This window comes from Pseudomonas abyssi, from assembly GCF_002307495.1.
GTDB classification, from domain to species: Bacteria; Pseudomonadota; Gammaproteobacteria; order Pseudomonadales; family Pseudomonadaceae; genus Halopseudomonas; species Halopseudomonas abyssi.
The window spans coordinates 1-55,613 of record NZ_NTMR01000016.1; the positions used below are offsets into that span (position 1 = coordinate 1).

At 64.3% G+C, this 55,613-nt stretch carries 52 protein-coding genes (1 of these 52 running past the window's edge); 22 read left to right on the plus strand and 30 right to left on the minus strand.

Features of this window, described 5'->3' with window-relative positions; all coding sequences use genetic code 11:
* Nucleotides 1-149: 149 nt before the first annotated feature.
* The gene (locus CNQ84_RS12460) at nt 150-584 is read right to left on the minus strand and encodes a helix-turn-helix domain-containing protein (RefSeq protein WP_096005187.1); all 435 of its coding nucleotides are present in this window, start codon (nt 582-584) and stop codon (nt 150-152) included.
* 82 nt (nt 585-666) lie between these two features.
* Here CNQ84_RS12460 and CNQ84_RS12465 point away from each other — a divergent pair, with 82 nt between their 5' ends.
* Nucleotides 667-1,158, plus strand: coding sequence for a DUF2938 domain-containing protein (locus CNQ84_RS12465; RefSeq protein ID WP_096005188.1), 492 nt, complete (start codon nt 667-669; stop codon nt 1,156-1,158).
* A gap of 1 nt (nt 1,159) precedes the next feature.
* Complete coding sequence (locus tag CNQ84_RS12470) at nt 1,160-1,384, plus strand: DUF2798 domain-containing protein (RefSeq protein ID WP_217350095.1); 225 nt, start codon at nt 1,160-1,162, stop codon at nt 1,382-1,384.
* 87 nt (nt 1,385-1,471) lie between these two features.
* On the opposite strand, the gene CNQ84_RS12475 is transcribed toward CNQ84_RS12470, so the two are convergent.
* The 3 genes from CNQ84_RS12475 to CNQ84_RS12485 are packed head-to-tail and all read right to left on the minus strand — an operon-like array spanning nt 1,472 to nt 3,857.
* Nucleotides 1,472-2,422 carry a 5-oxoprolinase subunit C family protein gene (locus tag CNQ84_RS12475; RefSeq protein WP_096005189.1) on the minus strand — a complete coding sequence of 317 codons (951 nt, stop codon included), beginning with the start codon at nt 2,420-2,422 and terminating at the stop codon, nt 1,472-1,474.
* Complete coding sequence (gene pxpB, locus CNQ84_RS12480; RefSeq protein WP_096005190.1) at nt 2,419-3,117, minus strand: 5-oxoprolinase subunit PxpB; 699 nt, start codon at nt 3,115-3,117, stop codon at nt 2,419-2,421. The genes CNQ84_RS12475 and pxpB overlap by 4 nt, the downstream gene beginning before the upstream one ends.
* Nucleotides 3,114-3,857 carry a 5-oxoprolinase subunit PxpA gene (locus CNQ84_RS12485; RefSeq protein ID WP_096005191.1) on the minus strand — a complete coding sequence of 248 codons (744 nt, stop codon included), beginning with the start codon at nt 3,855-3,857 and terminating at the stop codon, nt 3,114-3,116. The genes pxpB and CNQ84_RS12485 overlap by 4 nt, the downstream gene beginning before the upstream one ends.
* 143 nt (nt 3,858-4,000) lie before the next feature.
* Between CNQ84_RS12485 and CNQ84_RS12490 the strand changes: the two genes are divergently transcribed.
* On the plus strand, nt 4,001-4,693 hold the full coding sequence (locus tag CNQ84_RS12490) for a type 1 glutamine amidotransferase domain-containing protein (RefSeq protein WP_096005192.1): 693 nt from the start codon (nt 4,001-4,003) through the stop codon (nt 4,691-4,693).
* Nucleotides 4,694-5,090: 397 nt separating this feature from the next.
* Here CNQ84_RS12490 and CNQ84_RS12495 read toward each other — a convergent pair whose 3' ends face one another.
* From CNQ84_RS12495 to CNQ84_RS12530, 8 genes are all read right to left on the minus strand, one after another.
* On the minus strand, nt 5,091-5,522 hold the full coding sequence (locus CNQ84_RS12495; RefSeq protein WP_096005193.1) for a PaaI family thioesterase: 432 nt from the start codon (nt 5,520-5,522) through the stop codon (nt 5,091-5,093).
* A gap of 19 nt (nt 5,523-5,541) precedes the next feature.
* On the minus strand, nt 5,542-6,423 hold the full coding sequence (locus CNQ84_RS12500) for an alpha/beta hydrolase family protein (RefSeq protein ID WP_096005194.1): 882 nt from the start codon (nt 6,421-6,423) through the stop codon (nt 5,542-5,544).
* Entirely contained in the window at nt 6,413-7,006 is a 594-nt protein-coding gene (locus CNQ84_RS12505) for a TetR/AcrR family transcriptional regulator (protein WP_096005195.1), read from the minus strand. Before CNQ84_RS12505 ends, CNQ84_RS12500 begins: the two co-directional genes overlap by 11 nt.
* Before the next feature lie 428 nt (nt 7,007-7,434).
* Nucleotides 7,435-8,472 carry an AbrB family transcriptional regulator gene (locus CNQ84_RS12510; protein WP_096005196.1) on the minus strand — a complete coding sequence of 346 codons (1,038 nt, stop codon included), beginning with the start codon at nt 8,470-8,472 and terminating at the stop codon, nt 7,435-7,437.
* The gene (locus tag CNQ84_RS12515; RefSeq protein ID WP_096005197.1) at nt 8,465-9,973 is read right to left on the minus strand and encodes a tripartite tricarboxylate transporter permease; all 1,509 of its coding nucleotides are present in this window, start codon (nt 9,971-9,973) and stop codon (nt 8,465-8,467) included. Before CNQ84_RS12515 ends, CNQ84_RS12510 begins: the two co-directional genes overlap by 8 nt.
* A gap of 2 nt (nt 9,974-9,975) precedes the next feature.
* Nucleotides 9,976-10,434: a tripartite tricarboxylate transporter TctB family protein gene (locus CNQ84_RS12520; RefSeq protein WP_096005198.1), complete on the minus strand. Its 459-nt coding sequence runs from the start codon at nt 10,432-10,434 to the stop codon at nt 9,976-9,978.
* 58 nt (nt 10,435-10,492) lie between these two features.
* Nucleotides 10,493-11,473: a Bug family tripartite tricarboxylate transporter substrate binding protein gene (locus tag CNQ84_RS12525; RefSeq protein WP_096005199.1), complete on the minus strand. Its 981-nt coding sequence runs from the start codon at nt 11,471-11,473 to the stop codon at nt 10,493-10,495.
* A gap of 50 nt (nt 11,474-11,523) precedes the next feature.
* A complete protein-coding gene (locus CNQ84_RS12530) occupies nt 11,524-12,786 on the minus strand; it encodes an OprD family porin (RefSeq protein ID WP_096005200.1) in 1,263 nt (420 codons plus the stop codon).
* A gap of 182 nt (nt 12,787-12,968) precedes the next feature.
* Between CNQ84_RS12530 and CNQ84_RS12535 the strand changes: the two genes are divergently transcribed.
* On the plus strand, nt 12,969-13,637 hold the full coding sequence (locus CNQ84_RS12535) for a response regulator (RefSeq protein ID WP_096005201.1): 669 nt from the start codon (nt 12,969-12,971) through the stop codon (nt 13,635-13,637).
* 2 nt (nt 13,638-13,639) lie between these two features.
* Entirely contained in the window at nt 13,640-15,043 is a 1,404-nt protein-coding gene (locus CNQ84_RS12540) for a sensor histidine kinase (RefSeq protein WP_245841390.1), read from the plus strand.
* A gap of 328 nt (nt 15,044-15,371) precedes the next feature.
* Here CNQ84_RS12540 and CNQ84_RS12545 read toward each other — a convergent pair whose 3' ends face one another.
* Nucleotides 15,372-15,941, minus strand: coding sequence for a carboxymuconolactone decarboxylase family protein (locus CNQ84_RS12545; protein ID WP_096005202.1), 570 nt, complete (start codon nt 15,939-15,941; stop codon nt 15,372-15,374).
* A 124-nt stretch (nt 15,942-16,065) separates the two neighbouring features.
* Between CNQ84_RS12545 and CNQ84_RS12550 the strand changes: the two genes are divergently transcribed.
* From CNQ84_RS12550 to CNQ84_RS12570, 5 genes are all read left to right on the plus strand, one after another.
* Nucleotides 16,066-16,668 (plus strand): TetR/AcrR family transcriptional regulator, encoded by a 603-nt coding sequence (locus CNQ84_RS12550; RefSeq protein WP_096005203.1) that lies wholly within the window; start codon nt 16,066-16,068, stop codon nt 16,666-16,668.
* A gap of 98 nt (nt 16,669-16,766) precedes the next feature.
* A complete protein-coding gene (locus CNQ84_RS12555) occupies nt 16,767-17,897 on the plus strand; it encodes a thiolase family protein (protein ID WP_096005204.1) in 1,131 nt (376 codons plus the stop codon).
* A 96-nt stretch (nt 17,898-17,993) separates the two neighbouring features.
* Nucleotides 17,994-19,112, plus strand: a complete 1,119-nt coding sequence (locus CNQ84_RS12560; RefSeq protein ID WP_096005205.1) for an efflux RND transporter periplasmic adaptor subunit — start codon at nt 17,994-17,996, stop codon at nt 19,110-19,112.
* A gap of 1 nt (nt 19,113) precedes the next feature.
* Nucleotides 19,114-22,212, plus strand: coding sequence for an efflux RND transporter permease subunit (locus CNQ84_RS12565; RefSeq protein WP_096005206.1), 3,099 nt, complete (start codon nt 19,114-19,116; stop codon nt 22,210-22,212).
* 33 nt (nt 22,213-22,245) lie between these two features.
* A complete protein-coding gene (locus CNQ84_RS12570; RefSeq protein ID WP_096005207.1) occupies nt 22,246-22,809 on the plus strand; it encodes a TetR/AcrR family transcriptional regulator in 564 nt (187 codons plus the stop codon).
* A gap of 433 nt (nt 22,810-23,242) precedes the next feature.
* Here CNQ84_RS12570 and CNQ84_RS12575 read toward each other — a convergent pair whose 3' ends face one another.
* Nucleotides 23,243-23,743: an HPP family protein gene (locus tag CNQ84_RS12575; protein WP_096005208.1), complete on the minus strand. Its 501-nt coding sequence runs from the start codon at nt 23,741-23,743 to the stop codon at nt 23,243-23,245.
* Nucleotides 23,744-23,827: 84 nt separating this feature from the next.
* On the opposite strand from CNQ84_RS12575, the gene CNQ84_RS12580 reads away from it, so the two are divergent.
* Nucleotides 23,828-24,379 carry a TetR/AcrR family transcriptional regulator gene (locus tag CNQ84_RS12580; RefSeq protein WP_096005209.1) on the plus strand — a complete coding sequence of 184 codons (552 nt, stop codon included), beginning with the start codon at nt 23,828-23,830 and terminating at the stop codon, nt 24,377-24,379.
* 4 nt (nt 24,380-24,383) lie between these two features.
* Here CNQ84_RS12580 and CNQ84_RS12585 read toward each other — a convergent pair whose 3' ends face one another.
* The 3 genes from CNQ84_RS12585 to CNQ84_RS12595 form a co-directional block, all read right to left on the minus strand.
* Nucleotides 24,384-25,178: an SDR family NAD(P)-dependent oxidoreductase gene (locus tag CNQ84_RS12585; protein ID WP_096005210.1), complete on the minus strand. Its 795-nt coding sequence runs from the start codon at nt 25,176-25,178 to the stop codon at nt 24,384-24,386.
* Between the two features lie 111 nt (nt 25,179-25,289).
* A complete protein-coding gene (gene wrbA, locus CNQ84_RS12590; RefSeq protein ID WP_096005211.1) occupies nt 25,290-25,889 on the minus strand; it encodes an NAD(P)H:quinone oxidoreductase in 600 nt (199 codons plus the stop codon).
* A gap of 113 nt (nt 25,890-26,002) precedes the next feature.
* Complete coding sequence (locus tag CNQ84_RS12595; protein WP_096005212.1) at nt 26,003-26,236, minus strand: DUF3820 family protein; 234 nt, start codon at nt 26,234-26,236, stop codon at nt 26,003-26,005.
* Nucleotides 26,237-26,360: 124 nt separating this feature from the next.
* On the opposite strand from CNQ84_RS12595, the gene CNQ84_RS12600 reads away from it, so the two are divergent.
* The gene (locus tag CNQ84_RS12600) at nt 26,361-26,726 is read left to right on the plus strand and encodes a glutaredoxin family protein (RefSeq protein WP_096005213.1); all 366 of its coding nucleotides are present in this window, start codon (nt 26,361-26,363) and stop codon (nt 26,724-26,726) included.
* A gap of 281 nt (nt 26,727-27,007) precedes the next feature.
* On the opposite strand, the gene CNQ84_RS12605 is transcribed toward CNQ84_RS12600, so the two are convergent.
* Nucleotides 27,008-27,385, minus strand: a complete 378-nt coding sequence (locus CNQ84_RS12605; RefSeq protein ID WP_096005214.1) for a carboxymuconolactone decarboxylase family protein — start codon at nt 27,383-27,385, stop codon at nt 27,008-27,010.
* A 143-nt stretch (nt 27,386-27,528) separates the two neighbouring features.
* On the opposite strand from CNQ84_RS12605, the gene CNQ84_RS12610 reads away from it, so the two are divergent.
* Complete coding sequence (locus tag CNQ84_RS12610; protein ID WP_096005215.1) at nt 27,529-28,932, plus strand: MBL fold metallo-hydrolase RNA specificity domain-containing protein; 1,404 nt, start codon at nt 27,529-27,531, stop codon at nt 28,930-28,932.
* 13 nt (nt 28,933-28,945) lie between these two features.
* A complete protein-coding gene (locus CNQ84_RS12615; RefSeq protein WP_096005216.1) occupies nt 28,946-31,633 on the plus strand; it encodes a cation-translocating P-type ATPase in 2,688 nt (895 codons plus the stop codon).
* Here CNQ84_RS12615 and CNQ84_RS12620 read toward each other — a convergent pair.
* Entirely contained in the window at nt 31,619-33,973 is a 2,355-nt protein-coding gene (locus CNQ84_RS12620; RefSeq protein WP_096005217.1) for a phosphoketolase family protein, read from the minus strand. The two genes, CNQ84_RS12615 and CNQ84_RS12620, sit on opposite strands and share 15 nt — an antisense overlap.
* 165 nt (nt 33,974-34,138) lie before the next feature.
* Here CNQ84_RS12620 and CNQ84_RS12625 point away from each other — a divergent pair, with 165 nt between their 5' ends.
* Entirely contained in the window at nt 34,139-34,723 is a 585-nt protein-coding gene (locus tag CNQ84_RS12625; RefSeq protein ID WP_096005218.1) for a TetR/AcrR family transcriptional regulator, read from the plus strand.
* A 113-nt stretch (nt 34,724-34,836) separates the two neighbouring features.
* Nucleotides 34,837-35,256: a PaaI family thioesterase gene (locus tag CNQ84_RS12630; RefSeq protein ID WP_096005219.1), complete on the plus strand. Its 420-nt coding sequence runs from the start codon at nt 34,837-34,839 to the stop codon at nt 35,254-35,256.
* Between the two features lie 68 nt (nt 35,257-35,324).
* Here CNQ84_RS12630 and CNQ84_RS12635 read toward each other — a convergent pair whose 3' ends face one another.
* The 3 genes from CNQ84_RS12635 to CNQ84_RS12645 form a co-directional block, all read right to left on the minus strand.
* Nucleotides 35,325-35,489, minus strand: coding sequence for a DUF1328 domain-containing protein (locus CNQ84_RS12635; protein ID WP_096005220.1), 165 nt, complete (start codon nt 35,487-35,489; stop codon nt 35,325-35,327).
* Between the two features lie 95 nt (nt 35,490-35,584).
* Nucleotides 35,585-36,016, minus strand: coding sequence for a ferritin-like domain-containing protein (locus CNQ84_RS12640; RefSeq protein WP_096005221.1), 432 nt, complete (start codon nt 36,014-36,016; stop codon nt 35,585-35,587).
* An 86-nt stretch (nt 36,017-36,102) separates the two neighbouring features.
* Nucleotides 36,103-36,933 (minus strand): BON domain-containing protein, encoded by an 831-nt coding sequence (locus CNQ84_RS12645; protein WP_096005222.1) that lies wholly within the window; start codon nt 36,931-36,933, stop codon nt 36,103-36,105.
* Between the two features lie 313 nt (nt 36,934-37,246).
* Between CNQ84_RS12645 and CNQ84_RS12650 the strand changes: the two genes are divergently transcribed.
* Nucleotides 37,247-37,804: a DUF4136 domain-containing protein gene (locus CNQ84_RS12650; protein ID WP_096005335.1), complete on the plus strand. Its 558-nt coding sequence runs from the start codon at nt 37,247-37,249 to the stop codon at nt 37,802-37,804.
* Between the two features lie 240 nt (nt 37,805-38,044).
* Here CNQ84_RS12650 and CNQ84_RS12655 read toward each other — a convergent pair whose 3' ends face one another.
* The 3 genes from CNQ84_RS12655 to CNQ84_RS12665 form a co-directional block, all read right to left on the minus strand.
* On the minus strand, nt 38,045-39,847 hold the full coding sequence (locus tag CNQ84_RS12655; protein WP_096005223.1) for an acyl-CoA dehydrogenase: 1,803 nt from the start codon (nt 39,845-39,847) through the stop codon (nt 38,045-38,047).
* 112 nt (nt 39,848-39,959) lie between these two features.
* A complete protein-coding gene (locus CNQ84_RS12660; RefSeq protein WP_096005224.1) occupies nt 39,960-42,584 on the minus strand; it encodes a LuxR C-terminal-related transcriptional regulator in 2,625 nt (874 codons plus the stop codon).
* Between the two features lie 105 nt (nt 42,585-42,689).
* Nucleotides 42,690-43,646: an AraC family transcriptional regulator gene (locus tag CNQ84_RS12665; protein ID WP_096005225.1), complete on the minus strand. Its 957-nt coding sequence runs from the start codon at nt 43,644-43,646 to the stop codon at nt 42,690-42,692.
* Between the two features lie 384 nt (nt 43,647-44,030).
* Between CNQ84_RS12665 and CNQ84_RS12670 the strand changes: the two genes are divergently transcribed.
* The 3 genes from CNQ84_RS12670 to CNQ84_RS12680 all read left to right on the plus strand — a co-directional run bounded on the left by CNQ84_RS12670 (nt 44,031) and on the right by CNQ84_RS12680 (nt 49,839).
* On the plus strand, nt 44,031-45,200 hold the full coding sequence (locus CNQ84_RS12670; RefSeq protein ID WP_217350096.1) for an efflux RND transporter periplasmic adaptor subunit: 1,170 nt from the start codon (nt 44,031-44,033) through the stop codon (nt 45,198-45,200).
* 75 nt (nt 45,201-45,275) lie between these two features.
* The gene (locus CNQ84_RS12675) at nt 45,276-48,449 is read left to right on the plus strand and encodes an efflux RND transporter permease subunit (protein WP_096005227.1); all 3,174 of its coding nucleotides are present in this window, start codon (nt 45,276-45,278) and stop codon (nt 48,447-48,449) included.
* Nucleotides 48,442-49,839: an efflux transporter outer membrane subunit gene (locus tag CNQ84_RS12680; protein WP_096005228.1), complete on the plus strand. Its 1,398-nt coding sequence runs from the start codon at nt 48,442-48,444 to the stop codon at nt 49,837-49,839. The genes CNQ84_RS12675 and CNQ84_RS12680 overlap by 8 nt, the downstream gene beginning before the upstream one ends.
* A 114-nt stretch (nt 49,840-49,953) precedes the next feature.
* On the opposite strand, the gene CNQ84_RS12685 is transcribed toward CNQ84_RS12680, so the two are convergent.
* The 4 genes from CNQ84_RS12685 to CNQ84_RS12700 form a co-directional block, all read right to left on the minus strand.
* Nucleotides 49,954-50,502 (minus strand): cupin domain-containing protein, encoded by a 549-nt coding sequence (locus tag CNQ84_RS12685; protein ID WP_096005229.1) that lies wholly within the window; start codon nt 50,500-50,502, stop codon nt 49,954-49,956.
* A 115-nt stretch (nt 50,503-50,617) separates the two neighbouring features.
* Complete coding sequence (gene alr / locus CNQ84_RS12690; RefSeq protein WP_096005230.1) at nt 50,618-51,685, minus strand: alanine racemase; 1,068 nt, start codon at nt 51,683-51,685, stop codon at nt 50,618-50,620.
* A gap of 113 nt (nt 51,686-51,798) precedes the next feature.
* The gene (locus tag CNQ84_RS12695) at nt 51,799-52,158 is read right to left on the minus strand and encodes a RidA family protein (RefSeq protein ID WP_096005231.1); all 360 of its coding nucleotides are present in this window, start codon (nt 52,156-52,158) and stop codon (nt 51,799-51,801) included.
* The gene (locus CNQ84_RS12700; protein ID WP_096005232.1) at nt 52,133-53,434 is read right to left on the minus strand and encodes a D-amino acid dehydrogenase; all 1,302 of its coding nucleotides are present in this window, start codon (nt 53,432-53,434) and stop codon (nt 52,133-52,135) included. The genes CNQ84_RS12695 and CNQ84_RS12700 overlap by 26 nt, the downstream gene beginning before the upstream one ends.
* A 143-nt stretch (nt 53,435-53,577) precedes the next feature.
* Here CNQ84_RS12700 and CNQ84_RS12705 point away from each other — a divergent pair, with 143 nt between their 5' ends.
* Nucleotides 53,578-54,072, plus strand: coding sequence for an Lrp/AsnC ligand binding domain-containing protein (locus tag CNQ84_RS12705; RefSeq protein WP_083725688.1), 495 nt, complete (start codon nt 53,578-53,580; stop codon nt 54,070-54,072).
* Between the two features lie 99 nt (nt 54,073-54,171).
* Nucleotides 54,172-55,476, plus strand: a complete 1,305-nt coding sequence (locus tag CNQ84_RS12710; RefSeq protein ID WP_096005233.1) for an NAD(P)/FAD-dependent oxidoreductase — start codon at nt 54,172-54,174, stop codon at nt 55,474-55,476.
* 82 nt (nt 55,477-55,558) lie between these two features.
* Here CNQ84_RS12710 and CNQ84_RS12715 read toward each other — a convergent pair whose 3' ends face one another.
* Nucleotides 55,559-55,613: the 3' portion of a hypothetical protein gene (locus CNQ84_RS12715; protein WP_096005234.1), read on the minus strand. The gene runs 653 nt beyond the window's last position; the window shows 55 of its 708 coding nt (coding positions 654-708); the start codon falls outside the window, past its right edge — the gene reads right to left on this strand; its stop codon occupies nt 55,559-55,561.

Below are 55,613 nucleotides of genomic sequence, written 5' to 3' on the forward strand. Positions count from 1 at the left end.
TGGCTCGCCGGGAAGGCGAAAAGCGAGTTAGAAGGTGGCGCGTATGTTGAGCAATGGTGCGGTGGTCGAGGCTGCACGGCCACGGCATGCCGTGCCCCTGGGGTGTGTATTGGTTGCTTTGAGGCGTTGGGCCCAAAGGTGCCATGCACTCACAGCCCCTCCGGCAGACTCACCTTACCCTTACGCACCTTCTTGCTCTTGGCCGCCATCGCCGCCGCATCCATCAACCGACAAAACTTCGGGCACTCCAGGTGGTTGGGCGCAGAACAGGCGGCGGCGTGGCGTAGGCCGTCGCGCAGGTTGCTGAGCTGGCGGATCTTGCGGTCCAGTGCGTCGGCTCGGTTGTACAGCTGTTCGCGATCAATCTCGGGGCGGCCGTCTGGCGAGAACATCTGCGCAATCTCATCCAGTGAAAACCCCGCCGCGCGGCCCAGCGCGATCAACGCCAGCTGCTGCACCACGCGCGGGTTAAATGCTCGGCGCAGGCCGCGTCTGCCAATCGATTTGATCAGCCCCTTTTCTTCGTAATACCGCAGCGTTGAGGCCGGCAGGCCGGAGGCTTTCGAGACCTCGTTAATGTCCATTGGTACGCCCTTGACTTAAAGTCGACTTTAAGTGGCATCGTGCATTCTCTGCCCGTCCAGGGCAACTCACAGGAGGCAGAAAATGACTGATTTATGGAGCGCGGTCGCTATTGGCGTAGGCGCAACGCTGGTGATGGACGGCTGGGGGCTGGTGCGTAAACAGCTGCTGGGGATTCCGCCAGCGGACTATGGGTTGGTGGGGCGTTGGTTGGGGCATATGGCGCATGGGCGCTTTCGGCATGAGCGCATTGCCGCTGCCCGTCCGATCCCGGCGGAGGCGTTGCTTGGTTGGGGCGCGCATTACCTGATCGGGGTGGTGTTTGCGCTGTTGCTGGTGACGATGTGCGGGGCCGAGTGGCTTCGTCAGCCGACGCTATTGCCTTCATTGGCGTGGGGCGTCGTGACGGTGGCGGCGCCCTTTTTGCTGATGCAGCCCGGCATGGGCGCGGGGTTTGCCGCCAGTCGCACGCCACGCCCCAACACCGCCCGCTTGCAGAGCCTGATTACGCATGCCGTTTTTGGTGTGGGCCTGTATGGCTCCGCACTGGTTCTCAATGTTGTTAAAGGAGTCTGACATGGCTATTCCTGCGCGTTTTGCCCCGATTGTGTTTGGCGCGTTGCTCTCGGCGATCATGGTGACCTTGGTGTCGGCCTTTGTGAGTGCGGTCACCCAAGGCTTTGACGAGCACTTTGTTGCGGCGTGGCTCAGAAGCTGCGCGCTGACCTGGCCGGTGGCGTTTCCGACGGTGACTTTGGTTGCGCCCTGGGTGCGGCGGTTGGTGGGGTGGTTGACGGTGTGATTGGTGGCGGAGCGTCGGACGGCGTATGCCCCAACTCCGCGTAGCGTCAGATGCCGCTTGGTGGACAACGCTGCGCTTTTCTCCACCCTACGGATGCGCTAGCCCGGGCAGTGCGCCCTGTGCTTGTAGGGTGCTGATAACGTTCAGCATCTCTCGCCGCGCGCTTTCCTGACTTACCACCCGCAACCTCACCTTCTGCCCCGGCGCACACTGCGCCAGCCGCGCCAGCGACAGGGGCGTGACTGCGCCGAGGCGGGGATAGCCGCCGATGGTCTGGCGGTCGTTCATCAGGATAATCGGTTGGCCGTCTGGCGGTACCTGGACGGAGCCGAGGGGGATGCCTTCGGAGATCAGGGCCTGGCCCTGATAGCGCAGCGCGGCCCCGGTGAGGCGCATGCCCATGCGGTCGGCGCGTTGGTCGAGGGTCCAGTTTTGATTGAAAGCAGCGAACAGGCTGGCACCGGCGAAGCTGGCGATTTGCGCGCCGGGGATCAGGTCGAGCACGACTTCGTCATCCGGATACCAGAGTGCGCCTTCGGGCAGAGTGCGCGGTTCGGCGTTGCTGGCCTTGCCCTGCAGAAGGTCGCCGTTGTGCAGGCCGCGGCCATTGCCGTGCAAGCCGCCAAGGTGTTCGCGCATGACAGTGGCGACGGCGCCCATCACCGGGTCTGCGGCAAAGCCGCCGGGGGTGGCGAGGTAGGCGCGTACGCCGCGCTTGGGGCTGTTGAACCGCAGGGTCTGGCCGTGGCGTAGCTGGAATGCCTGACCGGGTGCCAGTGGTAGATCGTCGAGTTTCGCATCCAGATCGGCGCCGGTCAGTGCCAGCCAGCCGCTGGCTTGGGCGCGCAGTTGCAGGCCGCCAAGGGGGACTTCGATCACGGTGGCGTCTGCTGCGTTGCCGAGCAGCCAGTTGGCCTGCTGCATGGCGACCCAGTCCAGCGCGCCGCCCTGGGTGATGCCCAGATGGCGCACGCCAAAGCGGCCACCGTCCTGCAGTTGGGCAAAGCCGAGGCTGTGTTCGACCAGCAGCTCGATCATGCGCTGGCCTCCATGGCGGTGTCGTCGCCGCCCAAGCGGATAAATTCGGCGTGGTCGATGGACACAAAGCGCACCCGGTCGCCGGGTTGCAGCAGGCTGCCGTGGTCGGCACTGAACAGGGTGAGCGGGCAGCGGCCGATCAGGTTCCAGCCGCCGGGTGAGGTCAGCGGGTAGATGGCGGTCTGACGCTCGGCGATGCCGACGCTGCCCTTGGGCACGCGTTGGCGCGGGGTGGCGAGGCGGGCCGAGGCAAGCGCCTCATCCACCAGCCCCATGTAGGCAAACCCGGGCGCGAAGCCGAGGGTAAACACCGGGTAGTCACGGCTGCAATGCTGCTCGATCACCTGCTCGGGGCTGAGCCCGGCGCGTTGGGCGATGCTGGTCAGTTCGGGGCCGACGCTCTGGTGATACCAGACCGGGATGGCGTGCAGGGTGCCGGTCTCATTCGTCAGCGGCTGCAGGTTGTGCAGGCTGCTGTGGATCAGCGCGATGGCATCTGCTTCGCCCAGGGCGTGCAGGTCGTAGTGCAGCAGCAAGGTGGTGTAGGACGGCACCAGATCGATCAGCTGGGCGCCGAAGGCTGCGCGCAGGTTTTCTGCGGCGGCGATCAGCCAGGGCATGTTGGCCTCGTCGATCTGATCAAACAGCCGCACCATCAGACTGTCGATGGCTGCGCTCTCGATGCGCAGGTTCACAGGGCGTCCAGTGCGGCGCGGATGCGGGCGACCACGGCAACCGACTCGGCGTTGTCGCCGTGCACGCAGAGGCTGTCGGCGCGCAGGGTCAGCTGGCTGCCGTCGCTCGCGCTGATCGGCTCGCCACGGGCGAAGCTTAGTGCCTGGGCCAGAATGCGCTCCGGGTCGTGGTGCACGGCGCCGGGCTGGTTGCGCGGCAGCAGGTAGCCGTCCGGGTCGTAGCCCCGGTCGGCGAAGGCTTCAAACAGCAGGCCGATGCCCTGCTCGGCGGCCAGTTGCTCGGCTTCGCTGTTGTCGCGCCGGGCCAGCAGCATCAGCGGCAGCTGCGGGTTGAAACGGGCGACGGCGCGCATTACTGCGGTGAGCAGCGCAGGCTGCTTCATCATGTCGTTGTAGAGCGCGCCGTGGGGTTTGACGTAGCTGAGGCTGGCGCCTTCGGCGCGGCAGATGCCGTCCAGGGCGCCGAGTTGATAGAGCAGCAGGTCTTCCACTTCCTGCGCGGAACAGGCCATCGAGCGGCGGCCAAAGCCGACCAGATCCGGGTAGGCCGGGTGGGCACCGATGAGCACGCCGTGCTGCACCGCCAGCGCGACGGTGCGGCGCATGGTGGACGGGTCGGAGGCGTGAAAGCCGCAGGCGATGTTGGCGCTGTGCACATGCGGCATGACGGCCTCGTCCATGCCCATGGTCCAGGCGCCGAAGCTTTCGCCCATGTCGCAGTTGAGTTGTAGCGGCTGCATGGTTGCTGGTTGTCCTGTGCTGTCACCGGCGCGGCGAGACTGAACCATTTGCGTCGATTGCTGCCGGATTTACTGTGTATTCATGCTGTCTGGCGCGCGTTCGCGTCACAGCCGTTGGTTCATCGATTGTAGAGAGGAGCGATATGAAGATTCTCATGGTTCTCACCTCACACGACAAGCTTGGCGATACCGGCCATAAAACCGGCTTCTGGTTGGAGGAGTTTGCCGCGCCCTATTACGTGCTGCGCGACGCCGGTGCCGAAATCACCCTGGCCTCGCCCAAGGGCGGCCAGCCGCCGCTGGACCCGAAAAGCGCCGAGCCGGACGCGCAGACCGAGGCGACCCGCCGCTTTGACGCGGATGAGCATGCCAAGGGGCTGCTGGCCAATACCGTGCGGCTGAGTGAGGTGTCCGCTGCTGACTTTGACGCGGTGTTCTACCCCGGCGGCCACGGCCCGCTCTGGGACCTGCACGACAACGCCGACTCGCTGGCGCTGCTCAATGCCTTTGCCAAGGCCGACAAGCCGATTGGCGCGGTGTGCCACGCACCGGCGGTACTGCTGAATGCGCGGGCCGCTGATGGCGAGTACCTGGTTGGCGCCAAGCGGGTGACCGGGTTCTCCAACTCCGAGGAAGACGGCGTGGGCCTGAGCGACGTTGTGCCCTTCCTGCTGGAAGACGCGCTGAAGGAAAAGGGCGGCGTTTACAGCAAAGGCGAAGACTGGGGCGAGTATGTGTTGGTGGATGGCCTGTTGGTCACCGGGCAGAACCCGGCGTCATCCGAGAAGGCGGCGCGTGAGTTGCTGACGCTGTTGAAGGTGCTGCCGGGGGTGTGACGGGTTGATTGGTGGTGGGCTCTTAGATGGAGCTGCTGCCGAGTCAGCCTTTCGCCCTTTACGGCGAGCCAAGGGGGGCCGCTTGCCCGGCCCCCCTTAGCGATCCCCCGGGGCACCCGGCTACGCGGCCCTTCGGGTTCGCTGCGTTGCTCGGCTTGGCGGGGATCGGCAGAACTCGGCTCTTCGAGCCTCAGACATGCTGCCGCTCTTTTTCCCGCCAAGCCTGCGCTACTCGCCCGCGTAAACGGGACGACAATCAGTGCACACTCCAACATCAGGTGGTGGAACGAAGTGCCTTGAGCACCCGGATGCCTGATGTCTGTTCGTGCGGCCGAGTTGAAGCTCGGCCCTTGCGACGACACCATCCTTGCCGCTTGCCGCTTGCCGCTTGCCGCTATCAGCTGAGAATCATATTGGTCGCGGTAGCGTACGCATACAGCGAGCCGTTTTCATCACGCAGATACCCTTCGCTGATGATCAGGCGGCGGGTTTTGTTGATGACCTTGCCTTCGGCTATCAGGGTTTTGTTGAAGGGCACCGGTTTGCACATCTTCACGTTCAGTTCGATGGTGCCGTAGCCTTCGCCCGCGCCCAGGGTGGTGTGCGCGGAGCAGCCGGTCACCGAGTCCATCACGGTGGCGGCAAAGCCGCCATGTACGCCGCCGAGCGGGTTGGTGTGGCTTTCGTCGGCGGTGGCTTCAAACACCACGCGGCCCTCTTCGGCCAGCTTGACCTGCATGGGGATGGTTTTGGCAATCGGCGCTATCGGCAGGTGACCGGCTGCGGCGGCCTGCATGATCTGCAGGCCGGTCATGTCTTTCGGGTTCATTGCGTGTTCCTTGAGTCGATCAGGCCGCAGCGGCAGCCCGGGGTTGGCTGGCGAACCAGTCCAGCGCATCGCGCCAGAGCGGTTCGGCGTAGGGTCGGAAGTAACCCATGTGGCCCAGCGGCTTGAGGCCGAGAGCCTTGGGGTCGATATCCCGTGGTTGATAGGCGGCGCCGCTGAAGGCGCTCATAAAGGCGTCGCGTGATTCGGGGCCGGCCCATAGATCGTCGAGCGAAATGGCGCCGACAATCGGCGTGCGCACGGCGGCAAAGTGCTCGGTCAGCCAGGCCATCTTCGGGTCGTCAAAAAAGTAGCGCGGATAGCGGCACCAGCGCTTCCAGTCGCGGTACACGCCCTTGGGCAGATCTTCGCCGAGGCCAAGCCAGTTCCAGGCCTGATAGCCCTTGATGGCGACGATCAACGGCAGCACCAGATTCCACATGACCTGCACCTTGCGGCGCTCACCTGCGGGCATCCAGCCGTGCCAGCCGGCACCGGTGCCGAAGGTGTAGACGGCGTCTATGGCATCGCGGTTGGGCAGCAGGCCGAAGGCGTGGCCGCCGAACGAGTGGCCGACCAGATACAGCGGCAGATCCTGCTGGCCGAGATAGTCGACGCCGGCGGCGAGGTCCTTGTCGGCCCAGTCCAGATAATCCATCTCGAAGCCCTTGAGGCTGGCCGGAGCCGAAGCGCCGATGCCGCGGTAATCCAGCGTCAGGGTGGTGAAGCCGTTATTCGCGGCAAACTCGGCAAAGCGCCGGTAGAAGCCCTGGGGCACACCGGTGGCGCTGCCGACCAGAATCTGCCCGCGTGGTTCGCTGGCCGGGTACAGGGTGCCGGCGAGCTGGTAACCATCGGCGGCGGTCAGGGTCAGGTCGCGCGGGGCGAGCGATTCAGTGGCCATTGGCAAACTCCTTTTGTTGCAGGCGAACGTGGCTGAGCAGAGCGCGAAACGAACGCTCGATCGGGTCGGTACTGCCTGCGGCGCGGGCCATCATCAGCCCTCCCTCGTAGCTGGTCAGCACCAGTGCGGCGAGATCGGCGGCGGCCTCGGCGGGGAAGCCGGCGCGGCTGATCTGTCGGGTCAGCAGGTCGCGCAAGGTGGCGAAGGCACCGTTGAGCGCGAGCAGCAGGTCGGTGTCCTCCGGCGAACAGTCGAGCGCCGCAGCCGCCAGCGGGCAGCCGAGCTTGAAACGGCTGGCGGCAATGCGCTGCAGCGCGCTGTCGATCCACGCCGCCAGCGCCTCCAGCGGGTCATCGAAGCGCGCAAACATCTGCTCCAGAAACCGCGCCATCTCCTGCTCGGCGTTGGCAATAGCGGCCAGCGCCAACTCTTCCTTACCGCCGGGAAAGTGGTAGTACAGACTGCCCTTCGGCAGCCCTGCGGTTTTCAGAATCTCACTCAAACCGACGCCGTGCAGCCCCTTGCTCTGCAAGGCGCTCTGCATGGTTTTGACGAGAATTTTGCGGCTATCTTCTTTGCTCATGGCGCTAGTTATAGACCGATCGGTCTATGGAGTAAAGCGCGACGTGCGGTAGCTGCGGCTGAGCGTTACGCTCTGCGTGGGAATGCCTGTCAGGACGTAGGGATGTTTTATTTGCTGTGGTGCTGGTGGAGGGTTTGCTTTTCGCCTTTTACGGCGAGCCAAGGGGGGCTGCTTGCCCAGCCCCCCTTAGCGATCCCCCGGGGCACCCGACTACACGGCCCTTCGGGTTCGCTGCGTTGCTCGATTTATCGGGGAGTCGCAGAACTCGTCGCTCCGCTCCTCAAACATGCTGCGACTCTTTTTCCCGATAAATCTGCGCTACTCGCCCGCGTAAACGGGGAGTTGGTCCGTGCATTCATCACGTCTTGCCAGCGCCCCCCGGTGGTAGCCAAACTCGGCGTGGGAGCCATCATGGCCAAGCGGGAGCGCTATCGCTCAGGCCAAACCCTCTGCCACAACACAAACACCGGCTCCGCCAAAAACATCACCAAAAACAACCGCATCACCTGCAACGCCGTCACCAGCGCCACCGACAGCTGCAACGCCTCTGCCGTGAGGCACAGCTCGGTGATGCCACCGGGCATCATGCCGAGCATCAGGCTGATGCGGTCGACGCTGCCGAGCTGGGCGAGCAGCAGCGCGGCGCCGGCAGCGGTGAGCATCGCCAGCACGGTAAAGCTGAGCACCCGCAGCAGAAAGGCCGGGGCCTTGCGGAAGAAGGCGCGGTCGAAGTGACAGCCCAGCGCGCTGCCGATCAGCCACTGCCCCGCGGCGCTGGCACCGGGCGGCAGGGCGATTTCGATATCCAGCAGCACGCCGGCGCTGGCGCAGACAATCAGTGGACCGAGCATCCACGGGTTGGGCTGGCGCAGGCGGCGCATGACCACGGCCAGCAGCACGCCGAGCGGAATCAGCCAGGCCAGGGTTGGCAGATCGGTCGGCAGCGGCGCGGGCGCGCTGACCGCCGGCAGGCCCCAGGTGAACAGCGCCGGAATCAGCAGCACCACCATCAGCAGGCGCAGGCTGTGGGCGGCGACCACGTTGGCGATGCCGGCGTTGTGGCGTGCGCCGATTACCGCCATCTCGCTGGCGCCACCGGGCATGCTGGAGAAGAAGGCGGTCGCGCGGTCATAGCCGGCGCCGGTCAACAGGCGGATGCCGATCAGGCTGAGCAGAAAGGTGCCGCAGGCGCCCAGCACGATCAGGCCCAAGTGGCTGATGATCTGGGCAAAGACGGGGGTGGTGAAGTGCAGGCCGATGGCGCAGGCGACGATCAGCTGGCCGGTCTGCCGGGAACCCGGTGGCGGGCTGCACTGCCAGCCGCTGCAGCGCAGCAGGATGACCGCTACCAGCGAGCCGGTCATCCAGGGCAACGGCCAGCCGGCCAGGCTGGCGAGCAGGCCGCCTAGCGCGCCGGTCAACGGCGCGCTGAGGTAGCGCAGAGCGCTAAACAGCCGCTCAGGCACTGGCCAGCGCGGCGCTGCGCTTGCTGCGGTAGCGACGCCAGAACGGCAGCGCCACCATGGCGGCAACCAGCACCCACAGACCGATGGTGATCGGGCTGGAGAACAGGATGCCCAGATCACCGTTGGAGATCGACAGCGCGCGGCGCAGGTTGCTCTCCATCATGTGGCCGAGGATAAAGCCCAGCAGCAGCGCCGACAGCGGAAAGTCCAGCTTGCGCAGCAGGTAGCCGAACAGGCCGATGGCGATCATCAGGAACAGGTCGAAGGTGGTGGCATGGACCGCGTAGACGCCAATCGAGGTGATGATGGCGATGGCCGGCACCAGGGTCCAGCTCGGCACCGCGAGGATGCGGGTGAACACCTTGATCAGCGGCACGTTCATCACGATCAGAATGATGTTGGCGACGAACAGCGAGGCGATCAGACCCCAGACGATGTCCGGCTGATGCTGGAACAGCAGCGGGCCGGGGGTGATGTTGTACAGGGTCAGCGCGCCGAGCATCACCGCGGTGGTGCCGGAGCCTGGAATACCGAGGGTCAGCATCGGGATCATCGAGCCGCAGGCCGAGGCGCTGTTGGCGGTTTCCGGCGCGGCCAGACCACGTAGATCGCCGTCACCGAAGCGGCCCTTGTCGCCGGCCAGACGCTTCTCGGACATGTAGCTCACCGCGCTGGCCAGTGTCGCACCGGCGCCCGGCAGCACGCCGAAGATAAAGCCCAGCACGCCGCTGCGCAGGTTGGTGGCGAGCACGAAGGCGCCTTCTTTCAGGTTGAACAGCATGCGCCCGCTGGCCTTTACGGCGACCTGACCCTGATGGGTGCGCTCCAGCAGCATGAGAATTTCGCTGACGCTGAACAGGCCCAGTACCAGCACCACAAACTGGATGCCGTCGGCCAGACCGAGGCTGCCGAAGGTGAAGCGGTAGACGCCGCTGTTGGCGTCGATGCCGACGCAGGCCAGCATCAGGCCGATCAGCACGGCGACGGCGGTCTTGATGGGCTTGTCACCGGCCATGCCGGCCAGACAGACAATCGCAAAGACCATCAGCATGAAGTATTCGGCCGGCCCGAAGGAGACCGCCCATTTGGCCAGCAGCGGGGCAAAGATGGTCACCCCGATGGTGGCGATCAGGCCGCCGATAAACGAACTCCAGGCGGAAATGGACAGCGCAATGCCGCCCTTGCCCTGTTTGGCCAGCGGGTGGCCGTCCAGGGTGGTCATCACGGCGGAGGCTTCGCCCGGGATGTTCAGCAAAATGGAGGAAATGCGACCGCCGTACTCGCAGCCCAGATAGACCGAGGCCAGCAGAATCAGCGCGGTTTCTGGCGGCAGGCCGAGAGCGAAGGCGACCGGAATCAGCAGCGCCACGCCGTTGATCGGGCCCAGGCCCGGCAGCAGGCCGACGATGGTGCCGATGGTGGTGCCGGCCAGCGCGGTCACCAGGTTGTTCGGGCTCAGGGCAACGTCGAAGCCCTGGCCAAGGTAAGAGAGGGTATCCATGATCAGATCTCCAGGGCGCTGAGAACGCCGAGCGGCAGGGGGACTTCCAGTACCCGGTCAAAGAGAAAATACAGGCCAACGCCCAGTACCAGCGCGAGCACGGCGCTGGGTAGCCAGCGACCGCCGAACAGGCGCGCCATGCCGAGTGCAAACAGGATGCTGGTCGGAATGAAGCCCAGGCGCTCGAACAACGCCGCCAGGGCCAGCAGCAGGCCAAGGCAGATGGCTGCCTTGATCAGCATCGGACGGGTCAGCGCCGGTTCATCGGACTCGCTGCTCTCCATCGCTGGCTTGACCAGCAGTACCAGCGCGCCGAGGGCGAGCAGAATCAGCAGCATCAGCGGGTAGGCGCGCGGGCCGACCGGCTCATAGGAGAAGGGCGCTTGGTAGCCCCAGGCGATAAAGCCCAGGCACAGGCAAGCCAGCAGCAGACTCGCCGCAAACAGACGTTGGTAAAGCATGGTGTAATCCTCGCGGACGCAGCACGCACCCGGGGCCGGGTGCGTGCAGGTAGGGCGGTTACTGAGTCAGGCCGAACTCGCCAGCCAGGTTTTTGTACTCGGCAACGTGCTCGTGGACGTAGGCCTCGAGCTCAGCACCGGTGAGAGCGAAGGGGAAGAGTTCACGCTGCTCGCGCAGGGTGGCGAACTCCTCGGAGGCGAGCATGTGCTCGAAGTTGGTCTGCCACCAGGCGAAGTCTTCATCGCTGACGTCCGGGCCCATGTAGAAACCACGGATAACCGGCCAGCTGACATCAAAGCCCTGCTCTTTTGCAGTGGGGATGTCTTCGACCACATCACCGGGCAGACGCTCGTCGGCGAGGACGGCCAGGATGTGCATGTCGCCGCTTTCAACGTGCGGCATGGAGTCGGAGATGTCGGTACTGGCAACCTGAATGTGGCCGCCGAGCAGCGCGGTGGCCAGCTCGCCGCCGCCCTCCATCGCGACATAGCGCAGGCTGCGCGGGTTGATGCCGGCGGCGCGGGCGACCAGTGCGGTCTGCATCCAGTCCTGGCTGCCGACGGTGCCGCCGGAGCCGATCACCACTTTGGACGGGTCCTTGCGCAGCGCCTCGACCAGTTGCTCCAGGGTCTGGAACTCGGAATCGGCGCGCACGGCGATGGCGCCGTAGCTGGTGCCGACGGCGGCCAGCCATTTGACCGCGCTCTCGTCGAAGCGGCCAAACTTGCCCTGGGCCAGGTTCAGCAGCGAACCGGTCGAGAAGGCGGTGATGGTACCCGGCTCGTCAGGGCGCTGGGCGACCACGGCGTTGTAGGCCACGGCGCCAATGCCGCCAGGCATGTAGGTCACGCGCATCGGGCGCGACAGATACTCGCCTTGCAGCAGCGCGCTTTGCGCCAGCTTGCAGGTCAGGTCAAATCCGCCGCCGGGCGAAGCCGGGGCGATACATTCGGGACGGGACGGCTCATCAGCCTGGGTGTAGCCAGCCAGGCCGAAGCACAGGCCGATCAGCAGGGCAGAACGCAGTGTCGCTTTCATGGTGGTTGTCCTCATGGCGTTATTCTAGGCGATTGTCAGGGGCGCGGCGCTTACCAGATCGGGAAGGCGTAGCTGACAATCAGGCGGTTCTCGTCGGCGTCGCGGGCAAAGTCGGAGCGGTAGCTCGCATTGCGCCAGCGCAGGCCGAGATTTTTCAGTGCGCCATCCTGGAACACGTACTGCAGCTCGGTGTTGCGCTCCCATTCCGAGCCGGTGCCACCGGCGACGGGCTTGGCGTCGTCACCGCTGATATAGCGGGTCATGAAGCTCAGGCCGGGAATGCCGACTGCAGCAAAGTCGTAGTCGTAACGCAGCTGCCAGGAGCGCTCGTTGGCTTCGGCAAAGTCGTTGATCTGCACGAAGTTGACGAGGTACGGGTTGCTGCCGTCGATATACGGGAAGGCGCTGTCGCCGCGCATTTTTTGCGCGGCTGCGCTCACTTCATGACCGTTCAGCGCGTAGCCGATGCGGCCCTGCCAGGCCTGGTTGTCGATCCGACCGGCCTGGGCTGCGCCCTGCTCGTCGGATACGGCGACCCGCAGCTCGGTGCTCAGCTCACCGGCGCCCAGAGCGGCGCTGTGGTTGAGACCGAAGAAGTGTTGGCGGTAGATATCATCCAGTTGTGCCAGATAGTAGCTAGCCGCCAGGCTGGAGTTGAACTGGTAGTTCAGTCCGGCCCAATCAAGCTGGTCAGCCGAGAACGAACCACCGAAACGGCGATTCTTGTTGTTCAGGGCCAGGTCCTCGGCATCGGTGGAATCACGGTCGGTCGCCTTGGTCAGGCGGCCGAAATCGATGCTGAGGTTGTCGAATTCGTTGATGGTCGCCATGCCGCCGCGAAAGGTTTGCGGCAGGATGCGGCTGGTGTTGGGCTGCAGGATCGGCAGCTTGGGCATCAGCGTACCCAGGAACAGTTCAGACTCGGAGTAGCGCATCTTGGCGGTCAGGCCAAGCTTGCTGTATTCATCGGCGGCGCGGCCGTCATCGTGGGTCGGCAGCAGGCCGGTGCCGGTGCGGTCCGGGCTGGAGTCGAGCTTGATGCCGAGCATCGCCTTGGCGTCGAGACCAAAGCCGAGCGGGCCATCGGTGTAACCGGACTTGAGGTCGAGGATGAAGCCCTGAGCCCATTCTTCGCGCTTGGATTGGCCGGTGCCTTCGCGGAAGTCGCGGTTGAAGTAGATGTTGCTGGTGCTCAGTTTGGCGCTGCTGTCCTCGGTGAAGCTGCTGGCCTGGGCCAGGGGAGTGAGCAGCAGGCCGGAGGCGGCCAGCAGGGCGGCAGACAGGCTGCGCCGTGGGATGAATACGGTGTGCATCAGGTGTACTCCGGTGTTGTTCTTGTTTGCGTTTTGACGCCTACGGTGGGTGACCGTCGGGCGATGCTAATGAGCGAACCTTTCAGCAACCTTTCATCCCTCACCCCCCGAAACTCGCGCTGTCGCGGGCCGACAGGCGGTGTAAACTCAGGCGATTCGACCCTTTGCAAGAGAGACCGCCAGTGCGCATTCTGCTGGTAGAAGACGACCCCGAACTGGCCGAGAGCCTGGCCCGCGCCCTCAAGAACGGGGGCTGGACCGTCGATGTGCTGCACGACGGCGTGGCCGCCGATCTGGCCTTGCGCAGCGAGGATTACGCGCTGGCGATCCTCGATGTCGGCCTGCCTCGGCAGGACGGATTCGAGGTGCTGAGAAAGTTGCGCGAGCGGGGCCAGACGTTGGCGGTGCTGATGCTCACCGCCCGTGGCGAGGTGGCCGACCGGGTGCGCGGACTGAACCTGGGCGCCGATGACTATCTGGCCAAGCCCTTCGAGCTGAGCGAGCTGGAGGCGCGGGTCAACGCCCTGTTGCGCCGCAGCCTGATGGGCGGCGAGCGCCAGCAGCAGTGCGGCGAGCTGATCTACGATCTCAACGACCGTCGCTTCAGCCTGCGCGGCGAGGTGCTGACCTTGCCGTCGCGCGAGCACGCGGTGCTGGAAAACCTGATCGCCCGCCCCGGCCGGCTGATGAGCAAGGAGCAACTGGCAGGCAAGGTGTTCGGGCTGGATCAGGACGCCAGCCCGGAAGCCATCGAAATCTATATCTCCCGACTGCGCCGCAAGCTCGATGGCAGCGGTGTACGCATCGTGACCTTCCGTGGGCTTGGCTATCTGCTGGAGGCCGAGGCGTGACACTGGGGGCGCAGCCCCCGCTGGCGCAGGCGGGGGCCGGCAGTCTGCGTGGACGCCTGCTGCGACGGCTGGCGCTGGTGTTGTCGGTGCTGCTGCTGATCGCCAGCTCGGTCGCCTACTGGAATGCGCGTTTGGCAGCAGATACGGCCTATGACCGCTCGCTGCTGTCTTCTGCCCGGGCGATTGCCGAGCGACTCTACAGCGAAGACGGAGCACTGGCGGTCGAGGTGCCTTACGTGGCGCTCGACAACTTTGCCTATGACATCACCGGCCGGCTCTATTATCAGGTTATCGACTTCAATGGTCGGCTTATCTCCGGGTACGAGGACCTGCCTGCAGCCTCTGCGACTATTCCGATGACTCAGGATTATCCGGCCCTGGCGCGGTTCTACGATGCCGAGTACCGCGATTCGGAAGTGCGCGTGGTCAGCCTGCTGCAGGCGGTGAGCACCACCACCGACAGCGGCATGGCGGAAATTCGTGTGGCGGAAACCCGCGAGGCGCGGGATCGCATGGCGGCCAACCTGCTGCGGCAGTCGCTGATCAACCTGGGCGTGCTGGCGGTCAGCGCGCTGGTGCTGGCCTGGCTGGCGGTGACCGCCGCGCTGAGTCCGCTGCAGCGCCTGCGGCACGAGGTGGCGGAGCGGCGTAGCGATGACCTGCGGCCCATCGAGACCGAGGGGCTGCAGCGTGAAGTGCGGCCGCTGGTGAATGCCATCAACCACTTCACCGGCCGGCTGCGCGAGAACTTTGAGCGCCAGCGCGACTTTATCGCTGAAGCCTCACACGAACTGCGCACGCCGCTGGCGGCGCTCAAGGCGCGTATCGAGCTGGGGCTGCGCTCCAACGACCCGCAGGCCTGGCAGCAGGCCCTGCGCGAAGCCGATGCCAGCACCGATCGCACCATTGGCCTGGCCAACCGGCTGCTGTCGATGGCACGCATCGAGCGTGGCGCGCGCGCGGTCGCCGAGGGCAGCGCCGAACAGGTGGCACTGGCGCCGCTGGCGCAGGAGCTGGCGCTGGCCATGGTGCCGCTGGCGCACGCGCGCAATATCGAACTGGCGCTGGAGGTGGAGCAGGCGTTCGATGTCTGGGGCGAGCCGACGCTGCTGCAGGAGCTGTTCGGCAACCTGATCGACAACGCCCTGCAGCACACCCCGGATGGCGGCGTGGTCACCCTGCGTCTGCGCGCCCCGGCACTGGTCGAGATCGAAGACACCGGCCCCGGCATCCCGCCCGAGGAGCGCGAACGGGTGTTTGAGCGCTTCTACCGGCAGAGTCCGTCAGGCACCGGTCTGGGGTTGTCGATCGTCGGTGAGATTTGCCGCGCCCATCGTGCTGAGATCAGTTTGCATGAGGGGGCTGAGGGCGGGTTGTTGGTGCGGGTGAGTTTTTTGGTTGAGTAGGCTGCCTGGGTTTAGCTATTCTCGTTGTTTCTGGGTAAAAATCTCTAGGATCGAGTGTGCACGGATGCCAGTCCCGTTTACGCGGGCGAGTAGCGCAGGGCTGACGGGAAAAAGAGTCATAGGATGTCTGAGGAGCGAAGCGACGAGTTTTATGACTCCCCGTCAGGCCGAGCAACGCAGCGAACCCGAAGGGCCGCGTAGTCGGGTGCCCCGGGGGATCGCTAAGGGGGGCTGGGCAAGCAGCCCCCCTTGGCTCGCCGGAGAAGGCGAAAAGCGAGTGTGCCTATCACACGGTAATCAATCTGAACTTCTTTCCTGATAGCCCCCATCAAGACGCCTTGCGCGCAGCCTTCGGCTCCCACACAAACGGCGCAAAGGCTCGATCCACCGGCGTCTGGGCGATGTGGTTGGTGTAGTTGCTCATGACTTTCTGGGCCAGTCCGAGGATCACTTCCAGCACCTGCTGCTGGCCGTAACCGGCGGCGTAGAAGGCGTCGAGCTGGGTCTGGTCGACTTCGCCGCGCTGGCGCAGCATGGCCAGGGTGAAGGTGCGCAGGGCTTCGAGTTTGCTGTCGGGCAGCGGGGTTTGGTTGCGCAGCGCCTCACTGATCTCGTCCGATACCTTCATCGCCCTGGCGATGCCGGTGTGTGCCGGCACGCAGTAGTGGCAGCCGTGCTCGACGTTGATGGTCTGCCAGACCACGGTCAGTTCGTCGGCGTTGAAGCTGCTGTTCTGAAACAGCCCGTGCAGCAGCTGATAGCCTTCCAGCAGCGCGGGCGCTTCGGCCATGACGGCGTGCAGGCCGGGGATCATGCCAAAGCCCTTGAGGGAGTCTTCCAGCAGCGGGCGGGCATCCTGTGGGGCGGAATCCAGGCTGTGCAGGGTGAAGTCAGACATGGTTATCTCCTCGAACGGCAGTTTTTGATTGATTGCTCAAAAATACGCTAGCTGTATTTGAGTGATCGTTCAAGTTATTCTTGAGCGCTCGTTCAGAATCCCCGCCACCGCTACTGGAGACACCATGCCCAGACCCGCCCGTCACGACCGCCAGCAGGCGCTGGAGCGCGCCGTTGATCTGTTCTGGGAGCGCGGTTATCACGCCACCTCGATGAAGCACATCGAGCGGGCGCTGGATATGCGCCCCGGCAGCCTGTACGCGACCTTTGGCAGCAAGGAGGGCCTGTTCAGCGAGGTACTCAACCGCTACGCCGAGCAGATGGCCGATGAGCTGAGTCGCTGCCTGCAGGATGGCGAGACGGGTCTGCAGGGCTTTCGTGACTATCTGCTGGCGCTGGCTGGGCCTTGCCAATGGCGCAACGGCGCCCCGCCGCGGGCCTGCATGCTGATCAAGACGCTGCTGGAAGTGAACCCGGAAGACCCGCAGCTGCGTGCCCAGGTGGATCGTATTCTCGGGCTGATGGAGCAGCGCTTTGCCGCTGCTCTGAAACAGGCGCAAGCGGCGGGTGAACTGCGCCCCGAGGTGGATTGCCAGCGGCTGGCGCGGCTGCTGCAAGCGCAGGTGATTGGCTTGCGCTGCTTTACCGAGCGGGCGATAGAGCCTGCGCACTTTGTCGAGCTGGCCGACGACATGGGTGCCCTGCTCGCCATCTATCAGACTCCCTGAGATCTTTTGAATTATGGTTGACATTTAAATGCGCTTTATTAAATTATGGTCGTAATTCAACGGGTCTGACGGACCCTCTGACCGTAAGGAGCACTGCCATGACCTCCATCGTGATCGCCGGTTACCTGCGTTCCCCATTCCAGTTCGCCCGCAAGGGTGGCCTGATCAACCTGCGCCCGGATGATCTGGCCGCTCAGGTGCTGCGCGGCCTGGTCGAACGGCTGGATCTGGACCCTGCCCTGCTGGAAGACGTGATCATGGGGTGCGCCTACCCCGAGGGTGAACAGGGCACCAACGTCGCGCGCATTGCCAGTTTCCGTGCCGGCTTTCCGGAAACCCTGGGCGGTGTGACGGTGAACCGCTTCTGCGGCTCGTCGATGACTGCGATCCACTTTGCCGCCGGGCAACTGATGCTGGGTGCCGGTGAGGCCTATATCGCCGCCGGTGTCGAGTCGATGACCCGGGTGCCGATGGGCGGCTTTACCCCCTCGCCCAACCCGACCCTGCTGCAAACCTTCCCTGAGGTCTACATGGCAATGGGGCACACCGCCGAGGAAGTGGCGCGGCGCTTTGAGGTGAGCCGCGAGGATCAGGACGCGCTGGCGGTGCTGTCGCACAGCAAGGCCGCCAAGGCGCGTGACCAAGGCCTGCTGGCAGATGAAATCGTGCCGGTCACGACACCGGATGGGGTGGTCAGTGAAGACGGTTGTATTCGTCCGGGGACCAATATGGAGGCGTTGGCTGGCCTGAAACCGGCCTTTGGCGGGGTCGTCACGGCAGGCACTTCCTCGCCGCTGACCGACGGCAGCGCCGCTGTGCTGGTCTGCACCGAAGACTTTGCCCGGCGCCACAATCTGCCGATGCTGGCGCGCATCAAGGCGACGGCGGTGGGCGGTTGTGCACCCGAGATCATGGGGATGGGGCCGGTCGAGGCGACGCGTAAAGTGCTTGCCCGCAGCGGGCTGACCATCAATGATGTCGACCTGATGGAAATCAATGAGGCGTTTTCCAGCCAGTCACTGGCTTGTCTGCGTGAACTCGGCATGCCGCTGGAGCGCGTCAACCTGGACGGTGGCGCGCTGGCGCTGGGGCACCCGCTGGGAGCGACGGGGGCGCGCATCACCGGTAAGGCGGCGGCCCTGCTCCAGCGTACGGGCGGTCGTTATGCAGTGGCTACCCAGTGCATCGCCGGTGGTCAGGGGGTGGCCACCTTGCTGGAAGCGATCTGACAGGTAGTTGAAAAGCGGGCACCTCGCCGAGGCTTTTAGGCGCTTGTCTGAATTCAGATAACAACAGGGCCGGTAGTTGGCCCGCAGGGAGTGAGCATGAAGTCTGCAGCCAAATGGGCGGTATTGGTGGGTCTCTTGGGCGTTTTGCTGGGATGCCGCAACGACGCAGAGCCGGTGCCTGAGAGCAACGCCGCGCCGGCGCGTTTGGTGCTGTCGATGGCCGTTCACCCGGTTGCCAGTGACGGCGCCCTGTTTACCGGCGTGGTAGCCGCCCGCACCGAGAGCGAGCTGGGCTTTCGGGTCGCTGGCGAGGTGATCGAGCGGCGGGTTGACCCGGGTGACCGGGTCAAGCGTGACGACGTGCTGCTGGTGCTGGATGTAGACGACTTCGAACTGGCCCTGCGGGCTGCTCGGCAGCGCGTGCGCTCGGCCGACGCCTCGGTACGGCAGCTGCAGAACGATGAAAAGCGCTATCGCCAGCTGGCCGACAACGGTGCGATCTCGCGTCAGGCGCATGATCAACTGGTCACCGAGCTGCGCGTGGCCGAAGCCAACCTGGCCTCCGCCCGCGCCGACGCGGAGCAGGTCGAGAACCGCCGTGGTTACTCGACCCTGACCGCCGATGCCGATGGCGTGATTACCGACGTGCTGGTCGATCAGGGTCAGGTGGTGGCCGCCGGTCAGGTGGTCGCCCGGCTGGCCCACAGCGGTGCACGTGAAGCGGTGATCAATATTCCGGAAACCCAGCGTGCGCTGGCGAGCAGCTCGGCGCAGGCATTCCAGTTCGGGCAGCCCGATACGCCGATTGGCGCGACCCTGCGCGAGTTGTCGGCGGTGGCTGATCCGGTCACCCGGACCTATCGTGCGCGTTATGTGCTGGATACCGTTGCCGAGCCACTGGCGATTGGCTCGACGGTGAGCATCCGCCTGCAGGACAGCGAACGCGCCCCGCAGTTGCGGGTGCCGCTGGGGGCGTTGCTCGATCAGGGCAATGGCAAGGGCACCGGCGTCTGGGTCATCGATGGCGACAGCCGCGTGCGCTTTACCCCGGTTGAGGTCGCGCGCCTGGGCCAGGAGTTTGCGGTGCTCAGCGGGGGGCTTGAGGACGGCCAGCGGGTAGTCGCGCTGGGGGCGCATCTGCTGCATGAAGGCGATGCCGTGAAGCCGCTGCCTGAGGGCAAGCTGGGTGGGTCCGACGCTGCACGGAGCCTGTGACATGAGCCGTTTCAATCTGTCGGCGCTGGCGGTGCATAACCCGGCGGTGACGCTGTTTCTGATTATCGCGGTGTTGTTGTCGGGGGCCTTTGCCTTCAGCAAGCTGGGCCGCGCCGAAGACCCCTCCTTTACCGTCAAGGTGATGACCATCACGGCCGCCTGGCCGGGTGCCACCGCGCGTGAAATGCAGGAGCAGGTGGCCGACCGGCTGGAGAAGCGCCTGCAGGAGCTGGATTACTACGACCGGGTGGAAACCACCGCCCAGCCGGGCTTTGTGTCGATGAAGGTGCAGTTCCTCAACTCCACGCCGCCGGCGCTGGTGCCCGAGCTGTTCTACCAAACCCGCAAAAAGCTCAGTGACGAGGCCGCCCGGCTGCCGAGCGGCGTTGCCGGCCCTTTCTTCAACGATGAATACAATGACGTCTACTTCGCGCTTTACGCGCTGGAGGCCGGGCAGTTACCGCACCGCCAGCTGGTGCAGCTGGCCGAGCGCATGCGTCAGGATTTTCTGCAGCTGCCGGGCGTGAAGAAGGTCAACATCCTTGGTGAGCAGGCGCAGCGCATCTACGTCGAGTTCTCCTATCAGCGGCTGGCCACCCTGGGGCTGACGCCGGAGCAGATCTTTACCGCGCTGGCGCGGCAGAATGCAGTGGCGCCGTCCGGCTCGGTGGAGACTTCCGGACCGCGGGCCTATATCCGCCTGGATGGCGCCTTCGACAGTCTGGAGCAGATCGAGAATGTGCCGGTGGTGGCCAACGGGCGAGTCCTGCGCATCGCTGATGTCGCCGAGGTGCGTCAGGGCTATGAAGACCCGCCGAGCTACCGCATTCGTCATCAGGGCGAGTCGGCGCTGATGCTCGGCGTGATCATGCAGAAGCACTTCAACGGGCTGGACCTCGACAGTGCGCTGCAGGCCCATGAGGCGCAGGTACAGCAGAATTTGCCGCTGGGCATCGAGTTCACCAAGGTCTCTGACCAGGCCAGCAAGATTCGCAACGCGGTTGACGAATTCATGCTCAAGTTCTTCGTCGCGCTCGGCGTGGTGATGCTGGTCAGCCTGCTGGCGCTGGGTTTCCGCGTGGGTCTGGTGGTCGCCGCTGCAGTGCCGCTGACGCTGGCCGTCGTGTTTGTGGTGATGATGATGACCGGCCGCGAGTTTGACCGTATCACCCTGGGCGCGCTGATCCTGTCGCTCGGTCTGCTGGTGGACGACGCCATCATCGCGATCGAGATGATGGTGGTGAAGCTGGAAGAAGGCATGGATCGGCTCGGTGCGGCAACCTACGCCTGGTCGTCCACCGCCGCGCCAATGCTGACCGGCACGCTGGTGACCATCATCGGCTTTCTGCCGGTCGGCTTTGCCCGTTCCGGCGCCGGGGAATACGCCGGCAATATCTTCTGGATTGTCGGCTTCGCGTTGATCGCCTCCTGGGTGGTGGCCGTGGTGTTCACCCCCTATCTCGGGGTGAAGATGCTGCCGAACATTGCCGCCAAGCCGGGTGGGCATGATGCGCTGTACGATGGCCCGGTCTACCAGCGCCTGCGTTCTACCGTGCTGTTCTGCGTACGCCATCGCTGGCTGGTTACCGGCCTGGTGCTGGCAGCGTTTGTGCTCTGCGTGATGGGCATGAAGGTGGTGAACAAGCAGTTCTTCCCCAACTCCGATCGCTCCGAGGTGATCGTCGAGGTCTACATGCCGCCGGGCACCGCGTTCAAGAACACCGAGGCGGTGGTTGGCCGCATCGAGCAGGCGATCATGGCCGAGCCGCAGACCCTGATGGTCGACTCCTACGTGGGGGGCGGCGCGCCGCGCTTCTTCCTCTCGCTCAACCCCGAGCTGCCGGATGCGGCCTTTGCCAAGCTGATTGTGCAGACCACCGATGCGCACACCCGTGATGCGCTGATGGCGCGCCTGCGCGAGCGGGTCAGCGCCGGCGAGTTTCCGGAGGCGCGGGTGCGGGTGACCCAGCTGGTGTTCGGCCCGCCGGTGCCCTTCCCGGTGGTGTTCCGTGTCAGCGGGCCGGAACTGGGCCCGCTGCGAGCGATTGCCGAGCAGGTGCGTGAGCGCGTCGAGGCCAACCCGCTGACCCGCGATACCTTTATCGACTGGGGCGAGAAGGCCAGCAGCTACCGTCTGCAGCTGGACCAGGATCGGCTGCGCTTGCTGGGCTTTACCCCGGCGCAGGTCAAATCGCAGGTCAATGCCCTGCTCTCCGGCAACCCGATTACCGAGGTGCGCGAAGGCACGCGCACCGTGTCGGTGGTGGTGCGCGCGGTGGATGCCCAGCGGCAGAACCTCGGCAGTATCGAGGATCTGACCATCACCAACGATGCCGGTCAGGCGATTCCGTTACGGCAGGTCGGCAGCTTCCAGCCGGTCATGGAAGACCCGATTCTGCGCCGCCGCGACCGTGAGCTGACCTTTGAGGTGCGTGCCGACATCGTGGCCGGAACCCAGCCGCCGGACGCCGCCATGGCCGCCTATGGTGATCTGGGCGATCTGGTCGACAGTCTGCCGGCGGGCTATCACATCTCCATCGGTGGCCCGGTAGAGGAAAGCGCGATTGCCAACCAGGCGCTGGCGGTGCTGTTCCCGATCATGATTCTGCTGATGCTGGTGGTCATCATGTTCCAGGTGCGCTCGTTTGGTTTGATGTTCATGGTCTTTGCCACCGCTCCGCTGGGGCTGATTGGCGCGGTGCCGGCGCTGCTGGTGTTCAACCAGCCGTTCGGTTTCAATGCGATTCTGGCGCTGATCGGCATTGGCGGCATTCTGATGCGCAATACGCTGATCTTCACCGATCAGATCCAGCAGAACCAGCGTGCCGGCATGGCGATTCGCGAGGCGATCATCGAGGCCACCGTGCGCCGCGCACGGCCGGTGGTGCTGACCGCGCTGGCGGCGGCGCTGGCGTTTATTCCGCTGACCTTCTCGGTGTTCTGGTCATCGCTCGCCTTTGTGCTGATCGGCGGGGTAACCATGGGTACCCTGCTGACGCTGCTGTTCCTGCCGGCGCTCTGTGCGCTGGTGCTGGAGCGCCGGGCGCGTTCGTCGGCTGACGATGAATCGACTGGAGCGACTGCCGGGCATTCGGTGTAAGATGATGAGCGGCATTCAATAACCGGAGGCGTCATGCGCTATTCAGAAGACCACAAGGCCAGAACCCATCAGCTGATTCTCGACGAGGCGGCGCGCCGGTTCCGTCGGGACGGCGTCGGTGCGACGGGTCTGCAGCCGTTGATGAAGGCCCTGGGCCTGACCCACGGGGGCTTCTACGCGCATTTCAAGTCCAAGGACGAGCTGGTGGAAAAGGCGCTGCGCCATGCGGTGGATGGCCTGAAGGCCTCGCTGGCCATGCACACCGGCCCGGATGTGCCGCTCAGCGCGCTGTTCGACACCTACCTGTCCGCCGGCCACCGCGCCAACCCCGAGCAGGGCTGCCCGCTGCCGACCATCTCTGCCGAACTGGGCCAGCGCGGCCAGCAGAGCGAGATCACCGACGAGGTGGTGCAAGACCGGCTGGACAATATCGCCAGCAAGCTGGAAGGCGACGACAGCCGCGCGCAGGCCGTGCTGGTGCTCTCGGCGATGGTCGGCGCGCTGCTGCTGTCGCGCAGCGTGAAGGATGAAGCCTTGTCTGCCGAGCTGCTGCAGAGCACTCGTGAGCAATTGAAGGCGCTGACTGAGTCGGCCTGATTCGTTGGTTTCAAACAAAGAAGCCCCGCTAGCAATAGCGGGGCTTCTTTGTTTGAAACCGAATGCTCGGATGGTGAAGTGTGCACCGGGTTTCGTCCCGTTTACGCGGGCGAGTAGCGCAGGGCTGACGGGAAAAAGAGTCATAGGATGTCTGAGGCTCGAAGAGCCGAGTTTTATGACTCCCCGTCAGGCCGAGCAACGCAGCGAACCCGAAGGGCCGCGTAGTCGGGTGCCCCGGGGGATTGCTAAGGGGGGCTGGGCAAGCAGCCCCCCTTGGCTCGCCGTAAAAGGCGAAAGGCAGATCCCGCCACCGCTCAGGCTGGAAACCTGTTCGCGGAAGTTAGTCCCGACCTCTTCCACGCTGGCCGTTTGCGCAACGACGGAGACGCATAGGTCTTTGCTGGGCTGTCATAAAAAGGCTTGCCGCCCTACCTCACAACCAATACTTCGGATAACTCCGCGGGCTACGCAGATTATTGACCGCCCAGGCAGTCAGCACGATCACCAGCGACCCCACCAGTACCGGCGATACCAGATAGCTCAGCGGAGCGTGCGCGATGATCACCACCAGCGGATCGGCGCCGGCGGGTGCGTGCAGGGTACGGGTTAGCTGCATGGCGGCCAGCGCCAGGGCAACCCCGACCGCACAGGCCAGCCAGCCGTCACCCAGTAGTGCCGCCACGGCCAGACCGACCGCGGTGGCGACCAGGTGGCCGCCGATCACTGCGCGCGGCTGTGCCAGCGGCGAGTCCGGTACGCCGAAGGCCAGTACACAGCTGGCACCGAAGGGCGCCATCAGCCAGGGGATGCCCGATACCACGCTCAAACCGCCGGTAATAGCGATGGCGATGAACGCACCGAGCGACGATAGCGCGATAAAGGTCAGCGGGGGCGCGGGCGGTGCGCCCGAGTGCAGCAAGAGACGGATCGACATGGCGAGGTCCTGCATGGGTGAAAGTGAGCTGATTTCGGGCTAGTATACCGATCAGTATCTTATGGTCAACCGATCGGTATACTTATGAGCACGCCGCAACAGATCGTTGCCTCCGCGCTGGGGCTGTTTTATCGCAATGGATTTCACGCATCAGGGGTAGACCTGCTCAGCCGGGAGGCTGGCGTTACCAAGAAGACGCTCTACCGCCACTATCCGAGCAAGGACGCGCTGATTGAGGCTGCGCTGGATTTGCGCCATGCGCAGTTCATGGCCAGGCTGCGGACGTTTGTCGAGCAGGCGGCTGTTGCCCATCGCCCGCTGGCCTACATCGACTTTATCGCTGACTGGGTTCAGGAGGATGACTTCTGCGGCTGCGCCTTTATCAACGCGTCGGCCGAGTTTGCCCAGATGGACGCTGTGCCCCATCAACAGGCGGCCAGTCACAAGCAGGACATTCAAGCTTATCTGCTGGCGCTATGCACGGCGGCTGGCGCCAGTCAGCCGTCGCCGCTGGCGACGCAACTGTTTCTGATAGGTGAAGGGTTGATTGTCGGCAGCCAGGTGCAGCAGGCGCACAAGGCGACGCTGGTGGAGGGGGCCCGGGCCGCCGCGCAGGTTATCTGGGCGACGGCCTGACTGCTCAGTGATAGCGCGCGGCCGGTTGGTTGCGCGACAGGTTGGGCGCCAGTTGCATGCGCGCCTGGGTCACGGCGTGCCAGTCATCACCGTCGGGCAACGAGGGAATGGTCACCAGCTCGCCCTGGTCGAAGCCGTGCAGAGCGGCGTCGACCAGATCCTCTACCTCCATCACCATGCTCGGCGGGATCTGCGCCAGGGAGCTGCCGGAGCGCTCGAATATCTCGGTACGGGTGATGCCAGGTAGGACCACCTGCACCGGGACACCGCGGCTGCTCAGTTCGGCATGCAAGGTTTGGCTCAGGCTCAGGACGTAGGCCTTGCTGGCGGCATAGATGGCGTTGAAGCGCTCGGGCAGCAGCGCGACCACCGAGCCGATGTTGATGATCGCGCCGCGTCCGGCCAGGCTGAAACGCACGGCCGCAGCACTGGAGAGCATGGTCAGGGCCAGCAGATTGAGTTGCAGCAGGCTGTGGGTGCTGTCGATATCCGCCTCGGCCAGGCTGCCATTCAGGGCGACACCGGCGCAGTTGACCAGCAGGCTGATCTGCTGGTCATTGCGCAGGCGATTGGCGACCCGCTCGATCTCGCCGTGTTGCTCGAGGTCTGCGGCGAGAATGTCGATCTGTATATCGTGGCGGGCGGTCAGCTCATCAGCCAGCAATCTGAGTCGGGCTTCATTGCGGGCGACCAGCAGCAGGTTGTAGCCGCGCGCCGCCAGGCGGCGGGCATAGGTGGCGCCAATGCCGCTGGAGGCGCCAGTGATCAGAGCGGTCTGAACAGTCGGGAAGGCATTCATGGTCGAGCTCCAAGTTTAAATTACGGTTGTCATCTTAATTAGATTATGACCGTAATTCAATGTCCCTGGAGCAGCGTTCTGCCGTATCTGACGGGCCGCTATGGCGTACCCTCAGCCGGCTAGTTTCTGGGCCAGTCCCGCCACATACTTGCCCTGGTAGCGGGCGATGGCGCGCTCGCGGGCATCTGGCTGACGCGAGCCATCACCGCCGGCGATGGTCGATGCGCCGTACGGGGTACCGCCCTTGCCGTGTTCGATATCGGCCAGTTCCTTGGTGCCGTAGCCGATCGGCACGATGACCATGCCGTGGTGCGCCAGGGTGGTCCAGGTGGAGGTGATGGTCATCTCCTGGCCGCCGCCGGTGCCGGTGGAGGTAAACACGCTGGCGATCTTGCCGTGCAGCGCGCCCTTGGCCCACAGGCCGCCCGTCTGATCGAAGAAGGTGCGCATCTGGCTGGACATGTTGCCGAAGCGGGTCGGCGTGCCCACGACGATGGCGTCGTAGTCGGCCAGCTCGCCCGGGCTGGCGACCTCTGCGGCTTGATCAACCTTGCCGCCGGCGGCCTTGAAGGCCTCATCGGGCATGGTTTCGGGGACGCGCTTGATGGTGACCTCAACCCCCTGAACCTGCCGCGCGCCTTCGGCGACGACCTGCGCAAGGGTTTCGATATGTCCGTACATAGAGTGATACAGCACCAGCATCTTGGCCATCGGAATACTCCTACAGTGGTGGAACAGGCTGTGCCGCGCCTGCGTCAGAGCAGGCGCGCATGTCTCACAGCATAGAGCACCTGAGGCAAGGCAAGTTCAGACGACCTGCGGCATCAATCCTGGTAGGGCACTTGGGGACGGGTACGCAGCGGATCCAGCAAGGGTTTGAGGCCGTTGTGGTCGATCTCCTGCATCAGTTGCAGCAGGCGGCCTACTTCACCCTTGGGGAAGCCCTCGCGGGCGAACCAGTTGAGGTAGTGACCGGGCAAGTCGGCGAACAGGCGGCCCTTGTACTTGCCGTAGGGCATTTCGCGGGTAACCAGCAGGAGAAGGTCTTCGGGGTTCATGGTGGCTCGAGATCAGGAGGGCCTGCGCAGAGTATGCCTGCGCTGCTTGGTCGGGTCATGTTGGGTTGGCGCAGCGGACAGGGTATGCTGCGTGGCCCCATTTTTCATCACAGAGAATCCTGCCATGATCGTCAAGGCTCTGCGGGTCGTTGTTGGCCAGCTCGTTGTTTTTATCAGCTTTCTTACTCGCCCAAGCCCGATGCAGCGTGAGCCCGCCGCGCAGGCGGCGGTCAATGACGCGGCCTCTTCGCTGGCGCTGTACCAGTTTCACGGTTGCCCGTTCTGCGTGAAGGTGCGTCGCACCCTGCGTCGCCTGAACCTGCCTGTTGAATTGCGCGATGCCTCCGGCAATACCGAGCACCGCCAGACCCTGCTGGCTGAAGGCGGCAAGATCAAGGTGCCCTGTTTGCGCATCGAGGAAGACGGCCAGACCCGCTGGTTGTACGAGTCCGACGCGATCAACGCCTACCTTGAATCCCGTTTTGCCTGAGCAGGGCGCGGCCCCAGGGTCTGTTGACGTTTCGTTCGTCCGCCTGTTGCTGCCTGTAAGGTCGCCAATCAAGAAGCGAGGAGCGCAGTTTGGTCATTCCAAATAAGTGACGAGCGACGCCGAGTGGCGGCCTTACAGGCGCAACCCGCAGGGCCGGGGCCATTTTTCAGCCGTGCTACGTTGTCGGTCGTTTATGTAGGTCAACTACACTGCGCTTCCTCCGCCTTGCCTGGCCGAAAAAACGACCTCCGGCAGGCGGGCGAACGAAACGTCAACAGACCCTAGCCCTTTTGATCGCTGTCGATGACTTCCTGCGCTGAACGGAAGGCGTCGATGGCCGCCGGCACGCCGGCGTACACCGCGCAGTGCAGCAGCGCTTCGCGGATTTCCTCTACGGTACAGCCGTTGTTCAGCGCGCCGCGCACATGGCCCTTCAGCTCCTGCGGGCATTTCAGCGCCGTCAGGGCGGCCAGGGTGATCAGGCTGCGCGTCTTGCGGTCCAGCCCTTCGCGGTTCCATACCCCGCCCCAGGCGTGCTCATTGACGAACTCCTGCAGTGGCTGACTGAACTCGGTGGCGTTGTTCAGCGCGCGGTCAACAAAGGCATCGCCCATGACTTCGCGGCGCACCTGCAGGCCTTCCAGTTTGGTATTGCTCATAGTCTCCTCCTGTCGCAGTCGCGGCAGTGTATCAGCCAGCCGGCGCTAACGCTGATGCTGATATGGGTCAGCGCAGCCGGCGGCAGGCCCCGGCAAACTGTGCCAGAGTGGAATAGCCACGATGACACGACGGAGGTTGCGGCATGGCTAGTATTCGGTTTCTGGGGGCGGCGCAGGAAGTCACGGGCTCCTGTCACCTGGTGAGCTCGGCGGCGGTCGGCAAGGTACTGCTGGACTGCGGGATGCATCAGGGCGGCGATGCGGTGGACCGGCTGCGCGATGAACGGTTTGGATTCAAGCCGGCGGAGATCGATGCGGTGATCCTCTCGCATGCCCATATCGACCACTCCGGGCTGCTGCCGAAACTGGTCAGCGAAGGGTTTCGCGGGCCGATCTACTGCACGCGCGCCACTGCCGATCTGCTGCAAGTGATGCTCAATGATGCGGCCGGCCTCTACGAACGTGACCTGGAGCGCGAGAATCTGCGCCGCTCTCGCCGTGGTGCGCCGGAACTGCAGCCGGCCTATACGCGTGCGGATGTCGAGCGGGTGTTCAAGCAATGCTCGCCGCAGCGTTACCGTCAGCCGTTTGCGATTGGTGAGGCGGGCAGCGTGACTTTCCACAATGCCGGCCACATTCTGGGCTCGGCGATAGTCGAGCTGACGCTGCAGGAACAGGGCCGGGAAAAGCGCCTGGTGTTTTCCGGCGATCTGGGCAAAAAGGACAGCGTGCTGCTGTTTGACCCAGATGTCCTGACCCGTGCTGATGTGGTGATGATGGAAGGCACCTACGGTGACCGTGACCATCGTACCCTGGGCAATACGCTGGAGCAGTTCGAGCAGGTTCTCAGTGAAGCCTGGGAGCGCGGCGGCAACGTGATGATTCCCGCCTTTGCGGTGGGCCGCACGCAGGAGCTGCTGTTCTATCTCGGCCAGTTGCACCAGCAAGGCAAGCTGGATAACTGGGAGATTTTTCTCGACAGTCCGATGGCGATTGAGGTGACACGGCTCTACGACCGCTGGTTAAGCCAGCTCGACTGCGAAGGTGCCAAGGGCCTGTGCAGCGGCGATCAGACACTGTTGCGTGACTTTCTGCCGCGCCTGCGGCTGACCGCCAGCACCGACGAGTCGATGATGATCAACAAGATCAAGCGTGGCGCGCTGATCATTGCCGGTAGCGGCATGTGTACCGGCGGGCGCATCCGTCACCACTTCAAGCAGCGCATCTGGGATGAGCGCAACACCCTGATCTTTGTCGGCTATCAGGCGCGCAACACGCTGGGCCGCATCCTCATTGACGGGGTCAAGCGCATCAAGTTGTTCCGCGAGGAGTACCTGGTGCGGGCGCAGATCGAGACGCTGGGCGGCTTCTCCGCCCACGCCGGCCAGACCGGACTGGTGGACTGGGTCAGTCATTTTGAGACCAGCCCGAAGGTGGTGCTGGTGCACGGCGAAGCCGATGCCCTGGATGCGCTGGCCAAGCGGCTGTGGGATGAGCATCAGATCGACGCCATGATCCCGACCCCCGGCCAATCTATGGCGTTCTGAAAGGAGACAGGTCGTGCCTGAGCAGGGATCGCCGGTTGGTTGGCATACGCTGGAGGGGCATCACGCGCTGGAGCAGCTGGGCGGCAGCGAACAGGGCCTGACTGGGGCCGAGGCTGCCAGGCGGCTGCAGCAGTGCGGACCCAACGCCCTGCCCCCGGCGCCGCCGGAGCCGGCGTGGCGGCGGTTTGCCCGTCAGTTTCAGAACACGCTGATCTACGTATTGATCGCCAGTGGCGTGATCAGTCTGCTGATGGGGCACCGGGTCGATGCCGGGGTGATCTTTGGCGTGGTGTTGATCAACGCGCTGGTCGGCTTCGTTCAGGAAGGCAAGGCATCGGCTGCCCTGCAGACCATTCTCGGCATGACCCGCACCCGCTCGCTGGTCTGGCGCGACGGCCAGTTGCGCACGGTCGACAGCAGCGAGCTGGTACCGGGTGATGTGGTCAGCCTGCAGGCGGGCGACAAGGTGCCGGCAGACCTGCGCTTGCTGCAGCTCAAGGATCTGGCCTGCGACGAGTCGATGCTGACCGGTGAATCGGTAGCGGTTCGCAAGCACCTTGAGGCCGACGCGGCAGACGTGCCGCTGGCTGAGCAATGCGGTATGGCGTTCATGGGGACACTGGTGACCGCCGGGGTCGCGCGCGGGCTGGTTTGCCGCACCGCCGCGCAGACCGAGATCGGCCGCATCAGCGAATTGACTCGGCAGGTCAGCCTGACCGATACCCCGCTGCAGGTTCAGCTCACCCGCTTTGCCCGTCAACTGAGCATCCTGACGGTGGTCATCGCGCTGCTGACCCTGTTGATCGGTAACCTGTTGCGCGGGTTGGCGCTGGACGACATGGTTCAGGCCGCCATCGGTATCGCCGTGGCGACCATTCCCGAAGGGCTGCCAGCGATTGTCACCATTGCGCTGGCCATCGGCGTGCAGCGCATGGCGCGGCAGCAGGCGCTGGTCCGCCGGTTGCCCAGTGTGGAAGTGCTGGGCTCGGTTGACGTCATCTGTTCTGACAAGACCGGGACCCTGACCGCCAATGCCATGACGGCGCGCCAATGTGTGACGGCGCTTCAGCTGCACCGGATCGGCGGTGATGGCTACAGCCCGCAGGGCGCCATAGAGCCTGCTGCCGACGGGGCACTGCTGGCTGCCGCGCGCGTGGCACTGCTCTGCAACGATGCCAGTGTGTCGCAGGAAGACGGCCAATGGCGGCTGCACGGCGACCCGACCGAGGGTGCCCTGCTGGTATTGGCGCGCAAGGCGCTGACGAATGCGAGTGAACTGCTGGAGCACTGGCCACGGGTGGAGGAGCTGCCGTTCGAGAGCGAGCGCCGCTATATGGCCACGCTGCATCGTTCGGACACCGACGGTGTCGCGCTGCTGGCGGTCAAGGGCGCGCCGGATCGACTGATCGGCTGCTGCGATAGCCAGTTCGGGAGCAATGGCCCGGAGCCGCTGGAGCTGTCGCGCTGGCAGGCTGAATTGCAGCGTCTTGGCGCCGATGGCATGCGCGTCATGGCGCTGGCCGAGCGTCGTTTGCCGGTGGATAGTCATGCGGACCACGCCCTGGTCGAACAGGGTTTGTGTCTGCTGGCGCTGGTCGGCATCAGTGATCCGCCCCGGCCGGAAGCCATCGCCAGTATTGCCCGCTGCCACCAGGCGGGTATTCGGGTGAAGATGATCACCGGCGATAACCCGGTAACCGCTGCGGCGATTGGCGCCGAGCTGGGGTTGAACGTGCAGCGGGTGATGACCGGAGCCGAGCTGGATCAGCTTGATCGGAACGGGCTGGACGAGGCCGCGTCTGCCGTCGATATCTTTGCCCGCACCAGCCCGGCCAACAAGCTGCAGCTGGTCGAGGCGCTGCAGCGTCAGGGCCGGGTGGTGGCGATGACCGGCGACGGGGTCAACGACGCACCGGCGCTGCGTCAGGCCAATATCGGCATCGCCATGGGCGGCAAGGGCACCGATGCGGCGCGCGAAGCGGGTGACATGGTGCTGACCGACGACAACTTTGCCACCATCGCCCATGCGGTCGCCGAAGGCCGTACGGTGTATGACAACGTGGTCAAATCGATCCTCTATATCTTGCCGACCAGCCTGGCCGAAGCGACGGTGATCATCCTGGCGATTCTGCTTGGCTGGACGCTGCCGATCACCCCGGCGCAGATCCTCTGGATCAACATGGTAACCACCGTCACGCTGGCGCTGGCGCTGGCCTTTGAACCGCCTGAGCCCGGCGTGATGGCGCGCCCGCCAAGGCCAGCTGGACAAAGTCTGATCGGGGCAGCGCTGGCGGGCCGGGCAGCGCTGGTGTCGGTCTGGGCGGCGTTGCTGGTGTTCTGGCAGTTCGGCGACTACCTGAGCCACGGCGCGTCAGTCGAGCTGGCGCGGGCGGTCGCGGTCAACACGCTGGTGATGATCGAGGCGGTGTATCTGATCAACTGTCGCTTTCTCGATGCCTCGGTTCTGTCCCCCGCCATTGTCCGCCGTGCCGGGCCGATGCTGGGGGCCATTGTTGGCGTAGTGCTGCTGCAGCTGCTCTACAGCTATCTGCCCTGGTCGCAGCAGCTGTTCGGGCTGGAGTCGCTGTCGGCCGCAGACTGGCTGCGGCTGACAGCGGTGGCGCTGTCGATCTTTGTGGTGGTCGAACTGGAGAAGGCGTTGCGCCGCTGGCAGGCGGCGCGCCACTCAGCGCGCCAGTAAGCGCGGATCGCCCTCGCCTCTGAGCACCGCCTGTTCGGCCTTGCCGAGTAGGTCGTCCAGCGGCCGGTTGAGCAGCGCAGCCGCCTCGGCAACCAGATGCGCCCAGCTCTGCCGGTTGGCGAACTGCATGCCGAAGGTGTCCAGCGTGCCGCCGCGGTTGCGATAGCCGAGAAAGCGGCTGGTCTGCGGCCCGGTATCGAGGCGACGCAACACGCCAGTCATCACCTCGGCGTGACCGTGGCAGACAAACAGGCGACAGCGTGCGGCGGGGATGCGCCGGACGAGGTCGCTGTCGCTGTGCACCACCGCCTGTTCCAGCGTGTCGCGTGCTTCGCGCAGTCGACCCGGTTCGATCAGCACCACTTCGCTGCAGGGCACGCCGTGGTAGCGCAGGTGCCGGGCCGCGCGGCGTACCGCCTGCAGCTGGTAGGCGCCGATGGCCAGCAGCTGCAGCTCGGCGCCCGGATCGGCGCTGAGGACGGCAAAACCGTTGTTGGCAGCGGCCTGCGCCTCAGGCACGGAGAGGCAGCTCTCAACCGGGTTTTTCGGTGCGACGATCAGTGCCACCTGACCGTGGCTGGCGTAGACCTTGCGCATCACCGCGACCGCGCTGTGGCTGTCGACCGGAAAGTAGACCGGGGCACTGTCGCTCATCTCCTGCAGCCAGGCGTCGCACAGGGTCGGGTCCTGGTGGGACTGCTCGTTCTTACCGTTCTCCCAGGTGTGGGAGGTGGCAATGATCGGCACGCTTAGCCAGTTGGTCGGGCGGCCCAGCTCACGGGCGTGGCGACTGAAAATCAGCTCCTGACGCATGGCGCCGAGCATTTTCACGGCAAAGGCTTCGTAGCTGACGGCCAGGTTGATGCCCTGGCGGTTGGCCAGTGCGGCGGAAACCACCGCTTCTTCGTTGAGTGCGGTAATCACGCTGCCCTGCAACCCCTCGGCGATACCGTCCTCGGCGGCGGTAACGCGGTGCAGCAGGTGGTCCAGAGTCTGGTTCATGCGGTTGCTGCGCATCTCGTCCGGGTTGCCAACGCGCACCCGCAGCTCGGGGTTGGCGCGAGTCAGGGCGCAGAACCACTGGTCGATGGCGGCCATCGGTGCATCGGGCTGCTCGATACTGATCGGCGGCAGCACCGGCGTGGCGACCTGAATCTGCGCCAGTGGGTGATCCTTCTCCTGCGGGCGCTGCTGCCCTGCGTGATTGCTTAACGCGGCAACTGCGGCGCGCAGCTCTGCCTCGCTGACATGCAGCGCGGCGATGCCCTGATTGAAGCGTTCGCGGGCGGCTGCGTCAGTGGCGGGGTTGTCGACCAGCGGCAGGTTGTGGGCGGCATTGGTGCCAGCCCCCGGAAAGCCGAAGCCCTTGACCGTTTCGGCAATGGCATAGGGCAGACGCACCGGGTACTCGGCATCGCCGTTAACGATAGCCTGGTGGGCGTCGCGCAGGGCGCGGCCCATGCTGATGATTGCCCAGGCAAAGGCAGCCGGGTCGCGGCCATCGATGTCGATGGGGTCAAAACCGTTCAGCGCCAGATGCTCGCGCAGCCAGTCAACGCCGCCGACCTGGGCCATGGTTGAGCGCTGGTCGATGCGCCGGCCGTTGGCGATCATGATCGGCATGACCAGCCCGCTGTCTTCGCCGCGCCACCAGCGCGGCGCCCAGTCGCTGCCACGCTGCTCCTCGAAGGCGCCGTCGCTGAGGAAGGTCACCAGCTCTTGCCCTGGCAGCGGCATGTGCACGTATTGCAGCCCGGCAAAGCCGAGATAGCCGCCCTCGCTGATGCCGCCACCGGTGTGCGGGTTGACGTGACTGCCCAGGGGCACCGCCGGACGGCCCTCGGCATCGATGGCATAGCTGTAAAAGTCCTGACAGAGCTGACTGAGCCCGGCGTCGCTGAATGGGTAGCGTTCGGCCTGCGCCGCTTCGGTGTTGCCCAGCAGCACGTTGACCGCATCAATCGCTGCCACGCAGTGCCCCTGCCCCATCAGCCAGCTGCGGGTGTTGCCGGTCAGGGCGTTGGCGAGCAGGTAGCCGACGTAGGCCGGCACCATGTTCAACGCGCCGCCGGTGTGGCCTTCGGGCTGGGGTTTGAAATCGCTCTGCGCGAGCGGGCGGCCGTCCAGGTAGACCTGACGTGCGTAGGTCATGTGCGCCACCTGGCGCATCGCGGCGTTGCACACTCTGTCCGCCGCCTGCAGCAGGGTCAGCGCCTGTTCGCGGGAGCAGGTGCCGTCTGCGGCCAGGGCATCAAGCAGCGTATCGATGCGCTCGCGGGTCAGAAAGTCGTGCTGGATGACGCCGAAGCCCTGGCTCCAGTTGTGCAATGTGTCGGTCATGATGGTCTCCTTGCCCTGTCTGTTTGCCACCCTAGCAGAGATTGGCGTGACCACCTTGCGCTGGGTCAGGGTTACGGTGGCGACGATGTGCCGGTGTGGCGGGGCTGGCGCCTGCTCTGCGTAGTACACTGCCGCCTGACCTATTATCGCCTCAGGGATTCAGCCATGCCGGCCGCCGCCAAACACCGGGAACATCTGATACAGACCGCCGCCAAGCTGTTTCGTCAGCGTGGTTATGCTGCCACCGGTCTTAACGACATCCTGCGCGAGAGCGGCGCACCCAAGGGCTCGCTCTACCATTACTTTCCTGGTGGCAAGGAGGAGCTGGGTGTGGCGGCGGTGCGCTGGGCTGGCGAGCGTGGCCGCAACACCCTGGCACAGATGGCGGCTGAGGCGACAGACACGCCGACGCTGCTGAGGGCCTATGCCGCGCAGCTGGCCGGCTGGATGTCGGCTTCCGATTATCGTGACGGCTGTCCCATTGCGACCTGCCTGCTGGAAACGGCGCCTGCGTCCTCGGCTATGACGGTCGCCGGTCGTACCGTTTTTGCTGACTGGTGCGCGGTGCTGCAGCAGGCGCTGCAACGCGATGGTCTGGATGAGGACGCCGCGCGGCGTCTGGCGCAACTGGCCGTCGCCAGTCTGGAGGGCGCTTTGCTGCTGGCGCGGGTGGCCGGCAGCGACCAGCCGATTGTCGAGACAGCCGAAGAGGTTGCGGCGCTGGTGCGTCTGCGTATGGCAGCGGTGTAACCTCGCGCCACTTTGCTGCTGCCATTCAGCGTCGCTATATCCGTTTGTGTGACAGGGCGAATACGCTGAAATTATATAGACTGGTCTACATCATCCAGAGGAGGAGTGTTGCCATGTCCAGTTCAGCTATCCCCGATGGTTTTACCCGTCACACCCGGCGCAGCGGTTTGACTGACCCCTGGGAGCCGCTGTACGCCATGCAGCGCGCTGACGGGCTGAGCCTTGGACTACGCGCCGCCGAGGCGCATGCCAACAGCCGTGGATTTGTGCACGGCGGCCTGATCTCGGCGTTGGCCGACAATGCCATGGGGCTGAGCTGCGCGCGGCAGCTGACGGAGATCAGCGGGCTGGTAACGGTGAATCTATCGCTGGATTTTCTCGGTACCGCACGGTGCGAGCAGTGGCTGGAGGTGCGGGCGACGGTGCGCAAGACGGGCCGCAGCCTGTGCTTTGCCGAGGCGCTGGTGCTGGCAGACGGAGAGGTGTGTGCACGGGCCAGTGGCGTGTTCAAGGTGATGCTCGCGGCAACCTGATCAAAGACTGAGGGCAGATACGACAGCACCCGCCAGAAGGCGGGTGCGGGGTCATTCATCGCAGGTCGCTATAACTTGGGTCGGCGTCCCAGGATGAAGGAAACAATGAACAGCACCAGGAAGACCAGGAACAGGATTTTGGCGATCCCTGTCGCGGTGCCAGCAATACCACCGAAGCCCAGTACCGCAGCGATGATGGCGATAATCAGGAAAGTAATAGCCCAACTAAGCATGGTGTTTCTCCTTTTCGACAAGCTTGCGGCGTGATCGCTCCGGCCTGATCTGACGGGTCACCGCCAGCGCAAAGGCGGGCGGCGACCGGTAATGGTTACTGTGCCTTTTTCAGATCGCGCATGCGGTCGTGGCAGGCGCGTACCTTGGGCAGCAGCGGTGCCACATCGGCGCGCAGGTCGGGCTCGTGGGCGTCCATGGCGTCTTCAAAAGCGTGCAGGATGCGGTCTTCCGCTTCTTCCAGCTGCGCGATGTAGGTGGCACCTTCGTCGCTGGACAGCTTGGCGCGGGTATCGGCATACACTTCACGCAGTTTGCCGGTCAGGGTGCCGCCGGTGGCCGGGGTGTCGGCGTTGGCAGCGACCTTGCCCTGCAGGGCGGCGATGACTTCAGTCTTGGCCTGGGCCATGTCAGTGAACAGCGCCTTGAGTTGCGGCTCTTTGACTTCGTCACGGGCATGCTCGTAAAAGCGCTTGCCGTCGCGGGTGACTTCAATCAGGTCATTCAGTTCTTCAGTCTTGTTGCTCATGATCCGTATCCTTCTGTTGGGTGCGTAAAACACGGTTCTGCTTCAAGCTTCAGGGTGAGGGCCGGCCCGTCGGGCCGGCCACCGGATTAGCTGGCAGTGCGCAGGTTCTCTGCGGTCACTTCCTTCACGCCTTTGATGTTTTCGGCGGTCTGGATAGCCAGATCTTTCTCTTCGCTGGACATTACGGTGCCGCTCAGGGCGACAACGCCGTTCTTGGTGTCAACCGAGATATCCAGGCCACTCAGGTTGCTGCTCAGCAGATAGCTGGATTTGATCTTGCTGGTGATCCAGGCATCGCTGATGGCCTCGCCGGCGTCATCGGCTGCGTTCTGTGCCTTGGCGGCAGCGGTCGCATCGGCGTTGACGCGGATTTCGTTATCGACGCGGTGCACGCCGTCGGTGTCTTTGGCCAGCATGCCGGCCAGGTCCTTGGCTTCGTCGCTCTGGGCGGTACCGCTCAGGGTGACCACACCGTTGTTGGTGGTGACATCGATGTCCAGACCTTCAGTGTTGCTGTTCCACAGCAGCTTGGATTTGATGGTCGCTGTGGTGGTGGCGTTGCTGAAGCTGGTAGACAGCGGCGGGTTGCCCTCAGTGCGCTCCTTGCGCTCGGCGTCCGGGTTGACCTGCAGCTGGTTGTCAACGCGCTGGATGCCGTCGATGTCCTTGGCAACCTGTTCTGCCAGGTCGCGGTCGACGTCACTTTCCACATCACCGGTCAGGGTGGCGACACCGTTTTCGACGTCGACATCAATGGTGAAGGGGTTGAGGTGACGGTTCAGGGTGATGGCGGTCCAGATAGAGCCTTCCTGGCGGGCTTCGGTCAGGTCACCGTCATCAGCGTGTGCGGCCATTGACGTCATGCTCAGTACGCTGGCGGTGGCGGTAGCAATGGCAAGTGTTTTCAGCTTGTTCATGGGTGTTTCTCCTGTTCTCGCTTTGTCCGTATCCGGCCTATCGGTGACCGTTGCATGGAATATTGCAGAGGCCGTGCCAGCTTTTTGGTTTTTATAAAACCCTTTAAAATCAATTGTTTGTGTTTAACTGCTGGCCCGTTGACCTGTGCGCATTGCACGACGGAGAAAATTTGGCCGTGCAATTTGCACGCTTTTTCCGTGTCAATAATCGGCAAGCGCGACCAAAGGGCCTGATACGGTCATGGTCGGGCAGCAGTCAGCCTGGCGTCGCGCTACACTGGGGGCCGGTACCATCACCATCGGAGTACTTCTCATGCGTCTTCATCATGTGTTTCTGTTGCCCTGTGTTCTCGTCCTGGCGGCTTGTCAGACCACCATCAAGCCGGACTACGACACCAGCTATGACTTCTCTACCAGCCAGACCTGGCAATGGGCTGAACCCCAGGTCACCTTTACGCCCGCCGAAGATCCGCGCCTGAGCAGCGACCTGACCGCTGAACGCATTAAGCAGGCGGTGGCGGAGGGGCTGGACGCCCGCGGCCTGCGCCCGGTGCGGGAAGGTCAGACGGCAGATTTGTCGGTCAAGACCTATGTTGTGGTGGAAAACCGTGAAGAGAACGTGAGCACCAGCTTTGGCGGCTACTGGGGCTGGGGTGGTGGTTTCTGGGGTGGTCCGTCGATTCAGACCTATCCCTCGGACTACAAGGAGATCACCTTGCAGATCGACCTGCTGGACCCGGCCAGCGGTCGTCTGGTTTGGCGTGGCAGCGAAAGCGAGCGCCTGAGCTCCTCGCCGCAGACCCCGGCCAAGCGTGACGAGCAGGCCCGGCGCATGACGGGGCGAGTGCTGGAAGCCTTTCCGCCTTATTGAATGAGGCTTAAAGCCCATCCAGGATGACGCAACCCCGCTTTACGTAAAGGCAGGTTGCTGGCCCCTTGGCTTGCCGTAAAAGGCGAAAGACCGAGTTCGCGAAAGCACCAGGTGGTAGCTGGCCCAGCTGGTGTACCGCTGGTTAATTCATGAAGAATAAAAAACGCGGATGGCATGCGTGGTGCCATCCGCGTTTTCTCTTCTGTCAGGCCGGCACCAGCGTGCCGGCCACGCCTGAAGTCAGAACCAGGCGTCCTGCATGTCGTAGGTCAGGCGGTTGCCGCTGCGCAGCAGTTGCGCCTGGCTGGCCAGACCGGCCAGTTCCCAGTCCATGAAGTAACGCGCGGCGTGCAGCTTGCCCTGGTAGAAGTCGGCTTCGCTGTCGGCGGCGCCGGCCTCCAGTGCGCGTTCGGCCACCAGTGCCTGCCGCAGCCAGATCCAGCCGACGACTACGCGGCCGAACAGGTCCAGATAGGCGGTGGCGTTGGCCAGGCCCAGGTCTACATCCGCAGCGACCTGTGCCTGCAGTTCCGGGCTGAGCTGCTCGAGAATGCCCAGCGCGTCGTTCAATGCGGCAGCCAGACCGGCGCACTTTTTGGTGCTGGCGGCCTCATTGATGCTGGCGCGCGCGGCGTCGAGGAACAGGCGATAGCCCTTGCCACCACGCTGACCCAGCTTGCGGCCCAGCAGATCGAGGCCGTGGATGCCTTCGGTGCCCTCGTGGATCGGGTTCAGGCGGTTGTCGCGGTAGTACTGCTCCAGCGGGTACTCACGGATATAGCCGGAGCCGCCGAGAATCTGAATGCCCAGATCGGAGGCAATCACGCCGTACTTGGACGGATACGACTTGACCATCGGAATCAGCAGGTCGAGCAGCTCGGCAGCCTCGGCACGCTCGGCCTCGGTCGGCGCGGTGTGCGAGTCCTCGAACAGGCTGCTGGCGTACAGGCACAGACTCAGACTGCCTTCGGCGTAGACCTTCTGTTGCAGCAGCATACGGCGGACGTCAGCGTGCTGGACGATGCGCACCTGCGGTGCCAGCGGGTCTTTGCTGCCGGGCAGACGGCCCTGCGGGCGCTCACGGGCGTAGTCCAGGGCATGGATGTAGCTCTGATAGGCCAGTACGGAGGCGCCAAGGGCAACGCCGATACGGGCTTCGTTCATCATCTGGAACATGTACGACAGGCCCTTGTGGGCCTCGCCGACCAGATAGCCGACCGCACCGCCCTTCTCACCGAAGCTCAGTACGGTAGAGGTGGTGTTGCGGTAACCCATCTTGTGCAGCAGACCGGCCAGTGCGACGTCGTTGCGCGCACCCAGGCTGCCGTCTTCGTTGACCAGCACCTTGGGTACCAGGAACAGGGAAATGCCCTTGACCCCGGCGGGTGCGCCTTCGATGCGGGCCAGCACCATGTGCACGATGTTGTCGGTCAGTTCGTGGTCACCGCCGGAGATAAACATCTTCTGGCCGAACACGCGGTAGCTGCCGTCGTCTGCAGGGCGCGCGGTGGTGCGGATGTCGCCCAGCGCCGAACCTTGACCCGGCTCGGTCAGCGCCATGGTGCCGCTGTAACGGCCGTCCAGCATCGGCGGCAGGAAACGCTCGCGCAGCTCATCGCTGGCGAAGCTCTTGACCAGGTTGGCCGAGCCGATGGTCAGGAAGGAATAGCCGGAAGTGGAGATGTTGGCGGCGCTGAAGTACGCCACGCAGGTGCGCAGGATGACTTCCGGCAGCTGCAGGCCACCGTCTTCGGCATCGTGGTGCGCGGCGTGGAAACCGGCCTCGGCCAGGGCATTCCAGGCGGCCTTGGTTTCCGGGATCAGAGTGACCTTTTCACCGTCGAAGGTCGGCTCGTTGGCGTCCCCTTTCTGGTTGTGCGGGGCAAGGTACTCGGCGGCGATACCACGGGCGGTTTCCAGCGTGGCGTCGAAGACGGCGCGGTCGTGCTCGGCGTAGCGCGGTCGCTCTAGCAGCGCCTCGGTGTCGAGCATTTCGTAGAGCTGGAAGTTCAGCTCGCGTTCGTTGAGCAGCTTGTCAGTCATGGTGACCTCGTGGGCGGGGTGAAACACGTTGTGCTTTTTAGCAAAGTGCCTGACCTGGCGCGTCCAACCAAGGGTGGATTTTCAGGGTGGAGATGGGTGGAGAAAAATGTCGCTAAGGCAGAATTTTGAGGCTGCGGGCGATCTGGATGGCCTGCTGACGCTCGTTGGCGCCCAGCTTGCGGAACAGGTTGTTGATGTGGGTCTTGATGGTGCTGGTGCTGACCGACAGGGCGTCGGCCAGTTGCTGGTTGTTCTGGCCCCGGGCGATGCGCTGTAGCACCTGCTGTTCGCGGCGGGTCAGCGGCTCGACCAGCAGGTGTTGCGTCTGGCTGTCGGCCAGCAGCTGCTGCAGCGGGTGCAGCAACGGGTTCTCGGCGGGTAGCGGGGCAAGGCCCTGCTGTTGACGAAAGCGAGCGGATAGCAGCGGCCTGAGCGCATCACTCAGGCTGCGGCCTTCGTGCTGCAGCAATTGCGCAAAACCCTGTTGCAGGCTGAGCTGCAGGGCGGATTCAAGCTGGTTGATCAGGCTGTCGCGGTGACCGGTGTCGCGGGCCAGTCGGGCGCTCAACAGGTGCGCTTGCAGCGTCAGCCAGCGGTTGTCCTGTTGTCGGGCCTGGTTAAGCAGGTCGTCGGCGCGCTGGCGGGCCTCGTCGTGCCGACCCTGATGCTGCAGCACCCAGGCGTAGGCCAGTAACTCCTCGCGGTGAGCGTTGCTCTCACCCTGCTGCTGGCACCAGCGCCACTCTTTCAGCCACTGCTGGATGGCGGCTTCGTCCTGTTGCCGCGCGGCGAGGCGTACCCGCCAGGCTGCAGCCAGGCGATAGAGGCCGCAGAGGCGAAACTGTCGGCTCAGGCGCAGGGCTTCGTCCCATAGGCGTGCGGCCGCAGCGCTCTGGTCCCAGGCGTCGTGCAGGCAGGCCTGATAATGCAGTACCCAGGGCAAGGCAGCGCTATGGCTGACCTCCAGTGCGGTCGCTTCGGCCTGGGCCAGTTGCTGTCGCGCCGCCTCAAAGGCGCCCTGCTGCTGCAGAACCTGGGCCTGGCCAATGTTGAGGAACAGCTCGTAAAAGGTGTTCGAGCGGCTATCGGGGTGCTCGGTGAGGGCGCCCAGGCGCTGGGCCGCACCGGCACTGTTGCCCTGGCTGAGGTCAATCTGGGCCAGCAGTAGCTGCAGGTTGTGGGTATAGCCGCGAAAGGCAAACTGGCTGAGCTGGCTTAGGGCGTCCTCGGCCACGCGGCGCGCGGCATGCAGTTCGCCCAGGGCGTGCAGACAGCTGGCGCGGTTGTACAGCAACACCGCGCTGGCGGCGGTTTGCTGCGGCCAGCGGCGCAGGCTGTCGCCGGTCAGGCGCAGACCATGCTGGTAGTTGCCGGCCAGCACCGCCAGCCGGCTGCGCACAAAGGCCATGCTCTGGAACACCCGTTCGGGCCGGGGGATCGGCGGCGGCAGCTCACGCACCAGGCGCTGCAGGCGAGCCAGACACAGGCGAGCGCGCTCGATGTCATTGGTGGCGATGACGGTGCTGGCCTCGGTGATGGCCAGGGTCAGATGGTCGGTATCCCGGTTGGGCAGATCCATCAGAAAGTCGACGATGGAGTCCACCTTGCCCTCGCGCAGCAGATCAAAACTGTGCTGCTCTACCTCGGCGAGCAGACGGTTGTAGTCGCCGCCGCGCCCCAGTTGATAGACCGCCTCGCCGTAGCAGCCGTGCTGCAGCAGCCAGTCTGCGCCGCGCAGGTGCAGTTGCCGCAGACGTGCCGGGGCGCGCTGTTGCAGTCGCTGCTGGCAGGCGTTGCGCAGGGCCGGGTGGTAGCGCAGGGGCAGCAGCGGGTCGGGGTTGTCCTCGATAAACAGGCCGTCGCGGCGCAGCTGGGCCAGGGTGCGCTCGCTCTGTGCGTCGCCGCTCAGGTGCGCGGCCAGTGCCGGGCTGAAGGCGCTGACCACCGAGGTTTGCTCAAGAAAATGGCGCAGGCGCGGGGCCAGGCTGTCGAGCACCGACTCGTTCAGGTAGCGCGCGGTGTCTTCGTCGGCATTGGTCTGTCGGGCGCGGGCGGACAGCGCCAGCAGCACGCCGCTGATCCAGCCTTCGCTGCTGGTACGCAGCTGGTAGAGGCTGTCGTTGTCCAGGGCGATATGCCGGGCGCTCGCCAGCGCGGCAATCTGCTGGCTGTCCAGTGCCAGCTCGGCGGTGTCGAGTGCAAGCAGTTGCTGATCACGGTGCAGGTGGGTGATGGCCAGCTGGGGTTCGCCCTGGCTGGCAGCGACAATCTGCAGCCGGGGTGTCGCCACGGCCAGCAGGCGGTTGATCAGTTGGCGCGCAGGGTTGCTGCGCAGCAGGTGCAGGTCGTCGATAAACAGCACCAGTGGCGCCTGGCGTGCTTCCAGCTGGTTGAATAGTGTCGTTTCCAGGTGCGCCGGATTGTCGGGTTGTGGCACCGCCAGTAGTGCGGCCAATTGACTGTGCAGCTGAGCCGGCTGGTTGTCGGCGCTGCTGCAGCGCAGCCAGAGCCAGTCCTGCCTGAGCTGCAGCGCGCAGGCGTGCATCAGGGTGGTCTTGCCGTAGCCCGGTGGGCTGCGTAGCAGCGCCAGGCGTCGTCCCCGGGCCAGGTGCTGCATGAGCTGGTCGAGCAGCGCGGTACGCGGGAGTGGTTCCGCAGGCAGCGGCGCCGGGCGCAGGCGGGCATGGTCGGGTGGCGGTGCGGCCCGGTACTCGCTGTGCTGCCTGTGCTGACTCATGTGCGCGCCTGCGGTGGTAAACGTCCTGCGCAGTATACGCGCTCTTCCCGTTGTGCCTGGCGAAAGTGGTCTGCGGTAGCACGAAACGCGAGCAGGCGCTGCTGATTACAGCGCGGCCGCCATCACCTGCTCGCCACGCAGCTTGCTGACGTCGGCGCGCGGCGGTGCGCCGAACATGCGCCGGTATTCGCGGCTGAAGTGCGAGGGGCTTTCGTAGCCTACGCGGTAGCTGGCGGTGGCGGCTTCCAGCCCTTCGGTCAGCATCAGGCGGCGGGCCTCGTGCAGGCGCAGCTTCTTCTGGAACTGTACCGGCGACATGCGCGTGACCTGCTTGAAGCTGTGGAACAGGCTGGACTCGCTCATGTTCACGTCGTCGGCCAGCTCGCGTACCCGCAGCGGCTCGGCGAATCGGTCCTTGAGTACCGCGATCACCCGGGAGATGCGGTGTGCCTGGGTGTCGGTGGCGGCAAAGTCGCGCAGGCGCCAGCCCATTTCACCGAGCAGTGCCCGATAGATCAGCTCGCGCCGCACCAGCGGGGCCAGAATGCGGCAGTCGGTGGGTGAGGACAACAGCGAGACCAGCCGGGTCATGGCCCGCAGAATGTTGGCGTCGAGCGGCGCGACACACAGCCCGCAGGAGGCGGCGGGGCACTCACGCTGCTGATCCAGCGGTGGCAAGGCGTCACCCAGCTCAAGGATCAGGTCAGCCACTTCCTGCTGGTCGAGCGATAGCTTGACGGCCAGATAGGGCTGATTTGGGGTCGCGTCGACCACGCAGCCGACCACGGGGAGTTCGACCGCCGAGATCATGTAGCTGAGCGGGCCATACATGATTTCCTTGTCACCGAGCTGTACCGTTTTGCTGCCCTGCGCAATAACGCAGAGGGCGGGCTCATAAACAGCCGAGTTGACGCTGGTGGGGTGATCGGTCCGATAGATCTGCAGGCCGGGGATGGCGGTATCGTTAATGCCTTCTGCCAGCGCACGTTCGCCAACCAGGTCGGCCAGCTGGCGACACATGGGCAGATCAAGCCGGGGTTGGTGGGTGCTGAGATCAATCATCGGAAAAGCCTCCTCTGGAGTTTCGCGACAGTATACGCAGCTCGATTCACGGCTTGATGACAGCTTGGCAGCAATTGCAGGATCAGGCAATAAGCTTGCAGGATCGCGCAAAGCCTAGTGCTGTAAGGTGCTTTTTGTCTTTTTCTGGTGCGATTCTGTCCATTGTTGCGCGTTTTCTGAGCACAGGCATGAGATTGCCAAAAACTCCAATTCAACAGAATTAGGCAATCTTTGCGGAGAACTTCGCTACCCGGCAATACCACCCCCGCCGTATCGTTTACGCCATACCTGATCCCCTTTCACCAGCCAGTGCGCCAACCGGAGCACGGGGGATCATTCCGTTTTGCCTGCCAATTGCCCAACCCACAGGGAGCGATGGATAACATGAACAAGCATGCTTTGAATGGCTTTGCACGGTTTGGCGCCGCCTCGGCGCTCGTGCTGTTGCTGGCTGGCTGCGACGCCAGTGGCGACCAGACCAATAACCAGACGATGCCGGCACCGGAAGTGGACGTTGCGGTAGCGCAGCCGCGCGACGTGACACTCTGGGACAACTTCACCGGCCGCATGGCGGCCCCGGAAACCGTGGCGCTGCGCGCGCGCGTCAGCGGCTATATCGACAAGGTCTCCTTTGCAGAAGGTGAGCTGGTCAAGCAGGGCGATGTGCTCTTCATTATTGATCAGCGCCCTTACCAGGCACGTCTGCAGATGGCACGCGCAGAAGTCGCCCGGGCTCGCAGCCAGGTAACCCTAGCTGCGCGTGAAGCCGAGCGCGCCGAGCAGCTGTGGGAGCGCCGAGCCATTTCCCGCGAGGAGATGGAGCAGCGTAGCGCCGCCCGCACCATGGCGCAGGCGGCGCTGGCCTCAGCCGAGGCGGCGCAGGATAACGCCGAGCTGGATCTGGCCTACACCGAGGTCAAGGCCCCGGTGTCCGGCCGTATGGGGCGCGCGGAAATCACCAAGGGCAACCTGGCGACCGCCGACGCCACGCTGCTGGCAACGCTGGTCTCGGTCGACCCGCTGTATGTCTACTTTGAGAGCGACCAGCAGACGGCGGAGGGCAACCCGCTTGACGATGTGGGCGCCACGCCGGTTCGTCTCGGGCTGGGCAATGGGCAGGATTACCCCTACCAGGGGCAGCTCGATTTTGTCGACAACCAGTTCAACAGCAGCACCGGCACCCTGCAGTACCGCGCCGTGATCGCCAACCCTGAGGGGCTGTTCCGCCCCGGTCAGTTTGCCCGCGTGCAGATGCCGGTAGCGGCGGCCAGCAAGGCCATTCTGATTGATCAGAAAGCGGTGCTGACCGATCAGGATCGTCGCTATGTCTACGTGCTCGATGAGGGTAACCGGGCGACTCGTCGCTTTGTCGAGACGGGCCGGCGGGTAGATGGTTTGCTGGTGATCCGCGGCGGTTTGCAGTCGGGCGACCGGGTGGTGGTCAACGGCCTGCAGAAGATTCTCTATCCGGGCATCGAAGTTGCGCCGCAGCTGGTTGCCATGGATCGGCGCAAGCCGGCCGGCAACGAGGTCGCAGTGCAGACCGCGTTCTGATCCTGAACTGACTTTCCCCTTTTAACGATATTGCTGGGGCGTGCTCTCTCGAGCACGCCAAGGGAGCGTATTGCCGTGAATATTTCACGTTTCTTTGTCGACCGGCCGATTTTTGCCTCGGTGTTGTCGATCATTATCTTCGTGGTTGGTCTGATCAGCATTCCGATGCTGCCGGTCAGCGAGTATCCGGAGGTCGTGCCGCCCAGCGTGCTGGTCAGCGCGAGCTACCCGGGCGCCAACCCCAAGACCATTTCCGAAACCGTCGCCACGCCGCTGGAAGAAGCCATCAACGGTGTGGAAGACATGATCTACATGAAGTCGGTGGCCGGCAGCGACGGCAGCCTGGCGCTGACCGTGACCTTCGCCCTGGGCACCGACCCGGATCAGGCCCAGGTACAGGTGCAGAACCGGGTATCGCAGGCGCTGCCGCGTCTGCCCGAGGATGTGCGCCAGCTGGGGGTGACCACGCAGAAGCAGTCGCCCAACCTGATGATGGCCGTGCACCTGATTTCGCCGGATGACAGCCTCGATGCCACCTATATTCGCAACTACGCGGTGCTACATATTCGTGATGAGCTGGCGCGTATCCCCGGTGTCGGTCAGGCCGGCCTGTTTGGTGCGGGTGACTACGCCATGCGCCTGTGGATTGACCCACAGCGTGCTACCTCCCTCGGCGTGACCGCCAGCGATATCGTCGCGGCGGTGCGCGAGCAGAACGTGCAGGTGTCGGCCGGCCAGATCGGGGCGCCGCCGATGCCGCAGGGCTCGGACATGCTGATTTCGATCAACGCCAAGGGGCGTCTGGACAGTACCGAAGCCTTCGGCGATATCGTGCTGAAAACCGGTGACGACGGCGAGATGACGCGCCTGCGTGACGTCGCCCGGATCGAGCTGGCGGCGCAGGAAGACGCCCTGCGCGCGTTGCTCGACGGCCGTCAGGCGGTGGCGTTGCCGATCTTCCAGTCACCTGGCTCCAACGCGCTGGACGTCTCCGCTGCCGTACGCGGCAAGATGGCCGAACTGGCCGAGGACTTTCCCGAGGGGCTGAGCTGGGAAGTGGCCTACGACCCGACCGTGTTTGTCAGTACCTCGATCAGCTCGGTGATCACCACCCTGCTGGAGGCCGTGGCGCTGGTGGTGCTGGTGGTGATTCTGTTTCTGCAAACCTGGCGCGCCTCGCTGATTCCGCTGCTGGCGGTGCCGGTGTCGATTGTCGGCAGCTTTGCCGTGCTGTTGATGCTGGGCTTCTCGATCAACACCCTGACGCTGTTTGCCATGGTGCTGGCGATCGGCATTGTGGTGGATGACGCCATCGTGGTGGTCGAGAACGTCGAGCGTAATATCGAGCAGGGGCTGGCACCGCTGGCGGCGGCCCATCAGGCGATGCGCGAGGTCAGTGGCCCTATCGTGGCGATCAGTCTGGTGCTTTGCGCGGTGTTTGTGCCGATGGCGTTTCTGGATGGCATTACCGGGCAGTTCTACCGCCAGTTTGCGGTGACCATTGCCATTACCACGGTGATCTCGGCGATCAACTCGCTGACCCTGTCGCCGGCGCTGGCGGTCACGCTGCTCAAGCCACATGGCGCGGCACCGGACTTGCCGACCCGGCTGATCAACCGCAGCTTCGGCTGGCTGTTCCGCCCGTTCAACCGCTTCTTCCAGCGCAATGCCGAGCGTTACGAGCGTCTGGTCGGCCGTAGTCTGGGTCGTCGCGGCATGGTGTTTGTGGTCTATCTGCTGCTGCTCGGCCTAACCGTGGTGATGTTCCGGCAGGTGCCGGGTGGCTTTATTCCGGTGCAGGACAAGACCTATCTGATCGGCAGCATCCGCCTGCCCGAAGGCGCCACGCTGGATCGGACCGAAGCGCTGGCACGGCAGGTCAGCGACCTGGCGCTGGACACCGAGGGTGTCGCCAACGCGGCGGCTTTTGTTGGCTTTAACGCGCTGCAGGGCACTAATACGCCAAACGTCGGTACCGTGTTTATCCTGTTCGACGACTTCGACATCCGCGAGCGTACGGCTGATGAGATTGCCGCCGAGATCAACGGCAAGCTGGGCCAGTTGAAAGAAGGCTTTGCCATTTCCTTCATGCCGCCGCCGGTGTTTGGTCTGGGCGCGGGGTCGGGTTATTCGCTGTACATTCAGGATCGCCGCGGCAACGGCTACGGCGCCCTGCAGCAGGCGACCGACGGGCTGGCGATGCAACTGAGCCAGACGCCGGGCCTGAGTTTCCCGATCACCTCCTATCAGGCCAACGTGCCGCAGCTGGACGCCGAGGTGGATCGCCTGCAGGCCAAGGCGCAGGGCGTGCGCCTGGATGAGCTGTTCGGCACCCTGCAGCTGTATTTCGGCGCGCAGTACATCAACGACTTCAATCTGTTTGGCCGCACCTATCAGGTGCGGGCTCAGGCCGATGCGCCCTATCGGGACGAGCCCAGCGATCTGGACAGCCTCTATGTGCGCAACGCCGCCGGTGAAATGGTTCCGCTCAATACCATGGTCAGCCTGACACCGAGCTTTGGCCCGGACCCGGTGATCCGTTACAACGGCTACCCGGCGGCGGACCTGATCGGTCAGTCCGATCCGTCGATGCTGTCGTCCACCGAAACCCTGGCCATGGTTGAGTCCGTGGCGGCCAAGTCGCTGCCGCCGGGCATGAATATTCAGTGGACCGATCTGAGCTTCCAGCAGGTCAATCAGGGCAGCGCTGCGCTGGTGGTCTTCCCGGTCGCCCTGCTGCTGGTGTTCCTGGTGTTGGCAGCGTTGTACGAGAGCTGGGTGATGCCGCTGGCGGTGATCCTGATCGTACCCATGTGTCTTCTGGCGGCGATGCTTGGGGTCTGGTGGAGCGGTGGTGATGCCAACATTTTCGTGCAGGTGGGCCTGGTAGTGCTGATGGGGCTGGCATGCAAGAACGCCATCCTGATTGTCGAGTTTGCCCGCGAGCAGGAAATGGAAGGGGTCGACACCGTCAAGGCCGCGCTGGAAGCCAGCCGCCTGCGCCTGCGCCCGATCATCATGACCTCGGTCGCCTTTATCGCCGGTGTGGTGCCGCTGGTGCTGGCCTCCGGTGCCGGCAGTGAAGTGCGCAACGCCATGGGCATTACCGTGTTTACCGGCATGCTGGGGGTGACCCTGTTCGGGTTGCTGCTGACACCGGTGTTCTATGTTGCGCTGCGCAAGCTGGCCGGCACCTCGCTGGCGGTCGAACGCCCCGCTGCGCAGCAGGAGGAAACAACCAATGTATAAGCTATTACCCTTGGCTCTGAGTGTGATGCTGACCGCCTGTGCGGTGGGTCCTGACTATCAGGCGCCGCAGTCGGTGCCGCTGGCGAGTTACAGCCAGGCCGACGCGGCGGCTGAGCAGCAGGCCAGCGAGCAACGCTTCTGGTCCGGCTTCAATGACCCGCAGTTGGCGGCACTGGTCGATCGTGCGCTGGCGCAGAATCTGGATGTGCAGACCTTGCTGGCGCGCTACCAGGGGGCTGAAGCGCTGCTGCGCGGTGCGCGTCGCGACCGCTGGCCCAGCGTCACGTTGCAAGCCGCTGGTGGAGAGCAGCACCTGGCAGAGGTGGAGCGCACCGATCCGAACCGCGAGCGCGTGGAGCAGTACTCGGTGGGGGCTGTCGCCAGCTGGGAGCTGGATTTCTATGGCCGTCTGCAGCGGGCGGTTGAAGCGGGCGAGGCGGACCTTTCGGCCAGCGCGGCAGACCTGTCGGCGTTGCAGGTCGCGATTGCCGGTCAGGTTGCCAGTGGCTACTTCACCCTGCGTGGCCAGCAGCAGTTGCTGGCCGTGGCCGAACAGAACGTCGAGCTGCAGCAGGCCTCGCTGGATATCGTCAGCGCCCGGCTGGATGCCGGGCGCGGCACCGAGTTTGATCGGGTCAGAGCCCAGGCCGAACTGGATGCCCTGCGCGCTGCGGTGCCGCAGCGCCGGGCCGATGTGCAGCTCAGCCTGCACCGGCTGGCGGTGCTCACCGGTCAACCGCCCGCGGCGCTGAACGAGCAGCTGGCTGCGCCGCAGGAGTTGCCCCCGATGAATGCCCGGATTCCGGTCGGCACACCGGCTGACGTGCTGCGCCGTCGCCCGGATATCCAGGCGGCTGAACGCCGGCTGGCGGCGGCAACTGCGCGGATTGGTGTGGCCACCGCAGACCTGTTTCCACGCTTTACCCTGGGCGCACTGCTGGGTTCGGTGGTGGGCAGTGACGGTGACCTGTTCACTGCGGGCGCCGAGTCACGCAGCGTCACACTGGGTATCGACTGGACCTTCCTTGACGTAGAGGGTGTGCGGGCACGTATCGCCGCGGCGGACGCCACCGGTGCCGAGCGGCTGGCGCAGTACCAGCAGGCGGTATTGCTGGCGCTGGAAGAAACCGAGAACGGGCTGGTGCGCTATCGCCACGCACAGGAGCGCAGCCGCTGGCTGCTGGCCTCCAGCGAAGCGGCGCAAGCGGCGGTTGCTCAGGCGCGGCTGCGCTACGAGCAGGGCTATATCGAGTACTTTGAAGTGCTGGATGCCGAGCAGCAGCTGACCGGCGTGCGCAGTGATCTGGTGCAGAGCCGCATCGAGACCGCAACCGCGATGGTCAGCGTCTACCGCTCACTGGCCGGCGCACCGCCGGTACCTGAGGCCTAGGGCCACGGCATGCCGTGACCGGACGGCCTTGCAGACGGCGCTGGGCGAGGTGGTCGAGATCGCGCGGTGGAGAAGCCTGTGGCGTTCTCCACCCTACGACCCACGGGCGAGCGCTTAGAAGTTCGCGGGCGTGGTCGCGCTGATCAGCAGACAGGGCTCGTCAAAGGGATTGCGGAAGCGGTGCGGCTGGCTGCTGTCGAAGTAGTAGCTGTCACCGGTCTCCAGCACATAGACCTCGCTGCCGACGGTGACCTCCAGTTGGCCGCTGACCACGGTGCCGGCTTCTTCGCCTTCGTGGTTGAGCATGTCCGGGCCGGTATCGGAGCCGGGTGGGTAGGTCTCGTTGAGGAAGGCGAAGGCGCGGTTCGGGTGGCCTTTGCCAACCAGCTTCATGGTCACTTCATTGCTGCCGATATCGAGCAGCTCGTCGGCGCGGTAGATCACCTGGCGCTGGCTGTCCTGTTCGAGCTCCAGGGAGAAGAAGTCGACCAGTGACATGGGGATGCCCGAAAGCACTTTTTTCAGGGAGCTGACCGAGGGGCTGACGCTGTTCTTCTCGATCATGGAGATGGTGCTGTTGGTGACGCCGGCGCGCTTGGCCAGTTCACGCTGGGACAAGCCCTTGAGTTTACGAATGGTTTTGAGACGGGCACCAACGTCCAATGGCTGCTTCCTCCGGCGGGTGGTGAGAGTGAACGCTCGATCCGGCGTTCGACCGGGGGATAATTGCACGACTGTTCAGAATTTTCAACGGCTGTGCAATCTAGCGGACCACCTTTCAGTCGCAGTAGTGACGGGGTACGCGGTTCAGGTTGCAGAACAGCTGGTAGGGAATGCTGTCGGCCCAGGCGGCGACCTCGCTGGCATTCAGACCTTCGCCCCACAGGGTCACCTCGCTGCCCAGCCCACTGCCCGGCAGCTCGGTCAGGTCCACCGTCAGCATGTCCATCGACACGCGACCGATCAGCTGGCTGCGCTGGCCGTCGATCAACACCGGCGTCCCGTCTTTGGCATGGCGCGGATAGCCGTCGGCGTAGCCCATGGCAACCACGCCGACGCGGGTCGGCCGGGTGGTAACAAAGCGTGAGCCATAGCCAATCGGCTCGCCGACCGGTAGCTCGCGAGTGGCGATGATACGTGAGCGCAGCTGCATGACCGGGCGCAGCTGGGCGGCCTGTTCCTGCTCGAATTCAAATGGCGTTGCACCGTAGAGCATGATGCCCGGGCGCAGCCAGTCGTGATGGGCTTGCGGCCAGGCCAGGATGCCGGGTGAGTTGCACAGGCTGGCCGGACCCTCAAGGCCGGCGGTGGCGGCGGCAAAGGTCGCCAGTTGCTGTTCAGTACGCCCGGTCTCGGGCTCGTCGGCGCGCGAGAAATGGGTGATCTTGCTCAGGCTGGCGACCTGCGGCAAGGCGGCCAGACGCTGCCAGATGCTGGCGTATTCATCCGGGCTGAAGCCGACGCGGTGCATGCCGCTGTCGAGCTTCAGCCAGATGTGCAACGGGCGGCTAAGGGTGGCGTCCTGCAGCTGCAGTAGTTGCTCTTCATGGTGCAGCACGGCCCAGAGGTCGTGCTCGGCCAGTAGCGGCAGCTCATCGGCCTCAAACCAGCCTTCGAGCAGCAGGATCGGCTGACGGATGCCCGCGGCGCGCAGTTCCAGTGCTTCCTCGATACAGGCCACGGCGAAGGCGTCGGCATCGTGCAGGGCCGCAGCGCAGCGCAGCGCGCCATGCCCATAGGCGTTGGCCTTGATCACCGCGAAGGCGCGGCAGCCGGACAGGGACTTGGCCAGCTGGTAGTTGTGACGCAGGGCAGACAGGTCAATCAGGGCGTGGGCTGGGCGCATGGGCAAGGCATCTTGAATAAAAAAGACGGGGCAAATTGCCCCGTCAGAATATCAGACACCACTGAACGCGTGGGAGCGGTGACTGAGAGGGTGAAACAGGTTTTGCCGCAACCTCAGGGCAGTGCAGCAACCACTGACATCTCGACCAGAATCTCCGGCTCGCAGAGCTTGGCTTCGACGGTTGCACGGGCCGGTGCGGTACCGGCGGGCAGCCACTGATCCCAGACGCTGTTCATGGCTTCAAAGTCGGCGTCGATATCTTTCAGGTAAATGGTCACCGACAGGATATTGGTCTTGTCGGTACCGGCTTCGGCCAGCAGTTTTTCAATTTCCTGCAGGGTGCTGCGGGTCTGCTCGGCGGCGTCCTTGGCAAGGTCGTCATCGGCGGCCACCTGACCGGCAAGGTAGACCGTGTTCTGGTGTATCACGATCTGGCTCATGCGGTGGTTAGTGTGCAGACGCTGGATGGCCATGGTGCTGGTGTTCCTTGTGGTTGGTGTAGCGGTCAAAGCTGTAATCGCCGGCGTTCAGCGCCGGCTTTTCGCCGGACAGCAGGTCAGCCAGCAGTTTGCTGGAGCCGCAGGACATGGTCCAGCCCAGGGTGCCGTGACCGGTGTTGAAATACAGGTTGCGCAGGCGGCTGGCGCCGATGATTGGCGTGCCGTCCGGGGTCATCGGGCGGAAGCCGGTCCAGAAGGTGGCTTCGGCAACCTTGCCGCCCTGCGGGAACAGGTCGGAGACAACCATTTCCAGGGTCGCGCGGCGCTTCTCTTTGAGGGTGTCGTCAAAGCCGGTCAGCTCGGCCATGCCGCCCACGCGGATGCGATCGGCAAAGCGGGTGACGGCAACCTTGTAGGTTTCGTCCATGATGGTTGAAACCGGTGCCATGGCGTCGTTGGCCACCGGCAGGGTCAGCGAGTAACCCTTGACCGGGTAGATCGGTAGGTCAAAGCCGAGCGGGCGGGCCAGCTTGGGCGAGTAGCTGCCGAGGGCCAGCACGTAACGGTCGGCGGTCAGTACTTCGCCGCTTTCCAGGCGTACGCCGTTGATTTGCGCGCCATCGCTGAGCAGCTCGTCAATCGCGCAGTTGTAGCGGAATTCGACGCCCAGCTCGGCGGCTTTGGCGGCCAGGCGGGTGGTGAACAGGTGGCAGTCGCCGGTCTCGTCGTTCGGCAGGCGCAGGCCGCCGACGATCTTGTCGGCGCTGGCGGCCAGACCCGGCTCGACGCGCACGCAGCCGTCGCGGTCGAGCACTTCGTAGGGTACGCCGCAGCGTTCGAGTACGGCGATATCCTGGGCAGCGGCGTCCATCTGCTTCTGGGTACGGAATACCTGCAGGGTGCCCTGTTCGCGGTGTTCGTAGTCGACGCTGTTGTCGCTGCGCAGATCCATCAGGCAGTCGCGGCTGTATTCGGCCAGGCGCATCATGCGCTCCTTGTTGATCGCATAACGGGCTTCGGTGCAGTTGGCCAGCATCTGCACCATCCAGCGGTACTGGTGCGGGTCGCTGGTCGGGCGGATGGACAGCGGCGGGTGCTTGGCCAGCATCCACTTGACGGCCTTGAACGGCACGCCCGGTGCAGCCCACGGGGCGGAGTAGCCGGGGGAGATCATGCCGGCGTTGCCGAAGCTGGTTTCCAGACCGGCACCCGGCTGGCGATCAACCACGGTGACCTGATGGCCGGCGCGGGCCAGATACCAGGCGCTGGTAACGCCGATGACGCCACTGCCGAGGATGAGAACCTGCATGACATTGCTCCCGGAAAATAACCTGTGAATTTGCCCTTAGGCGATATTGCTATTCTATGGCAAGTGATCTGGTCTGATTTTTCGTTTATTTTGCCTGTTACAGAGCAAGATTCTTTTGTGAGTACGTTTTTCAGGGGTATTTCATGAAAACCAGAAAGGCCTCCAGTCGCGAGCTGGATCGGATTGACCGCCACATCCTGCAATTGCTGCAGGAAGAGGGGCGGATGTCCTATGTGGAGCTGGGCGAGCGTGTGGGGCTGTCGACCACGCCCTGCATGGAGCGGGTAAAGCGCCTGGAGCGGGAGAAGTTCATCCTCGGTTACGGCGCACGGTTGAATCCGCAGAAGCTGCAGGCCAACCTGCTGGTGTTTGTCGAGATCAGCCTGTACTCCAAGTCGGCCGACATCTTTGATGATTTTCGCCGCGCGGCAACCAAACTGCCTCACGTGCTGGAATGCCACCTGGTGTCCGGCGACTTCGATTACCTGATCAAGGCGCGGATTTCCGAGATGGCGTCCTACCGCAAGCTGCTCGGCGACATTCTGCTGCGCCTGCCCGGGGTGCGGGAATCGAAAAGCTACATTGTTATGGAAGAACTGAAAGAGACACTGGCGCTGCCCATTCCCGAGTCGGACTGAGCGGGATTGTCGGGGCGCTGGTATCTGGTTATGCTGGCGTCAATTTTTATTTACGGTGTTTCACGATTTCAAACGCCACGACCGCGAACGGATAACCCCATGCTGCGCAGCGCAACCCATACCCATGAGCACGCCCCCTCCTATTACGCCGCCACTGCCAACCAGCAGCTTGGGCTGCCGGTGTTGCAGGGCGAGGAACAGGCGGATGTCTGCATCGTCGGCGGTGGCTTTACCGGCGTCAACACGGCGCTGGAGTTGGCCGAACGCGGCCTTTCGGTGGTGCTGCTGGAGGCGCATCAGATCGGTTGGGGTGCCAGCGGGCGCAATGGCGGTCAACTGATTCGCGGCGTTGGTCACGATGTTGACCGGTTTGAAAAGCAGATTGGCGCGGACGGTGTGCGCAATCTGAAGCTGATGGGCATCGAGGCGGTCGAGATCGTTACCGAGCGCATCGCGCGCTTCAACATCGATTGCGATCTGACCATGGGTTACTGCGACCTGGCCAACAAGCCGGCGCACATGGAAGGCTTTCTGGCGGACCGCGAGGAGCTTGAATCCTTGGGCTACCGCCATGAAATGACGCTGATCGAGCGCGAGCAGCTGCACAGCGTGGTCGGCTCCGATCAATATATCGGCGGCATGACGGACATGGGGTCCGGCCACCTGCATCCGCTCAATCTGGTGCTGGGCGAGGCAGCCGCTGCCCGCCAGCTGGGCGCGCGGCTGTTCGAGCATTCGCCGGTCAGTCGCATCGACTACGGCGACACCATTAGCGTCCACACGGCGACTGGGTGCGTGCATGCCAAGCAACTGGTGCTGGGTTGCAATGCCTATATGGGGCAGCTCAATCCCAAGTTGGGCGGTACGGTGATTCCGGCTGGCAGCTATGTCATCGCCACCGAGCCGCTGGGCGAGGAACGGGCGCGCAGCCTGATTCCGCAGAACATGGCGCTGTGTGATCAGCGCGTGGCGTTGGATTACTACCGTCTCTCGGCGGACCACCGCCTGCTGTTTGGCGGTGCCTGTCATTATTCGGGGCGCGACCCGGCGGATATCGCCGCTTACATGCGCCCCAAGATGCTCAAGGTGTTCCCGCAGCTGGCCGATGTGAAAGTCGAATACCAGTGGGGCGGCATGATCGGCATCGGCGCCAACCGCCTGCCGCAGATTGGCCGGCTCGATGAGCAGCCCAACGTGTTCTACGCCCAGGCCTACTCCGGTCACGGCGTCAACGCCACCCACCTGGCCGCGCGTCTGCTGGCCGAAGCCATCGCCACCCAGGCCAGTACCGGCTTCGATATTTTTGCCAAGGTGCCGCACATGGCCTTCCCTGGCGGCCAGCGCTTCCGCGCCCCGCTGCTGGCGATGGGCATGTTGTGGGAGCGCACCAAGGAGCTGTTTTAGCTGACTGTCAGGGAGGCGCGGGTCGCCGACAGCGGTGCAGTACCATGGGGTGCCTGCCTGGGCGCGATACGCCAACAGGTCGCTAGCTTTTGTCCCAGTCGATGGTAGAGCTCATGTAGAAATTGGTCTCGTTCATC

Coding starts and splice junctions, on each gene's coding strand:
- CNQ84_RS12460 (WP_096005187.1), bottom strand. CDS start 584: ATGGACATTAACGAGGTCTCGAAAGCCTCCGGCCTGCCGGCCTCAACG.
- CNQ84_RS12465 (WP_096005188.1), top strand. CDS start 667: ATGACTGATTTATGGAGCGCGGTCGCTATTGGCGTAGGCGCAACGCTG.
- CNQ84_RS12470 (WP_217350095.1), top strand. CDS start 1,160: ATGGCTATTCCTGCGCGTTTTGCCCCGATTGTGTTTGGCGCGTTGCTC.
- CNQ84_RS12475 (WP_096005189.1), bottom strand. CDS start 2,422: ATGATCGAGCTGCTGGTCGAACACAGCCTCGGCTTTGCCCAACTGCAG.
- CNQ84_RS12485 (WP_096005191.1), bottom strand. CDS start 3,857: ATGCAGCCGCTACAACTCAACTGCGACATGGGCGAAAGCTTCGGCGCC.
- CNQ84_RS12490 (WP_096005192.1), top strand. CDS start 4,001: ATGAAGATTCTCATGGTTCTCACCTCACACGACAAGCTTGGCGATACC.
- CNQ84_RS12495 (WP_096005193.1), bottom strand. CDS start 5,522: ATGAACCCGAAAGACATGACCGGCCTGCAGATCATGCAGGCCGCCGCA.
- CNQ84_RS12500 (WP_096005194.1), bottom strand. CDS start 6,423: ATGGCCACTGAATCGCTCGCCCCGCGCGACCTGACCCTGACCGCCGCC.
- CNQ84_RS12505 (WP_096005195.1), bottom strand. CDS start 7,006: ATGAGCAAAGAAGATAGCCGCAAAATTCTCGTCAAAACCATGCAGAGC.
- CNQ84_RS12515 (WP_096005197.1), bottom strand. CDS start 9,973: ATGGATACCCTCTCTTACCTTGGCCAGGGCTTCGACGTTGCCCTGAGC.
- CNQ84_RS12520 (WP_096005198.1), bottom strand. CDS start 10,434: ATGCTTTACCAACGTCTGTTTGCGGCGAGTCTGCTGCTGGCTTGCCTG.
- CNQ84_RS12525 (WP_096005199.1), bottom strand. CDS start 11,473: ATGAAAGCGACACTGCGTTCTGCCCTGCTGATCGGCCTGTGCTTCGGC.
- CNQ84_RS12530 (WP_096005200.1), bottom strand. CDS start 12,786: ATGCACACCGTATTCATCCCACGGCGCAGCCTGTCTGCCGCCCTGCTG.
- CNQ84_RS12545 (WP_096005202.1), bottom strand. CDS start 15,941: ATGTCTGACTTCACCCTGCACAGCCTGGATTCCGCCCCACAGGATGCC.
- CNQ84_RS12550 (WP_096005203.1), top strand. CDS start 16,066: ATGCCCAGACCCGCCCGTCACGACCGCCAGCAGGCGCTGGAGCGCGCC.
- CNQ84_RS12555 (WP_096005204.1), top strand. CDS start 16,767: ATGACCTCCATCGTGATCGCCGGTTACCTGCGTTCCCCATTCCAGTTC.
- CNQ84_RS12560 (WP_096005205.1), top strand. CDS start 17,994: ATGAAGTCTGCAGCCAAATGGGCGGTATTGGTGGGTCTCTTGGGCGTT.
- CNQ84_RS12565 (WP_096005206.1), top strand. CDS start 19,114: ATGAGCCGTTTCAATCTGTCGGCGCTGGCGGTGCATAACCCGGCGGTG.
- CNQ84_RS12570 (WP_096005207.1), top strand. CDS start 22,246: ATGCGCTATTCAGAAGACCACAAGGCCAGAACCCATCAGCTGATTCTC.
- CNQ84_RS12575 (WP_096005208.1), bottom strand. CDS start 23,743: ATGTCGATCCGTCTCTTGCTGCACTCGGGCGCACCGCCCGCGCCCCCG.
- CNQ84_RS12580 (WP_096005209.1), top strand. CDS start 23,828: ATGAGCACGCCGCAACAGATCGTTGCCTCCGCGCTGGGGCTGTTTTAT.
- CNQ84_RS12585 (WP_096005210.1), bottom strand. CDS start 25,178: ATGAATGCCTTCCCGACTGTTCAGACCGCTCTGATCACTGGCGCCTCC.
- wrbA (WP_096005211.1), bottom strand. CDS start 25,889: ATGGCCAAGATGCTGGTGCTGTATCACTCTATGTACGGACATATCGAA.
- CNQ84_RS12595 (WP_096005212.1), bottom strand. CDS start 26,236: ATGAACCCCGAAGACCTTCTCCTGCTGGTTACCCGCGAAATGCCCTAC.
- CNQ84_RS12600 (WP_096005213.1), top strand. CDS start 26,361: ATGATCGTCAAGGCTCTGCGGGTCGTTGTTGGCCAGCTCGTTGTTTTT.
- CNQ84_RS12605 (WP_096005214.1), bottom strand. CDS start 27,385: ATGAGCAATACCAAACTGGAAGGCCTGCAGGTGCGCCGCGAAGTCATG.
- CNQ84_RS12610 (WP_096005215.1), top strand. CDS start 27,529: ATGGCTAGTATTCGGTTTCTGGGGGCGGCGCAGGAAGTCACGGGCTCC.
- CNQ84_RS12620 (WP_096005217.1), bottom strand. CDS start 33,973: ATGACCGACACATTGCACAACTGGAGCCAGGGCTTCGGCGTCATCCAG.
- CNQ84_RS12625 (WP_096005218.1), top strand. CDS start 34,139: ATGCCGGCCGCCGCCAAACACCGGGAACATCTGATACAGACCGCCGCC.
- CNQ84_RS12630 (WP_096005219.1), top strand. CDS start 34,837: ATGTCCAGTTCAGCTATCCCCGATGGTTTTACCCGTCACACCCGGCGC.
- CNQ84_RS12635 (WP_096005220.1), bottom strand. CDS start 35,489: ATGCTTAGTTGGGCTATTACTTTCCTGATTATCGCCATCATCGCTGCG.
- CNQ84_RS12640 (WP_096005221.1), bottom strand. CDS start 36,016: ATGAGCAACAAGACTGAAGAACTGAATGACCTGATTGAAGTCACCCGC.
- CNQ84_RS12645 (WP_096005222.1), bottom strand. CDS start 36,933: ATGAACAAGCTGAAAACACTTGCCATTGCTACCGCCACCGCCAGCGTA.
- CNQ84_RS12650 (WP_096005335.1), top strand. CDS start 37,247: ATGCGTCTTCATCATGTGTTTCTGTTGCCCTGTGTTCTCGTCCTGGCG.
- CNQ84_RS12655 (WP_096005223.1), bottom strand. CDS start 39,847: ATGACTGACAAGCTGCTCAACGAACGCGAGCTGAACTTCCAGCTCTAC.
- CNQ84_RS12660 (WP_096005224.1), bottom strand. CDS start 42,584: ATGAGTCAGCACAGGCAGCACAGCGAGTACCGGGCCGCACCGCCACCC.
- CNQ84_RS12665 (WP_096005225.1), bottom strand. CDS start 43,646: ATGATTGATCTCAGCACCCACCAACCCCGGCTTGATCTGCCCATGTGT.
- CNQ84_RS12670 (WP_217350096.1), top strand. CDS start 44,031: ATGAACAAGCATGCTTTGAATGGCTTTGCACGGTTTGGCGCCGCCTCG.
- CNQ84_RS12680 (WP_096005228.1), top strand. CDS start 48,442: ATGTATAAGCTATTACCCTTGGCTCTGAGTGTGATGCTGACCGCCTGT.
- alr (WP_096005230.1), bottom strand. CDS start 51,685: ATGCGCCCAGCCCACGCCCTGATTGACCTGTCTGCCCTGCGTCACAAC.
- CNQ84_RS12695 (WP_096005231.1), bottom strand. CDS start 52,158: ATGGCCATCCAGCGTCTGCACACTAACCACCGCATGAGCCAGATCGTG.
- CNQ84_RS12700 (WP_096005232.1), bottom strand. CDS start 53,434: ATGCAGGTTCTCATCCTCGGCAGTGGCGTCATCGGCGTTACCAGCGCC.
- CNQ84_RS12705 (WP_083725688.1), top strand. CDS start 53,578: ATGAAAACCAGAAAGGCCTCCAGTCGCGAGCTGGATCGGATTGACCGC.
- CNQ84_RS12710 (WP_096005233.1), top strand. CDS start 54,172: ATGCTGCGCAGCGCAACCCATACCCATGAGCACGCCCCCTCCTATTAC.